General features: G+C 63.0%; 53 protein-coding genes and 1 tRNA gene (1 of these 54 cut by a window edge). 33 read left to right on the top strand and 21 right to left on the bottom strand.

The window, feature by feature from the left end:
- On the bottom strand, positions 1–179 hold the 5' end (the start) of the coding sequence (locus tag OJ996_RS25170; RefSeq protein ID WP_264516524.1) for a DUF3987 domain-containing protein. 1309 nt of this gene lie to the left of the window's left edge; the window shows 179 of its 1488 coding nt (coding positions 1–179); it begins with the start codon at positions 177–179; its stop codon lies beyond the left edge, outside the window.
- On the bottom strand, positions 176–592 hold the full coding sequence (locus OJ996_RS25165) for a hypothetical protein (RefSeq protein ID WP_264516523.1): 417 nt from the start codon (positions 590–592) through the stop codon (positions 176–178). The genes OJ996_RS25170 and OJ996_RS25165 overlap by 4 nt, the downstream gene beginning before the upstream one ends.
- Positions 593–937: 345 nt before the next feature.
- Here OJ996_RS25165 and OJ996_RS25160 point away from each other — a divergent pair, with 345 nt between their 5' ends.
- Positions 938–1066 carry a hypothetical protein gene (locus tag OJ996_RS25160; RefSeq protein ID WP_264516522.1) on the top strand — a complete coding sequence of 43 codons (129 nt, stop codon included), beginning with the start codon at positions 938–940 and terminating at the stop codon, positions 1064–1066.
- 108 nt (positions 1067–1174) lie between these two features.
- Here the strand turns inward: OJ996_RS25160 and OJ996_RS25155 are convergent, their stop codons facing one another.
- The 5 genes from OJ996_RS25155 to OJ996_RS25135 form a co-directional block, all read right to left on the bottom strand.
- Complete coding sequence (locus tag OJ996_RS25155) at positions 1175–1945, bottom strand: DUF3102 domain-containing protein (protein WP_264516521.1); 771 nt, start codon at positions 1943–1945, stop codon at positions 1175–1177.
- 288 nt (positions 1946–2233) lie between these two features.
- Positions 2234–3025 carry a hypothetical protein gene (locus OJ996_RS25150; RefSeq protein WP_264516520.1) on the bottom strand — a complete coding sequence of 264 codons (792 nt, stop codon included), beginning with the start codon at positions 3023–3025 and terminating at the stop codon, positions 2234–2236.
- Between the two features lie 229 nt (positions 3026–3254).
- Positions 3255–3331: transfer RNA gene (locus OJ996_RS25145), tRNA-Met, on the bottom strand.
- Between the two features lie 92 nt (positions 3332–3423).
- The gene (locus tag OJ996_RS25140; RefSeq protein WP_264516519.1) at positions 3424–4560 is read right to left on the bottom strand and encodes a glutathionylspermidine synthase family protein; all 1137 of its coding nucleotides are present in this window, start codon (positions 4558–4560) and stop codon (positions 3424–3426) included.
- On the bottom strand, positions 4560–5294 hold the full coding sequence (locus tag OJ996_RS25135; protein WP_264516518.1) for a hypothetical protein: 735 nt from the start codon (positions 5292–5294) through the stop codon (positions 4560–4562). The genes OJ996_RS25140 and OJ996_RS25135 overlap by 1 nt, the downstream gene beginning before the upstream one ends.
- A 360-nt stretch (positions 5295–5654) precedes the next feature.
- Between OJ996_RS25135 and OJ996_RS25130 the strand changes: the two genes are divergently transcribed.
- Both OJ996_RS25130 and OJ996_RS25125 read left to right on the top strand, forming a co-directional pair.
- Entirely contained in the window at positions 5655–7151 is a 1497-nt protein-coding gene (locus tag OJ996_RS25130; RefSeq protein ID WP_264516517.1) for a hypothetical protein, read from the top strand.
- Positions 7148–8941, top strand: a complete 1794-nt coding sequence (locus OJ996_RS25125; protein ID WP_264516516.1) for a hypothetical protein — start codon at positions 7148–7150, stop codon at positions 8939–8941. The genes OJ996_RS25130 and OJ996_RS25125 overlap by 4 nt, the downstream gene beginning before the upstream one ends.
- Positions 8942–9586: 645 nt before the next feature.
- Here the strand turns inward: OJ996_RS25125 and OJ996_RS25120 are convergent.
- Positions 9587–11755, bottom strand: coding sequence for a hypothetical protein (locus OJ996_RS25120; RefSeq protein ID WP_264516515.1), 2169 nt, complete (start codon positions 11753–11755; stop codon positions 9587–9589).
- Positions 11756–12042: 287 nt separating this feature from the next.
- Here OJ996_RS25120 and OJ996_RS25115 point away from each other — a divergent pair, with 287 nt between their 5' ends.
- The 5 genes from OJ996_RS25115 (at position 12043) to OJ996_RS25095 (ending at position 18895) form a co-directional block, all read left to right on the top strand.
- On the top strand, positions 12043–12630 hold the full coding sequence (locus OJ996_RS25115; protein WP_264516514.1) for an RNA polymerase sigma factor: 588 nt from the start codon (positions 12043–12045) through the stop codon (positions 12628–12630).
- Positions 12627–14195, top strand: a complete 1569-nt coding sequence (locus OJ996_RS25110; RefSeq protein ID WP_264516513.1) for a LamG-like jellyroll fold domain-containing protein — start codon at positions 12627–12629, stop codon at positions 14193–14195. The genes OJ996_RS25115 and OJ996_RS25110 overlap by 4 nt, the downstream gene beginning before the upstream one ends.
- 83 nt (positions 14196–14278) lie before the next feature.
- Positions 14279–16987, top strand: coding sequence for a valine--tRNA ligase (locus OJ996_RS25105; RefSeq protein WP_264516512.1), 2709 nt, complete (start codon positions 14279–14281; stop codon positions 16985–16987).
- Between the two features lie 50 nt (positions 16988–17037).
- A complete protein-coding gene (locus tag OJ996_RS25100) occupies positions 17038–18321 on the top strand; it encodes a DUF4332 domain-containing protein (RefSeq protein ID WP_264516511.1) in 1284 nt (427 codons plus the stop codon).
- A gap of 52 nt (positions 18322–18373) precedes the next feature.
- Positions 18374–18895, top strand: coding sequence for a hypothetical protein (locus tag OJ996_RS25095; RefSeq protein WP_264516510.1), 522 nt, complete (start codon positions 18374–18376; stop codon positions 18893–18895).
- Positions 18896–18921: 26 nt separating this feature from the next.
- Here OJ996_RS25095 and dtd read toward each other — a convergent pair whose 3' ends face one another.
- From dtd to OJ996_RS25080, 3 genes are all read right to left on the bottom strand, one after another.
- The gene (gene dtd, locus OJ996_RS25090; protein ID WP_264516509.1) at positions 18922–19374 is read right to left on the bottom strand and encodes a D-aminoacyl-tRNA deacylase; all 453 of its coding nucleotides are present in this window, start codon (positions 19372–19374) and stop codon (positions 18922–18924) included.
- Positions 19375–19485: 111 nt separating this feature from the next.
- Complete coding sequence (locus tag OJ996_RS25085) at positions 19486–19830, bottom strand: rhodanese-like domain-containing protein (RefSeq protein WP_264516508.1); 345 nt, start codon at positions 19828–19830, stop codon at positions 19486–19488.
- Positions 19827–20432, bottom strand: a complete 606-nt coding sequence (locus OJ996_RS25080; RefSeq protein ID WP_264516507.1) for a L,D-transpeptidase family protein — start codon at positions 20430–20432, stop codon at positions 19827–19829. The genes OJ996_RS25085 and OJ996_RS25080 overlap by 4 nt, the downstream gene beginning before the upstream one ends.
- A 159-nt stretch (positions 20433–20591) precedes the next feature.
- Between OJ996_RS25080 and OJ996_RS25075 the strand changes: the two genes are divergently transcribed.
- From OJ996_RS25075 to gcvH, 7 genes are all read left to right on the top strand, one after another.
- Entirely contained in the window at positions 20592–20852 is a 261-nt protein-coding gene (locus tag OJ996_RS25075) for a hypothetical protein (RefSeq protein ID WP_264516506.1), read from the top strand.
- A 41-nt stretch (positions 20853–20893) separates the two neighbouring features.
- Entirely contained in the window at positions 20894–21625 is a 732-nt protein-coding gene (locus OJ996_RS25070; RefSeq protein WP_264516505.1) for a hypothetical protein, read from the top strand.
- A 91-nt stretch (positions 21626–21716) separates the two neighbouring features.
- The gene (locus tag OJ996_RS25065; RefSeq protein ID WP_264516504.1) at positions 21717–22010 is read left to right on the top strand and encodes an FmdB family zinc ribbon protein; all 294 of its coding nucleotides are present in this window, start codon (positions 21717–21719) and stop codon (positions 22008–22010) included.
- The gene (locus OJ996_RS25060; RefSeq protein WP_264516503.1) at positions 22007–22789 is read left to right on the top strand and encodes a hypothetical protein; all 783 of its coding nucleotides are present in this window, start codon (positions 22007–22009) and stop codon (positions 22787–22789) included. Before OJ996_RS25065 ends, OJ996_RS25060 begins: the two co-directional genes overlap by 4 nt.
- A 13-nt stretch (positions 22790–22802) precedes the next feature.
- Positions 22803–24380: a hypothetical protein gene (locus tag OJ996_RS25055; RefSeq protein ID WP_264516502.1), complete on the top strand. Its 1578-nt coding sequence runs from the start codon at positions 22803–22805 to the stop codon at positions 24378–24380.
- 71 nt (positions 24381–24451) lie between these two features.
- The gene (gcvT, locus tag OJ996_RS25050) at positions 24452–25549 is read left to right on the top strand and encodes a glycine cleavage system aminomethyltransferase GcvT (protein WP_264516501.1); all 1098 of its coding nucleotides are present in this window, start codon (positions 24452–24454) and stop codon (positions 25547–25549) included.
- Positions 25550–25563: 14 nt separating this feature from the next.
- Positions 25564–25941, top strand: coding sequence for a glycine cleavage system protein GcvH (gene gcvH, locus OJ996_RS25045; protein WP_264516500.1), 378 nt, complete (start codon positions 25564–25566; stop codon positions 25939–25941).
- Here the strand turns inward: gcvH and OJ996_RS25040 are convergent.
- The 4 genes from OJ996_RS25040 to rpoN are packed head-to-tail and all read right to left on the bottom strand — an operon-like array spanning position 25920 to position 29288.
- On the bottom strand, positions 25920–26339 hold the full coding sequence (locus OJ996_RS25040; protein ID WP_264516499.1) for a hypothetical protein: 420 nt from the start codon (positions 26337–26339) through the stop codon (positions 25920–25922). The two genes, gcvH and OJ996_RS25040, sit on opposite strands and share 22 nt — an antisense overlap.
- 14 nt (positions 26340–26353) lie before the next feature.
- Positions 26354–27172: a bifunctional DNA-formamidopyrimidine glycosylase/DNA-(apurinic or apyrimidinic site) lyase gene (gene mutM / locus OJ996_RS25035; RefSeq protein WP_264516498.1), complete on the bottom strand. Its 819-nt coding sequence runs from the start codon at positions 27170–27172 to the stop codon at positions 26354–26356.
- A gap of 9 nt (positions 27173–27181) precedes the next feature.
- A complete protein-coding gene (gene trhA, locus OJ996_RS25030; RefSeq protein WP_264516497.1) occupies positions 27182–27841 on the bottom strand; it encodes a PAQR family membrane homeostasis protein TrhA in 660 nt (219 codons plus the stop codon).
- Positions 27842–27884: 43 nt separating this feature from the next.
- A complete protein-coding gene (gene rpoN, locus OJ996_RS25025; RefSeq protein WP_264516496.1) occupies positions 27885–29288 on the bottom strand; it encodes an RNA polymerase factor sigma-54 in 1404 nt (467 codons plus the stop codon).
- 187 nt (positions 29289–29475) lie between these two features.
- Here rpoN and OJ996_RS25020 point away from each other — a divergent pair, with 187 nt between their 5' ends.
- From OJ996_RS25020 to OJ996_RS24990, 7 genes are all read left to right on the top strand, one after another.
- A complete protein-coding gene (locus OJ996_RS25020; protein WP_264516495.1) occupies positions 29476–30861 on the top strand; it encodes a UTP--glucose-1-phosphate uridylyltransferase in 1386 nt (461 codons plus the stop codon).
- A 107-nt stretch (positions 30862–30968) separates the two neighbouring features.
- Positions 30969–31595, top strand: coding sequence for an HAD family hydrolase (locus tag OJ996_RS25015; RefSeq protein ID WP_264516494.1), 627 nt, complete (start codon positions 30969–30971; stop codon positions 31593–31595).
- 103 nt (positions 31596–31698) lie between these two features.
- Positions 31699–33153 (top strand): IMP dehydrogenase, encoded by a 1455-nt coding sequence (gene guaB / locus OJ996_RS25010; protein ID WP_264516493.1) that lies wholly within the window; start codon positions 31699–31701, stop codon positions 33151–33153.
- A gap of 53 nt (positions 33154–33206) precedes the next feature.
- Positions 33207–34730 (top strand): glutamine-hydrolyzing GMP synthase, encoded by a 1524-nt coding sequence (guaA, locus tag OJ996_RS25005; protein WP_264516492.1) that lies wholly within the window; start codon positions 33207–33209, stop codon positions 34728–34730.
- A 58-nt stretch (positions 34731–34788) separates the two neighbouring features.
- Positions 34789–34989, top strand: coding sequence for a hypothetical protein (locus tag OJ996_RS25000; protein ID WP_264516491.1), 201 nt, complete (start codon positions 34789–34791; stop codon positions 34987–34989).
- 23 nt (positions 34990–35012) lie between these two features.
- Positions 35013–35303 (top strand): hypothetical protein, encoded by a 291-nt coding sequence (locus tag OJ996_RS24995; RefSeq protein ID WP_264516490.1) that lies wholly within the window; start codon positions 35013–35015, stop codon positions 35301–35303.
- A gap of 30 nt (positions 35304–35333) precedes the next feature.
- Positions 35334–35651 (top strand): hypothetical protein, encoded by a 318-nt coding sequence (locus OJ996_RS24990; RefSeq protein ID WP_264516489.1) that lies wholly within the window; start codon positions 35334–35336, stop codon positions 35649–35651.
- 3 nt (positions 35652–35654) lie between these two features.
- On the opposite strand, the gene OJ996_RS24985 is transcribed toward OJ996_RS24990, so the two are convergent.
- The gene (locus OJ996_RS24985; RefSeq protein WP_264516488.1) at positions 35655–36098 is read right to left on the bottom strand and encodes a DUF3806 domain-containing protein; all 444 of its coding nucleotides are present in this window, start codon (positions 36096–36098) and stop codon (positions 35655–35657) included.
- 48 nt (positions 36099–36146) lie between these two features.
- On the opposite strand from OJ996_RS24985, the gene OJ996_RS24980 reads away from it, so the two are divergent.
- Positions 36147–36686, top strand: coding sequence for a macro domain-containing protein (locus OJ996_RS24980; protein WP_264516487.1), 540 nt, complete (start codon positions 36147–36149; stop codon positions 36684–36686).
- Here OJ996_RS24980 and OJ996_RS24975 read toward each other — a convergent pair.
- Positions 36683–37114 carry a hypothetical protein gene (locus OJ996_RS24975; RefSeq protein ID WP_264516486.1) on the bottom strand — a complete coding sequence of 144 codons (432 nt, stop codon included), beginning with the start codon at positions 37112–37114 and terminating at the stop codon, positions 36683–36685. The genes OJ996_RS24980 and OJ996_RS24975 overlap by 4 nt on opposite strands.
- 14 nt (positions 37115–37128) lie before the next feature.
- Positions 37129–38043: a LysR family transcriptional regulator gene (locus OJ996_RS24970; RefSeq protein ID WP_264516485.1), complete on the bottom strand. Its 915-nt coding sequence runs from the start codon at positions 38041–38043 to the stop codon at positions 37129–37131.
- Positions 38044–38374: 331 nt separating this feature from the next.
- On the opposite strand from OJ996_RS24970, the gene OJ996_RS24965 reads away from it, so the two are divergent.
- From OJ996_RS24965 to OJ996_RS24955, 3 genes are all read left to right on the top strand, one after another.
- A complete protein-coding gene (locus OJ996_RS24965) occupies positions 38375–39550 on the top strand; it encodes an efflux RND transporter periplasmic adaptor subunit (RefSeq protein WP_264516484.1) in 1176 nt (391 codons plus the stop codon).
- A gap of 75 nt (positions 39551–39625) precedes the next feature.
- On the top strand, positions 39626–42802 hold the full coding sequence (locus OJ996_RS24960) for an efflux RND transporter permease subunit (RefSeq protein ID WP_264516483.1): 3177 nt from the start codon (positions 39626–39628) through the stop codon (positions 42800–42802).
- Positions 42795–44171, top strand: coding sequence for an efflux transporter outer membrane subunit (locus OJ996_RS24955; protein WP_264516482.1), 1377 nt, complete (start codon positions 42795–42797; stop codon positions 44169–44171). Before OJ996_RS24960 ends, OJ996_RS24955 begins: the two co-directional genes overlap by 8 nt.
- A gap of 206 nt (positions 44172–44377) precedes the next feature.
- On the opposite strand, the gene OJ996_RS24950 is transcribed toward OJ996_RS24955, so the two are convergent.
- Entirely contained in the window at positions 44378–44890 is a 513-nt protein-coding gene (locus OJ996_RS24950; RefSeq protein ID WP_264516481.1) for a hypothetical protein, read from the bottom strand.
- A 183-nt stretch (positions 44891–45073) separates the two neighbouring features.
- On the opposite strand from OJ996_RS24950, the gene OJ996_RS24945 reads away from it, so the two are divergent.
- Both OJ996_RS24945 and OJ996_RS24940 read left to right on the top strand, forming a co-directional pair.
- Entirely contained in the window at positions 45074–46279 is a 1206-nt protein-coding gene (locus tag OJ996_RS24945; RefSeq protein ID WP_264516480.1) for a DUF3472 domain-containing protein, read from the top strand.
- A 106-nt stretch (positions 46280–46385) separates the two neighbouring features.
- The gene (locus OJ996_RS24940) at positions 46386–47870 is read left to right on the top strand and encodes a sulfatase family protein (protein ID WP_264516479.1); all 1485 of its coding nucleotides are present in this window, start codon (positions 46386–46388) and stop codon (positions 47868–47870) included.
- Between the two features lie 5 nt (positions 47871–47875).
- On the opposite strand, the gene OJ996_RS24935 is transcribed toward OJ996_RS24940, so the two are convergent.
- Positions 47876–48790, bottom strand: coding sequence for an NAD-dependent epimerase/dehydratase family protein (locus OJ996_RS24935; RefSeq protein WP_264516478.1), 915 nt, complete (start codon positions 48788–48790; stop codon positions 47876–47878).
- A 65-nt stretch (positions 48791–48855) separates the two neighbouring features.
- The gene (locus OJ996_RS24930; RefSeq protein WP_264516477.1) at positions 48856–49980 is read right to left on the bottom strand and encodes a phosphotransferase enzyme family protein; all 1125 of its coding nucleotides are present in this window, start codon (positions 49978–49980) and stop codon (positions 48856–48858) included.
- A gap of 186 nt (positions 49981–50166) precedes the next feature.
- Between OJ996_RS24930 and OJ996_RS24925 the strand changes: the two genes are divergently transcribed.
- The 5 genes from OJ996_RS24925 to OJ996_RS24905 all read left to right on the top strand — a co-directional run bounded on the left by OJ996_RS24925 (position 50167) and on the right by OJ996_RS24905 (position 55571).
- Positions 50167–50844 (top strand): helix-turn-helix transcriptional regulator, encoded by a 678-nt coding sequence (locus tag OJ996_RS24925; RefSeq protein WP_264516476.1) that lies wholly within the window; start codon positions 50167–50169, stop codon positions 50842–50844.
- A 101-nt stretch (positions 50845–50945) separates the two neighbouring features.
- Positions 50946–53699 carry a DUF6600 domain-containing protein gene (locus OJ996_RS24920; RefSeq protein WP_264516475.1) on the top strand — a complete coding sequence of 918 codons (2754 nt, stop codon included), beginning with the start codon at positions 50946–50948 and terminating at the stop codon, positions 53697–53699.
- 67 nt (positions 53700–53766) lie between these two features.
- Complete coding sequence (locus OJ996_RS24915; RefSeq protein WP_264516474.1) at positions 53767–54555, top strand: hypothetical protein; 789 nt, start codon at positions 53767–53769, stop codon at positions 54553–54555.
- Between the two features lie 65 nt (positions 54556–54620).
- Positions 54621–54857, top strand: a complete 237-nt coding sequence (locus OJ996_RS24910; RefSeq protein WP_264516473.1) for a hypothetical protein — start codon at positions 54621–54623, stop codon at positions 54855–54857.
- Positions 54858–54932: 75 nt separating this feature from the next.
- Complete coding sequence (locus OJ996_RS24905) at positions 54933–55571, top strand: hypothetical protein (protein WP_264516472.1); 639 nt, start codon at positions 54933–54935, stop codon at positions 55569–55571.
- Positions 55572–55735: the final 164 nt, after the last annotated feature.

Genomic DNA, 55735 nt, shown 5'->3' with positions numbered 1-55735 from the left:
CCCAGCACCGATGCACCCGCCAAGACATTGCTTTGCGACGTTGTGACGCGAGCGATTTCTTCTGCCATTGCGCCCGCGGCTCCAGGGAGGCAATGCATCGGGAAGTTAGGGATGGCGTCCTCATCACCAGCCTTATCGAGGCCTACGCCTGGCGGCGCAATCCAATCGCTAGTGCTCATGGCGTCAGCCCCTCCACCTTTGTGTGATCGAAATAGACCACTTCCTGCAACGCCTTCCTATCAGCACGCCAGCCTTGGGGTAGCCTTACGAATTGGGATCGTGTCCAAGTGGCCGGATCGGCACCCAGAATCACCGCGTAGCGCATGAAGATCCGAACTTTGGCTTCGTCCACACCGTGGCAGTTCCACCAAGCATGCAATGATTTACCTCCTGAGCAGATGACAGCGGTCAGGGGCGCAAACTGCTTCAAATGCCAAATTAAAGCTGCCTGCTCACCCTTGGGACCTTGATCAAATTCAGTCACCAGGTAGTGCCTCGGGCCAGTATTCTCCAGAGTGTGGGCAGAAACTTTCCCGTCCTTTTTCCTCTTTCCTGTGAGGGCCGACATGGAACTCGGGACGATCAGGGACATCCGGGAAAGCTTCCCGCGGAAGTCCTCTCTCGGAGCTGTGGCGAAATCAGCGTTCGTCTGGCCAATGCATAGGAGGGGATTATTCGGGAAAATTCGGTCAATGACCGACTCCGCGTTTAATGAGTCAAGGGTGCAGATGGTGGGCGATGCGGACCACAAGTCCGCTACACCATCTATCCCAGTGCTGAATATCGCGTTACGGCGGAGGTTCGGATCGACATCTGGCCAGGCTGCCTTGAATTCCCGATTTACGGACTTTCTCAACCCGGGAGGCTGCCACGAGATTCTCCGGGAGTTTACCACTGCGTCGCGAATTTCGTGCGGTGACACATACCGGCCGCAGCCTTGGCATGCATTCATGAGAACTCGCACGATGTCTTCTTCGTGCAGGTGAGCGTGCAGCTGGCGGGCGACCTTGAAGAGCCACAGGTGAACGCCCCTGCCGGCGTTTGGCACCGCGGCGATCAAAGTTAACAACCATTGCGGAAGTCTGGTTTCGATCATGTTTTTTGAGTTCTCAGTTGGCATCCTCGCATGCGCGACCTGCCCGGCCACGACATGTGGTGGGGGGAGGTTTGATGTTCAAAGCGATCCCGAAATCGGTGGCGCTCCCGGCTCTGACTCGATGGCCGAACCCAACTTCGAAAGTTCCTGACGGCAAAATTCTTGCACCTCTCGAAGCTCCTCTCGTATGGCCTCCGTCGGCCCCGCCTTGAGATGCTTCTTCAGAAGCACAATTACGGCCGCGGCTTTGTTGCCAGATGCCCGCAATGATTCAGATGACGGTAGTGTCTGTGCATCGCCATCTCGCGCAATCAATGGGGCCACCGAATCCGCCTCCCAACAGCTTTCTCCCCGTCCAGATGCCGCGTTTGCCCCGTCATCCTCCGCTGGAGTTCGCTTCTCATGGCCGGCCTGCTCCAAGTTGACTTCTTCAGGAGGAGAGTCTCCGAAGCGAATTAGCGCGATTGCACTCGCAACGGATTCAAATGGCAGATCGGCAATGCTCTGCCAGTTTGAGGCGAGTCGCCTGTAGTTGTGCGCCGTGCGAGCTGATCCTTTGAAATTTTGCTGAAGCCATTTCTGGAATTCACCGTGGGGTAGATGGTCCTTAGCCCTGTTCAGAAATTCCCCGCACTTTCTTGCGTACTCAACTACGCTCTGTGCCTGATCTTGAGATGTGGCCAAGGCCCGGTCCGCCTCTTCGCTGAACCAAGCTAATTTCCTGATTGTTTCGGGATCATTTGCAGGCAGTTGGACCGAGTCCGGGCTGGGAATGATGCTGTGGGCCTCTGTCAGCTTGCCTACAGGTGACGGGCCTTCGTTGCCGCCGATCGCTGGGTTTGCGCTCACGGCTGCTCCCCTCCTTGGGCTGGATTGGCGTTGATGCGGAAACGGCGATCAAGAGCCGAGCGAACTTCTTCGGGATCGAAAAATGTACGGCGTCCGACCCGAACAAAGGGGAAGTAGCCCCGCGCCTGCCATTCCCTGAAGCTGCGCAGACTCGGACGGGAGGGTTGATCCGGAAAAACTATTGAGATGCACGCTTCTGCTCCTACGAGCGTTCGATTTGCTTTCATCGCCTCCACGATGCACCGAACTCCGTCCGAATTGGACCCGCTCAAATGGAGTCTAAGCACCTTATGATCTCCTTGGGCCTGGACGGTCCCAAGGAAGCCAGTTGAACCGCAGCAATTTGCAGATGTCGCCGAACGATTTATCTGTACCTAGCGAGGTCCCGACGAAGATGTCTCGAACCGCCTTCTTCGTTGGCAAAGGTGGGTAATCGCCACGTGCGAGCGCTTTTCCCGCTGCTTCTTCAACAGATCGAAAGAAAGCTTGGTATGCCGCGGGAATTCCTTCTTTTTCTAAATGCTCAATCCGACCTATCCATTGTGCAACGCAGCGGAAATCGGCTGAAGCGGTGCTGCCGCGAAGCATCTCAGTAAGCTTTTCGCCTACGTATCGATTGAATTCAGTCTCATTATCAGCCATCGACAGCCTAGTTCGCTTATAGTCCTCGCTAAGGGGGGCTTCGAGGTCCCGCTCAAGTTCGACAAGTTCCCTTGCGATGGCATACTGGCGCCACCTTCTCGCCACATTTGGTGAATGGGTAGGTATGCCTTCTACGCCGAAACCCCTAGATGCTAGTAGCATGAGAAAGAATGATTTTGGTGATTCGTCAGTGTCGAGAGGGCTTTCCTCAAGGTCTAAATAGTTCCCCTTTGCGAGTTGGGTGAACTTGTAATTGAAAGGTAAGGAATACGCCGAGAATGTCTTTGTAGGGACGTTCCAGACTAAGAAGCCGGAGCGCCAACTATCTTTTTCTTGGAATGCCTCTACGTCTGGTAAAACATAGTGCTCAATTCTGTCCTGAAAGCGACGGTATTGTTTCCACTTTGTATCTCGAGGCTCACTATTTTCTTCCTCCATTGCCCCCAGTTAGCACGCTTTCAGGAGCTTGCGACGCATTTTCGAATCATACGGCCCGTTCATGGCGACCCAAATTTCCCCCGGTCTCCAACGATCTGGTTCCGCGCAACTAACCGCGCAATAGGTCCGGCATAAGCCCGCATTTCGATGCATGATGAAGCCAGACCCGCGAGCACGTGCTAACGTAATAAAAAGCCCTGCAACTCTTTGAGTCACAGGGCTTTGAAAGTGGTGGCGGGAGTAGGATTTGAACCTACGACCTTCAGGTTATGAGCCTGACGAGCTACCTGGCTGCTCCATCCCGCGATTTTGTGTGGTGCGCCTTTCGGCGCGGGCCGCGAACCTACCCGGAAGTTTGCCCGGCGCAAGGGATTTTTGTCTGTTTTTGTCTGTAGTTTTCAAACTTCGATCCGGTGGGGGAGGAAGCGGCTGAGATTGCCGGTCACGGGGCTGCTGTCGGCGCGGGCGGAGAGGCCGCGGCACTCGTCGCCGACCATCCAGAGACCCCAGACGACGTGCTGGCCGCCGGACTCGAAGAGGCGGGCGTGCTCCTGATAGACCATGGGGCCGTCCTGCGAGGGCAGGGGCGGCGGGGAGTGGTAGGCGCGGGAGCGGATGGTGACGCCATTGCCTTCGCGGCCGAAGAAGGGCTTCTCGACCCAGCGGTCGGCACCGCCAAGGCCCTCCATGTTGTACGATGAACGTAGTAGCAAGGGGTGGCCGGGGTTCAGCTCCCAGAGGATGGGCAGGATGCCTTTGTTCGAGAGCATCATCTTCCAGGCCGGTTCGGTGAAGCGTTCGCGCTCGCGGCCGATCTCCGCGAAGAAGGGCTCCTCCGCCATCCACTCCCAAGGGTAGAGCTTGAAGAGCCGCTCGATCGGGCGTTCGTTCATGTCGGTGAAGCGGCCGCTCTCGGAGAAGCCGATCTCGCCGATGTCCATCAGCTCCACTTCCTTGCCGGCCTGCTCCGCGGTTTCCGCGAGGTAGGCGATGGTCTGGCGGTCTTCCAGGTGGTCCCACTTGCAGGCGAGGTGGATGCGGGACTCGGGAAAAAGCTGCCAGCGCTCGATCAGTGCCTCGTGGATCGAGTTCAGCTGATCGCTCTGCGGGGCCACGTCTTCCAGCCACTGCCACTGGATCACCGCTGCCTCCAGCAGGGAGGTGGGGGTGTCCGCGTTATACTCTAACAGCTTGGGCGTGCCGGTGCCGTCCCAAGCGAGATCGAAGCGGCCGTAGAGCGATTTGTCGCCCACCAGCCAGGAGGCCTGCACCATGCCGATGGCGGCCTCCGGGATGGCGAGGCGGTCCCACCAGCCGCGGCGCGAGATCTCGTCGCAGGCCTGCAGGCACATCGCGTGGAGCTCGTTCGCGGCAGCCTCCAGCACCTCGGCGGCCTCGAGCGTGAAGACCAGATTGCGGTCCTCCGTCCAGTAGGGCTCGCCCCCGGCGCCGTGCCAAGTCAGGCCGGCGGATTCCACGCGCTCCTGCCAGCCGCTGCGTGGCGGCCGGACTTCCAAACGCACCGGAGTTTTCATCAGGTGCCGGAAGAGAATCCACCGCCGCTGCGGCTGGAGCCGAAGCCGCCGCGCACCGATTGACCCGAGCGTACCGGCGTGCCGGTGGCGCGGCTCTGCTCCACCATGCGGCGGTAGCCGGGATTCGCGGAGGCGTAGGAATTCACGTTGCCGCGCTGGCGTTCCACCTCGCCCTGCCATGCGGGTGCTTGGGCGGAGGCGCGCTGGAAGCCGGGACCGTGGGTGAAGCCGCCGCGGTTTCCGGCCAGCAGCCAGTACATCAGCAGGGCATTGCCCATGCCGAAGCCGCTGCCGTGGGTGGCGCTGCCATTCTTCGACTGCGCGGCGAGCAACTGCTGTTCGCGTTCGAGCGCGGCTTGCACTTTCTTGAGCGCTTCAGGCGTGGGCTTGCTCGAGGATTCATTCTCCACGGGAGCTTGGGTCGCCCAAGTGCCGTTCACGAACCATTTGCCCTGATGCTCGTAGCCGTAGGGATGCGGGAAGAAATCGCGGGCGAGCGAGTGGTAGTAGCCCACGCCTTCAATGTAGAGATTGTTCGGCACCTCGCCGCCCATGAGCTTCGCCTTCTGCGCATCGAGCGTTTCGATCCGCTTCTGGGTTTCCGCCATCTGCTGGTCCTTGGCGGTGGCCACGTAGTTGCGTTCGCAGCCGCTCAGGCCGAGGCCGGCGAGGATGCAGGCCGTGGACCAGCGCAGGGCTCCGGTGGGGAGAATCGTCGCGGTGCTTCGCTTCATGAATCGGTGAATGTCCGGAACAGTAGTCGCGGCATGCCGGGAGAGTCAATGGAAGGCGGATTCCAATCCCCGGGCTTGGTTCCACCGTTACCTGGATCCTCAAAACCGCGAATGGACGCCAATTGACGCGAATGGGATCCAATCCTCCTGAGGTCCGGTCTCTAATCCGGTCAGTATTGTCGGTTGCTCTCTCCGGCGGCTTGCAAATCGGATTGACCGGAAATTGGAAAAACGCATCCCTTTATCTCGGAGTCAGTATTTCCATGACTTCAACCCACCCCAGTGAAGGGAAAACCCATTCTCTTGCTCCTCGGGCTCTGCGCTGCCGGTTTGGCGACAGGGCATGTGCTCAGGAAATCCATGAGCTCCCCCGCCGCGGCCGCGCCTGCTGCCGGAGGGGCGATTTCCTCCGCGCCGACTGCGGCAGATGGCGCGGCCTCATCGTCCCCGGGGGCAAAGGTGAAGCCGATGAGCCACATGGCGGGCTCCGCCTTGAAATCGAAGGATACGCTGGAATCGATCAAGACGGCGGAAGGACCGGACCTCTACTCGCGGGTGGCGCTGTGGATGGTGGATGCGAGCGAGGAGGATCTGAAGGGCTTCTGGGATCACTACCGGCAGAAGGAGAATCGGGAGAACGACATCAACGACCTGATCTTCATCAACTGGACCCGGATCAACCCGCAGGGTGCCATCGCCGCCGCGAAGGGCACGCCGGACGAGCATTACGCGTGGTGGGCATGGGCCTGCCATGATCCGGAGACCGCGCTGGCCACCGCCAAGGCGAGCAATCCGGACCGGGTGAACAACGTGACCTGGGGCATCGGCGAGTTCCATCCGGATTGGTTGCTGGAGCATTTCGAAGAGTTGCCGGAGAACAGCCGCAACAATGCCCTGCAGGGGCTGGTGAAGTGGGATGATCGCGCCGATCCGGAGAAGATTCTGAACTTCTTGCTGGAGAATGACAGGGGTCTGCACCCGGGACTCTTCAAGGTGCTGGCGATGCGCGACCCCTGGACCGCGCTGGAGTGGCTGCAGGAGAAAAAACCGCAGGGAAGACTCTACTCCTACGCAGACGGACGCGACCCGATGGGCATGCTGCTGGATACGGTGAGCAAGCAGGATCCGGAAGTCTTCAAGCGCATGATCGATCAGACTCCTTCCGGGGAACTAAAGCGCCAGATGGAGACCGTGCTCTTCAACCAACAACTCGAATCGGATCCGGAGGCTGCGGTCGCCGCACTGAAGGATATCAAGGCACCACTGGTCCTCACCGAACGCTACTCCAAGGCGGCGATGCACTATCTGGCGAGCGATCCGGACCGGGCTTTCGAGCTTGCCCGGCAGATGCTGGATGAGTGCCCCACGGCGATGAACCTGAACATGCGGGTCGAACTCGGCAACGGGGGCTCGACCACTTGGGGCTCGGGGGGATCGAGGGAGCTCCAGAATCTGATGGCCGCCTTGATGGCAAAGGATCCCGAGCGCACGGTGACCCTCCACCTGCCGGCGGAGGGTGCTTCGTATGCGGAGAGTTCCACCTTCTACAACCTCACCGGGCAGTGGGCGGAGAACGACATCGACGGGCTGGTGAACTGGGTTAACAAGCAGCCGGAATCCGATGTGCGGGATCGTGCCATCAACGCGATCGTCAACAAAAGCATCCAAGAGCAGGATTACGAGAGCGCGATGGAGTGGGCGCAGAGTTCGGCCAAGCCCAACACCGCGATCCACAACGTGGTGGCGAACTGGGCGAGCCGCGATCCCGAGGGTGTCCGGGCCTGGATGGATAGTGCCGAGCTGAGCGAGAAACTCGCCAAGGATCTGCAACAATACATTCCCAAGCAAAACCCATGAGCGCGCCTTCTCCTCTCGTTTTTCGTTCGGCCTGCGCTGCGGGATTCCTGGCGACCGCGCTGGCAGGCTGGCATCTCGCCGCACCGGAGACGCGGGCTTCCGCGGGGAAAGTGGTCGAGGCCGGTAGCGCCGTGGATTCAAAGCACCGGGAGCGGAAGCTGCGCGACGGCGGGATCCCCGCGCAGGTGCGCGAGACCATGGCTGCGATCCGCGGGGCAGCCACTCCCGAGCAGCGGATGCGCGCCACGATCGATCTGGTGCAGAGCATGCCGCTCTCCGATCTGGAACAATGGCTGGAGAACCGCTGGTTCGACTCCGGGGACAGCTACGATTTCACGCTCTTCAACAAGATCGCCTACCAGCGCTGGGAGGCCGAGGATCCCGAAGGCTTGATCGCCTATCACCTCAAGAGCAACTCCTACCGCGCACAGGAAATGCTAGCCAAGCTGGCGAAGGATGATCCGGCAAAGGCACTCGCCTTTTGCGCCGGACGGCCGAATCCAAGCATCGAGCTGGACGTGTTGTCATCGGTGCTGAAGGTGGATGCCAAGCTGGCTTTGCAGCACGCGAGGGCGATGCTGGAACGGGGGGCTTTCAACGACTCGAACTACTATCAGGGCGATCAATTCTTCCAGGAACTGGTCAAGAAGGACCCTGCGGCGCTGGAGTCGCTTTTCGCCGACATGCCGGCCCGCCTGCGCCAGCGGGCGGAGGGAGCGCTGACCGGCCAGAAGCTGAAGGCCGACTTCGCCGGAACGCTGAAGGAGCTGATGGAGAGGCAGGATGGATACAAGACCTTCCGCAATGCGTACTCCGATAATGACAATATCAAGGCAGGCATCCTGGACCACCTCGCCGGGCTTCCGGATTCATGGAAGAAGCAAATCGCGAATGAACCCTACAACCTGATCAACCCGGACAATGCCGGCAAGTGGCTGGAGGCGGATCTGGAAGGTATGGGATTCTCGGGGACCGATGCCAAGAACGTGTGGAATTTCGCGATCCAGTATTATGCGAACAAGAATCCCACCGAGGCGCTCGCGATGCTCGGCAACATGGATCTTGAAAAGGGCAATCGTGACAACGTGATCGAGAACATCTTCCGGAACGCCCAGAATGATCCGAAGAAGATGGAGGCGCTGATGGCTGCCTTGCAGACCGACGAGGACCGCGCGATCGCTCAGAAGTTCGTGAAGGTGACGGATGAGAACGGTGAAACCGTGGCGAGGAAGGAACCCCATCTGATCAAGGAACCGAAAGAGTGGCTGGAGGCGGTGATGTCTGGCGACAGGGCCAACGCCAATACCTATACCTATTACATCCAGCAGTGGCCGAAGGAGAAGATCGAGGAACTCACCACCGAGTTCCGCGGAATGGCGGCTGCTGATAAATCATCGCTGGCGATGCTGCTGGCAAATTCGAGCCACGGGGATAGCGGTGGTTCGGCTCAAGGATTGCAGGGCGAGGCGATCCTTTATCTGGTGAACAATCCGCCGCCGAAGGAGGAGCCCAAGCAGCCGGAAAATCCGAGTCCCTTCGGTCCGTCCCGGAGCTTCGATGCGAACAACGCGGCCTCGCGCCATGCGGTGTTTCTCGCGCAGAAGGATCCGGATGCCGCCTCGCAGTGGGTGCAATCGCTGCCCGCAGGGGAGACACGGCAGTGGGCGCAAAAGAACCTGGCGAAGAACTGGGCGATGTATGATCCGGAGGCGATGCAGCAGTGGGTGAACACGCTGTCTTCCACGGAGAGGAAAGGGGTGGAGGAGTTCTTGGAGAAGAAGGAGAGGTGAGGGGGTCTAGCGGTTCTTCGCCACGGAGGGGCATGGGAACTTGCTGCTGCCTGACGGGGGAGTGCCGAGGTAATCCGGTCATTTCCGGCGACCCTCCGGGGCGCCAATGGTGTGGCGGGCGTGACCGGTGGCTGCGCTGCGCTTGCGCACCGGCTAAGCTCCGATGCCCCTCTGGGGCGGGGAGGTGCCTATGCCCGAGGCCAGATCGTACGAAAGCGGGAATGCTCCGGAGGCGCACTGCGAAAAGCTTGTGGCCTAGCTGAGAGGTCTCTCCGGGGCGGGGAGGTGCCTATGCCCGAGGCCAGATCGTACGAAAGCGCGGGAATGCTCCGGAGGCGCACTGCGAAAAGCTTGTGGCCTAGCTGAGAGGTCTCTCCGGGGCGGGGAGGTGCCTATGCCCGAGGCCACATCGTACGAGAGCGGGAATGCTCCGGAGGCGCACTGCGAAAAGCTTGTAGCCTAGCTGAGAGGTCTCTTCGGGGCGGGGAGGCGCCTATGCGCGAGGCCACATCGCACGAAAGCGGCGATGCTCGCCGCACTCCGAAAGAGCCAGCGGCTCCAAAGGGGGTGACCTCATGGCAAAAGAAAACCGGCGGTGAGAGACTCACCGCCGGTTGGTTGATCATTGCTCAGGCGAGGGCCGGATCAGTTGTCCTTCTCCTTGTTCTTGCCCTTGCCGCCGCCTTCACCGCCGCCGCCTTGCGGACGTTGGGGCTGACGCTGCGGTTGCTGGCGCTGAGGCTGGGCCTCGCGCTTGGGCTGTGCCCGTTGAGGCTGGGCCTCGCGTTGCGGTTGTTGGCGCTGCGGTTGAGCCTGAGGTTGCTTCTTCGGCTGAACCTGGCGTTCCGGCTGGGCCTGCTTCTTGGGCTGGACCTGACGCTCGGGTTGCGGCTGAGCTTGCTTCTTCGGCTGAACTTGGCGCTCTGGCTGAGGCTGCTTCTTCGGCTGAACCTGACGTTCCGGCTGCGGTTGCTTCTTCGGCTGGACCTGACGTTCCGGCTGCGGCTGGCGCTTCGGCGGCTGCACCTTTTCCGGCTGAGGTTTGGGCTCACGCTTCGGTGCAGGAGTGGCCTCCTCTTTCTTCGGAGCCGGAGCAGGTTTGTTGTCGTCCGTCATCTGGCCCTGCTTGCCCTTGCCGCCACCGCCTTGGCCACCGCGACCGGGACGGCCGGGTTGATCCGGAGTGGTAGTGGTATCGTCGCCAGCGTTGCCGCCCTTGCCCTTGCCGCCGCCACCTTGGCCACCGCGACCGGGACGGCCGGGTTGGTCCGGAGTGGTGGTTTTATCGTCCGTCATCTGGCCCTGTTTGCCCTTGCCGCCACCTTGGCCTTGGCCACCACGGCCGGGGCGTCCAGGTTGACCCGGCTTGTTGTCGCCGGGTTGCGGGGTGCCGTCGGCCACCGGGTCCTTGTCGGCCACGGCGGGAGCTTGCTTGCGCTTCGGCGGGGCTTGGTCACCCATTTGGGCGGCCTTGCGACCCATGATCGGCGAGCGGTTGAGCTTGGCTTTCACCGGCTTAGGTGCAGCTTCGCCTTCCACGGCCTTGCCCACGGGGGCTTCCTTCTCGATCTGCTTGCGCTGCTTGGTGAAGTCGACCATCTGCTTGCGCTGATTCACAATCTTCTCGCGGGCACCGCCATCGAGCTTCTTGAAGTTCATGCGACCGCGGCCCTTGCCACCGGCATCACCGGCATCCGCACCCGGGTTCTTGACGAACTGGGCGAGCGGGGTAGCGAGGGCGAAGTCCTTGCCATCGCGTCCCTTAAAGCCGCGGCGACCGTCGCCGATGTCGCGCAAGTTCGCCCAAGTGCGAGGCGGGCGGGCATCGCGGTTATCGCGGAAGAAATCGAAGTCTGCCAGGCGGTTGCGCTCCCAATCGCGGTCGTGGCGGTGTTCCCAGCGGCGATGTGCGAAGATCGGATCGTAGCCACCGCGCATGCGAGCGTAGTTCACATTGTAGAAGAATCCACGATCGCGGTAGGAGGGCTCGTAGTAGTCACCGAAGTAGTAGTGATTGTAGCGCGGACGCACGAAGAGGTGATCCACGAACAGGTTCAGGCTAATCACCGTGACGGGCGAGTAGTAGAAGTTCGGGCGACGGTAGACGTGGTGATGGAAACGCACCGGTGCAAAGATCACGCCGCGGCGCGGCACCGTGTAGTCCCAGTAGCCGTTCACGTAGACATAGCCGCGCGGGGTCCAGGAGTAGCGGTCCGGCACGTAGGTCCAGTCCTCGCGGTAGGGCTGATAGTATCCGGGGCGCCAGCGGTAACGGGTGTCCGCCCACATCCAGGTGCCGGGGATCCACACGTCGTTATCCGACTCGGCGGCGACATTCGGGCCGGCTTCCAACGAGCGCGGTGGGGCGGGCAGGTAGGTCACCTCCTCGGTGCCGGTATCCGACCAATAGCCGGAAACCCACTGGTACTCGCTGCCGACTTCATTCCAGTAGCCGGGGACCCACTCGCGATCCGGCGGGATATTGCGCCAGATGCCGCTGATCCAAAGGAAATCGCTGCTGTCTTCGTCCCAAGCCCAGTAGCCGGGGATCCAGGTTACGTTGTCGCCTTCCAGCTCCTGCTCAGGCGGCAGCTCGTCGATCACTTCCGGCGGCTGGGTGCTGATGAGGATGCCTGGTTCAGGCTCGAAACTAACGGCCTCCGCGAACGCCTCGTGGACGGGACCGCGGGTCAGGACCTCGGTTTCCTCGGAAACCTGTTCGTCCTGAGCGGTCGCCACGATGGGCGTCAGCAAAGCCCCGCAAGCGGAGAATGCGGTGATGGTGGCCAAAAGGCCGTATCGGGTGGAGTTCATGGGTCAGTCCTTCCTAGCTTGTTGTATTCCCCCTTCGGACGCAATCGGGCCGGGTTCATTAGATCCAGTCCTCGTTTTCGCGTCAGATGACTGAAGATCAATGAACTGATAGGTCGGTGCGGTGGTGTCCGAAGGAGGTGGACAGCTGGTACGGTGGACCGGATAAGGCCCGGATCAACTGCAAAATGCACGGATGCCCCGGAAGTCCTGCGATTTGCATCGCCCGGGTCCGAGGCTTTCGTGAAGATTGATGTGGCACTTTCTCCGCCTGAAGACACCCGACCGCCATGAGCCGTGAATCCGCCTGCGACGATGCGATGGAGGTACTGGTGCGTCAGGTGCAACAGCGCGGTCCGGGCTGGATGGAGGCCTTCGGTCAACTGGTGCGACATCACGAGGGCTGGGTGCGCGGCTTCCTGCGCTCCCGGATCCGTGATTGGGCAGCGGCGGACGACCTTGCGCAGGATGTCTTCGTGACCGCCTTCAAGCGCGTGAAGGCGTACCGCGGCGAATCGAGCTTCGAGGGCTGGCTGCGAGGGATCGCGGTGAATCACCTAAGGAACTTCGTCCGCAAGCGCCGCGAGCAATGCATCGGCGGCAGCGAGGAGTTGCAGGTGTTGATCGACCGCGGGACGGAAGCTTTCCTGGGAGATGCGGAGGAATCGGACGCGCTGGAGGCCTTGCACAAGTGCCTCGCCCGGATCGACGGGCCCTCCCGCGAATTGCTCACGGAGCGCTATGTGAGTGGCAAGACGGTGCGCGAGATCTCCGCGGCGAGCGGTCGCGGCTACTCCGCGCTGACGATGCAACTCCACCGGCTGCGCGACGCGCTGGCAGCCTGTGTGGCGCGCAAACTTGAAGTGCCCGAAGCATGAAGCCGCAGGATGAAAACGTGGCCCGCCTGCTCGCGGGCGAGCTAAGCGAGGCAGAGGCCGCGGAGCTGGTGCGCTTGATCGGGAAGGACCCGGAGGCGCTGAAGAAGCTGGGCGGCCAGACGCTGGTGGACGGCCTGTTAGGCGCGGCGATGGAGGATGAATTCACGCGCGAACGGCGGACCCAGCAGGTCCTGGCCGCCGTGAGCCGGGCGGAGCAGGATGATTTCGTGGCCGGCGTGCAGACAAAGATACAGCATGGGCGATGGCGCACGCGGGTGCTGGCGATGGCGGCGCTGGTCGCGATCGGTATTTCGGTCTTTCTCATCTCGCGACCAACTGAGGTTGCCACGGTGGCACGGCTGGAAACGCTGCGCTGGGGAGATGGCGCGGCGGTGGCGGAGGGAAGCGCGATTCAGTCCGGTAGCCGCCTGCGCTTTGAAAGCGGGCTGGTGGAGCTGGAGATGGATGGCAAGGGCCGGATGATCGTGGAAGGTCCGGCGGATCTGGAGTTCATCGGCGCGATGGAATCCCGGCTGCACCGCGGGCGGATCCTGATGAAGGTGACGGAGGCGGGCCACGGCTACCGGGTGGCCACGCCGAAGGGCTCGGTGATCGATCTGGGCACGGAGTTCGGGGTTTCGGTAGGGGATGACTCGAAGGTGGAGACCCACGTGCTCTCCGGCGAAGTGGAGGCGATCCCCGACGGCGGCTCGAAGGTGCTGCTGAAGAAGAACGACGCGCTGCGCTTTGATGGCGGGGCGGGCACGCGCTTCACCACGGATGGCAGCGAGTTCTACACCGCGCTGCCGCCGCTGCGACGGGGTACGATGAATGTCGTACATTGGCCGATGGAGGCGCAGGACGGTCCCATCGACCGGGCGCAGGTGAAGGGCTATGGCCCCGGGGACTACGACATGCGCTTCCAGGCCATGGACGGGGGAGCTGAGCCGGAGTCAACGGAGGGGAAGATCGGGCGGGCGATGGCCTTCGATGGCAAGGGGGGCTATGGTGAAAGTCCCTTCCGCGGAATCGGCGGGAAGGAGCCGCGCACGGTGAGCTTCTGGGTGAAGGTGCCGGAAGACTTCAACCCGCGGGAGGGTTTCGGGATCCTCTCCTGGGGGCAATTCGAGAGCGCGGACTTGGGCGCGGTCTGGCAGGTGTCGATCAATCCGCTGGCGGCGGAGGGCGCGGTGGGGCGGCTACGGGTGGGCGCGCACGGCGGCCAGGTGGTGGGTAGCACCGACCTGCGGGACGGGCGCTGGCATCATGTGGCGGTGGTGCTCTACGAGGCCTCGCAGCCGGACATCGGGAAACACGTGCTGCTCTACCTGGATGGCGAGCTCGAGCCGGTCTCGCGGCGGGCGCTGCGGCAGGTGAATACCCAGATCGAGCGGGCGGAGCACGGGGTGTGGGTCGGGCGGAACGTGGTCTACACGGAGAGCCAGCCGGATCACCAGCACGGTGGATTTTTCCGCGGCGCGGTGGATGAGGTGTTCATTTTCGCCGGGGCGCTGTCGCAGCAGGAGATCCGGGGGGTGATGGATGAAGGAATTCCCGGAGACTGAGCCGGGCTGCCGGGGTGCCTGCCGCCGAGGAATGTCCGGCCCTTTACAAACCGGGGGGGCTCTGGCATCCCTCCGCCGCCATTATGTCCGATTTGCCTAAAGCCTACGAACCCCAAGCGGTTGAAGCCAAGTGGTATGCCGCCTGGATCGAAGGGAAATGTTTTGAAGCCGACCCGGCCTCGGAGAAGCCCGCGTACTCGATCGTCATCCCGCCGCCGAACGTCACGGGCATCCTGCACCTCGGACACGTCCTCAATAACACCATCCAGGACATCCTGGCCCGCCGCGCCCGCCAAGAGGGCAAGGAAGTGCTGTGGCTGCCCGGCACCGACCACGCGGGGATCGCCACGCAGGCGAAGGTGGAGCGCGAGCTGCGTGAGAACGAGAAGCTGACCCGCCGCGATCTCGGTCGCGACGAGTTCCTGAAACGCGTGTGGGCCTTCAAGGAGAAGCACGGCAATATCATCATCAGCCAGCTCAAGCGTCTCGGCTGCTCCTGCGACTGGAGCCGCGAGCGCTTCACCATGGACGAGGCTTACACGAAGTGGGTGAGCCATGTCTTCGTGGAGCTCTTCAAGGAAGGCCTGATCTACCGCGGCAAGCGGATCGTGAACTGGTGCCCGGTGTCACTGACCGCGCTGTCCGATGAGGAAGTGATCATGAAGCCGCAGCGCTCCAAGCTGTACTTCATGAAGTACGAGCTCACGGATGCGCCGGGCGAGTATCTGGAGATTTCGACGACGCGTCCCGAGACCTTGATGGGCGACGTGGCGGTGGCGGTGAACCCGAAGGACCCGCGCTATGCGAAGTATGTGGGCCGCACGGTGAACCGGCCCTTCCCGCACGCGGCGATCCCGGTGATCGCGGACGACCACGTGGACGTGGAGTTCGGCACCGGTGCGCTGAAGATCACCCCGGCGCACGACAAGGCGGACTTCGAGATCGGCATCCGCCACGGCTTGGAGATCATCGATGTTCTCACTCCGGACGCGCACATCAACTGCCCAGAAGTGCCGGAGCTGCATGGTCTGGACCGCTTCGTGGGTCGCAAGCGCGCGGCGGCGAAGCTGGAGGAGATGGGCCTGCTCATCAAGGTGGAGGAGTATGAGAACAACGTGGGCTACTCCGAGCGTGCCGACGTGCCGATCGAGCCGCGTATCTCGATGCAGTGGTTCCTCAAGTATCCCTGCGTGAAGGAAGCCGCGGATGCGGTGGCGACGGGCGAGATCGCCTTCCGCCCCGAGCGCTGGGCGAAGACCTATGCCCACTGGATGGAGAACCTGCAGGACTGGTGCATCAGCCGCCAGCTCTGGTGGGGTCACCAGATCCCGGTGTGGTACCGCGCCGAGAAGTTGGAGGCGCTCAAGAATGCCGAGTCGCTCGACATGGCGAACCTGACATCCGGCGACATCCACGTGGGCACCGAGGCTCCGGCCGACGAGTCGAACTGGGTGCGCGACGAGGATGTGATGGACACCTGGTTCAGCTCCTGGCTCTGGCCCTTCGCCACTATGGCGGATGTGGGCGAGGAGACGCCGACGCTGAAGAAATTCTACCCGACCACCGATCTGGTGACCGGTCCGGACATCATCTTCTTCTGGGTCGCGCGCATGATCATGGCGGGCTTCCGCTTCGAGGGCGAGCTGCCCTTCAAGAACGTGTTCTTCACCTCGCTGATCCGCGACAAGCAGGGGCGCAAGCTCTCGAAGTCGCTAGGCAACTCGCCGGACCCGATCGAACTGATGGATCGCTACGGCTCGGACGGCCTGCGCTTCGGCCTGATGCGGATCGCGCCGCTGGGCTCCGACATGCGTTACGACGAGGAGCAGATCGAGGGCGGGCGGAACTTCGCCAACAAGATCTACAATGCCTGCCGCTTCCGCGAGATGGGGGGTAAGATCGAGTTCCCGGAGACGGACGACGAGGAGAACGAGGAAGTGGTCGGCATGGCCAACTGCTTCCACATCGATATCCTGGCGAAGCTGGACGTGCTGTCCGCGGATCTCACGCGCATCTACGGAGAGTATCGTTTCGGCGAGATCGCGCAGCGCCTGTATGAGTTCCTGTGGAGCGAGTTCTGCGACAAGTTCCTGGAAGCCGTGAAGGGCGACCTCCGCGAGACGGCGAAGCCGGAAGCCCGGGCGGTGACGCTGGCGGTCTTCGATACGGTGATGAGCCGCTTCCTGCAGCTTCTGCACCCCTACATGCCGCACGTGACGGAAGAGCTTTCGCTGAACATGGGCTACACGCTGGAAGGCGAGTTCCTGATGCAGGCCGAGTTGCCGGAGGAACCGGTGCTGGCCGGCCTCGATGCGGAGGACATCAGGCTGGAACAATCGAAGGCGGATGCGATCTACGAAACCGCCGCCCGCCTGCGCAACCTGAAGGCCGAGTACAACGTGGCGACCCGCCGCGATGTGACCTTGGTGGTGAAGGGTGCCGTGGAGTGGCTGGAAGACGAGAAGCCGGTGCTGGCCCTGCTGGCCGGTGCAGGCGAGATCCGCCTCGAGCCGGGCTACGAGTCTCCGAAGGGCACGCCGGTGGTGCTGACCCCGGTGGGAGAGATCTATCTGCCGCTGGAAGGCCTGATCGACATCGAGGCGGAGAAAGTCCGTCTTGCGCGCGAAATTGCCAAGCTGGAGCAGGAGAAGGCCCGCAGCGAGGCGAAGCTCTCGAACGAAAGCTTCGTGGCCCGTGCCCCGGCGGAAGTGGTTGAGCAGGAAAAGGCTCGTCTCGTGGAGTGGGAAACCAAGCTGGTTCAACTCCGGGAGATGCTGGAAGGGCTTCGATGAGTCCTTGCAACCCACCGCTAAGTTCCTAAATTGCGCCCCGTCGCCAAGGAATGTCGGATTTGCTTACCATCGATGGAATCGGTTCGGATGAAGTCGAACTTCTGGAAGCAACCGGCTGGACGGATCTGAGCGCGGTCGCGAAGGCCAATGTGGACGTGCTCGTCCGCGAGATGGCGGCGGCGAACGACATGCTCAAGATCGTGCCGCGGGTGCCGGAACGCCGGAAGGTGGAACGCTGGGTGGCTTCGGCCGCGCGGCTGGTCGATCCGGCCGCCGCCCCGGCGCCTGCCCGCTCGTCCCGCGCCCGGACCAAGACGGTGGTGAAGGAAGAGCAAGCGGAGGCTCCGGCCCCGGCTCCGAAGAAGCGCCGCCGCAGCTCGAAAGCCGCCAAGGAGGAAGCTCCGCCGGTGGTGGACGAGGTGGTCCCCGAGCCCGTGACCGAGCTGCCGCAGGAAGAGGCTGTGCCTGAGGAAGCGCCCGTGCCGCTGGAGCCCGTGAACTACGAGGAGAATCCGGAGGTGATGGAGATGCTGGCGGTGGCCCCCGTGGCCGTGCCGCTTCCGGCCCGGCTGCTGGCGGAGCAGGGGATCGGCCCCACCGAGATTGCCATCGCGCCGGTGCTGAATCGTGCGCTGGGTGATCTGGAGGTGCGGGTCGCCATCGAACGGGAAGAAGAGGAAGAGACTCCCGAAGTTTTGATCCCGGAAGCCCCGGCGGTGAATCGCCGCGCTGTGGCGACTGCCGCGGTGCACATCGGGGATCTGGGCGGTCGCCGGAGGTTCGATGCCTCCCGCGTGCGCACGATCGAGGAAGCGCAGGGCGATGCCCCGGTGGAGCGTCGCTCGGCGAGCAAGGCCGGGATGGAGGACGATCGGATCGCGCTGCTGCGTGCGCCGCGCCCGGAGACCAACAAGGGTCGCAATCCGAACTCACGCTTTTACATCCGCGGGGTGCTGCACGATCAGCCGCTGAAGGTTTGGTTCGGCGGATTCTTCCTGGTGCTGCTCCAGTTCTGCATTCCCTTGGCGGTGGTCGCGGCACCCCTGCTGATCCTGCACGATGAGAAGCCGGAGCAGTTTGCTTGGGTCCCGAAGTGGATCATCGCGTTCCCGATCGCCGTGCCGATCCTGGGCGTGTTCTACGCGCTGCTCAGCACGCGGGCGAAGTGCCGGGTCTGTGCGCAGCGGATGTATGTGCCGAAGCACTGCCTGAAGAACAAGAAGGCGCACCATCTGCCGCTGTTCGGATACATCGGTGCGGTGGCCATGCATGTGATGGCCTTCAAGTGGTTCAACTGCACGTTCTGCGGGACTTCGATCCGGATCAAGAAGTAGGAAGGGAATGCCGAATGCCGAATTTCCGAATGTCGAATGAAGTGTTTCGGAGATGAGTGATACGGCGATCCAGTCTTACCGGAAGGCGATGCTGGCCTTCTGGGCGGAGGCGGAGAGGCAGGGCCTTGCGCCGTTTCCGTTTCCCGGATTCGGGAATGCTTCATCGGCAGGATCGCTCAAGAATCGGCACCTGTTTTCCCAGCAGTCCTTGTTGGAGCTTGCCTTGGATTGCACTCTCGCGGGTCCTTCCGCGCTGATCGAACGGGAGGACGGATCTTATTTCCTGATCCTCGGGACCGAAGCCTTGGAGAAATGGACCGGAGAGGATCCGTTCATCCGCTGGCCCTTCATTCCTTTGGCCAGCGATACCGAGAACTTCACCGTGGGGTTAACGATGGGGGCCGGGGGTGAGCCGGTCTTGGCCGCGGTCGCGAAAGAGGTTTTGTATGATGAAGCACTCCCGCAGGATCCCGATAGCTTCATGGCCGTTGAGGGTGGGGTTGATCTGCTGCCCCGAGCAATGTCTCGGATCACGGCGGAGGGCGGGGAGATGGTGCTGATCGATCAGCTGTAGGCTGGAGGTCCGCTCTCCCGGGGACGCTATTCGCGGGCCTTGGTATCGATCACGATGGTCACCGGACCGTCGTTGACGAGGGCCACCTTCATGTCGGCGGCGAAGCGGCCGGTGCCGACCGGCTTGCCGATCTCGGTGGAGAGCGCGGCACAGAATTGCTCGTAGAGCGGCTTCGAGATTTCCGGTCGCGCGGCTCGGATGAAGGACGGGCGGTTGCCCTTCTTGGTGGAGGCGTGAAGCGTGAACTGGCTGACCACAATGGCCTCGCCGCCGCAGTCGGTGACGGAGAGGTTCATGAGCCCGGCATCATCGCCGAAGATGCGCATGCGGGCGATCTTCGGGGCGAGCCATGCGATGTCCTCCGCCGAGTCGCCGTCCTCGATGCCTAACAGGACCATCAGGCCGGTGCCGATGGAGGAGACCACTTCGCCATCGATGGTGACCGAGGCGGAAGAGACACGTTGGATGACGGCGCGCATGGGAGGGGAATGACGAATTCAGAATTATCGAATGACTAATGCCGTGGGCCTGCGGCCGGATCCGCTCCCAAACACTTCATTCCGCATTCGGGAATTCGTCATTCGGCATTTCTAGTAGACCGGCACTTCAGGGTCCACCTCCGCGGACCACCGATCAATCCCTCCGGCCATCGACCACACCGCGTCGTTGCCGCGGGAGCGCCAGTACTGGGTGGCTCGCAGCGAGCGCATTCCGTGGTGGCAGTAGATGATCACCGGCTTCTCCGGCACGGCGGCTTCCGCGAAGCGGGTGAGGGGCACGAGGCGTGCGCCCTCGATGCGGTTGAAGCGCCACTCCTCGTCTTCCCGGCAATCGACCAACTCGATCTCGCCGCGCCGGATGGCGGGGAGCAGATCGGAGACCTGGGCCGGGAGCAGTTCCATGGTGGTCGCCGGGTCGGGCAGAGCGGGGCTCATCGCTCGACGGTCACGGGCGTTCCCACCGGGGCGTTCTCGAAGAACTTCTGGGCCATCTTGTCCGGCATGCGCACGCAGCCGTGAGAGGCGGCGTAGCCCGGTAGGTAGCCGGTATGCATGCCCACGGCGGGGGCGAAGTTCAGGTAGTTGAACATCGGCGCGCCCTCGTAGTAGCAGCCCGGAGGCACCGGCTCGTTGTGGGCCTCCGCATCGTCATCCACCACGCGGTCGGTGCCCTTTTCCTTGAAGACGCCGTAGCTGGAGGAGCGGTGCCACTTGTTCTTCATGTTCACCTTGTAGGTGCCTGAAGGGGTACCGCGGCCTTCCTTGCCAGTGGAGATCTTTGAAACACCGGCGAGTTGCCCGCCCTTGTAGAAGAAGGCCTTCTGCTGGGTCAGGTTGATCTTGATGGAGGCCGGGCCGGTCATGTGATCGCCGTCCCAGTAGGAGACGTCATCCGGGATCGGGCTGGATTTCCAGTCGTGCTCGCGCTTGCCGCTGAATCCGCTCATGTAGTGGGATTCGCCGCCGCCGCCGCCCATCGGACCGCAAGAGGCTGCAACGAGGGGAAGAAGTGCGAGTAGGAAAAATCGGGCTCTCATGGTGTTTCGGATGCGCGGATCATAAACGGCGCGGAGTGATGGGGTCAACTCCCGCTAGATCAGGGGGCGGCGGGGCTAGCCACCGCATTCTTTTGACAAGCAGCGGGCGGTTTTATTCCATGGCCGTTGCGATGATCCGGTCCGCCGGTCGCCGCGGCCATGAACGCGGGGCTTCACAAGCTGTTGAGCCTGGGGGCCAGCCTGAGTATCGGGCTGGGTGTGGGAGTGCTTGCGAAAATCGGGCACCGGGGCGGGATTCCACGGGCGGCGGTGGTGATCGATCCGCCGCCCGAATCCATGCCGCCGCCGCAGATCGTGACGACACCGGAGCGAGGCCTGCCGGATCCTCGCGAGCCCTCGTCCGCCTCCTCCGGGCAGCGGCGTTGGCAGGATATTTTCCACCTGATCCGCACCGAGTGAGGCGGATCCCAGCGGTCTCACTCGCCAACCCCACCCCAATCATGAAAAAGCCATCATTCCGCGCCGCGGGACTGGCTTGCGCTCTCCTCTTCGCGGGGGCGGCAAGCAGCCACGCGGAGCACGTCGTCTACCGCGGCATCACCACCATCCAGTGGGAACGCCTGAATTTCCTCACCGCCACCGGAGTCACCACGGAGACCAAGGGGACGCAGAAGCTCCTGCAGATCGGGATCTACTCGTCACTGGGGAACACCGGCTACGCGCTCTACACCCTGAACAACAGCACCAAGGTCGCGACCAAGGCCACGGGGAACTTCTCGCGGGGGCCGACGATCTTCCAGAACTACCGCGGCAGCGGGTTGGGCTTCGAGCAGCACAAGCAGTTCAATACCCGCTGGAGCGAGGATATCCCGGGGATCGGCGACACGGAGGACATCTGGAACCTGAAGACGGGGGACTTCGGCGGACCGCGCAGCATGGTGCCGCTGCGGGATGCCGGGTTCTCGATCCAAGCGGCGCGCAAGCTCTCCGGTTTTCACACCCACACGATCTGTTCGGAGGACTTCGGCTTCGATCCGGTGGCGCCCTCGGGCTATGCGGCAGGTCGCTTCTACCACATCAACAACTCGAAGAGCAGCTTCAAGCTCGACCTGAAGCTCACGGACCAGGCGAACGACTTGGGCGGCTCGCTGGCGAATGCGATCACGGTGACGGATGCGGACCTGATCGCGAAAGGCTTCGCGATCATGGCGGTGCCGGCGCTGCCGTTCTAGGGGTGAGTAATCGGGCATCGGGCATTTTTGCGGGGGCTCCGCGGTGCTTGCACCGGGGGCCCGCCCTGCTATGGATGCGGGCCCGAGAACCATGCCGAATTACGATTACGTCTGCGAGAAGTGCGGTCACCGCTTCGAGGTCTTCCAGAGCATGAACGATGCAAAGCTGGAGGATTGCCCGCAGGAGGGCTGTGACGGGAAGGTGCGGCGCCTGCTCGGCACCGGTGCTGGCCTGATCTTCAAGGGCGCGGGCTTTTACCAGACCGACTACCGCTCCAGCTCCTACAAGGAAGGCGCGAAGCAGGACTCGAAGCCGGCGGAATCCGCCCCGGCGGCCCCGGCTCCGGCCGCACCCGCCCCGGCACCCGCGAAAAGCGGCGATTGAGCACCCTTCCCAAACCCGATCGCGTTTGTTACGCCTCGCCACAGATGGCCAACGACACTCAGGAATCCCCGAAGCCCCGCGGCTCTTGCCTCGGCAAGTTGGTCTCGCTTTTCACCTTCGCCGGCGTGGCCGGTCTCGGCGTGGCGGTGTGGTTCATCTTCCAACCGCAGGACATGAGCGACCTGAAGGGGACCGGTGTTTCGAGCTCCGGCACGAAGGCCCGTGACCTGCGCCAGGTGCTGAAGAACGCGGTGAACCAAAGCTTCCCGCTGAGCCTCACGGAAGAGGAGATCAACCTGTATCTGAAGGACACCCTCGAAGCGAAGCAGGGTGGATTGCTAGAACCTTTCGTGACGATTACCAGCGCCCGCGTGCGCTTGGAGAAAGAGCGAGCCGAGGTGATCATCGTGCGCTCGGTGATGGGTCGACCCTTCACCACCTCGATGTATTTCCGGATCGAGCAGCTCGTGGAGCTGAACGATCGCAGCGTGACGAACGTGATCCGGGATGGCGGGACCTATTTCCCGCAGATGCCGGACAGCCCGATCGCGCAGAAGCTGATGAAGGGCGGCCGCTTTGGTCAGTTGGTGGTGCCGCAGGGATTCTCGCTGCTGGTCCTGCCTTCCTTTGAAAAGCTCGCGGGTGTCTACAAGGGCGAGTTGTCCAGCGCCTTCGAGGAGATGTCCCGCATCACCGTGGAAGAGGGCAAGCTGGTGCTCGATCCGCGTCCCGATGGAGCCGGTGGATCCGCACTGCCGGGACCGGGAGGAACTTTCTAACAAAAAGAACGCGATGAGCCGCCACCGTCTCCAGCTGGGTTTGCTGATCGCCGCCACGCTGCCTTGCTTGGTGGCGCAGGAGACTCCGGTGCCTGCCGTGCCGGTGGAGGAGATCCCCGCCCCGCAGGCGGTGCCGGTGGAAGAAGAGCCCGCCGCGCCGCAAGCCGTGCCGGTGGAGGAAGCGCCGCCTGCACCGCAGGTGGTCGCGCCGGGCGGGAATGTCGCCCAAGCGGGCGCGATCGAGAAGGCGGTGAGCCGTTCCGGGATGTTCCGCGTGATCGGCGGTGGCAGCGGCACGGAGGCGACTTCCCAGCGCAGTTCGGTAGCCCTGCTCTTGGAGCAGACCAAGGATAACTTCGAAGCCCTGCTGAAGAACGGCATCGCCCAGGAGGATCCGAAGCAGGCGAATGCGCCGATCCGCCTTGGTCCCCGAGGTCAGGCCGCGGACTTCAAGATCCCCATCGATGTGATCCTTTCCGGCAAGCAGGGCGATCCGTCTCCGCCGCGCAGCGTGGTCTACGAGCTGGTGGTGACACCGGAGTCCTTCATCCTGCGCATCCGCGTTCACCGCGCGCGGGGCATCGATAACGAGCAACTCGAGCGTGCGGCGCTGACCATGCTGCTCTACGAGCGCGCGCTGCGCGGTGAGAATCCCCGCGAGTTCAACGAGAAGGATGCCGCGCTCTTCGTGGTGCGTCCATGGCTGGTGGAAGGCCTGATCGAGGCGAACAAGTGGCGCACGAACCGCGCCGACCGCCGGATCTACGAGGGCGTCTTCCGGCAGGGCGGGGGCTTCACCGCGGAGGAGATTTTCGAACTGCCGGAGGAGAATTACCGCCGTCTGGACGGGGCCTCGCGCCTGTCCTTCCGGGCGCTCTCCGGTGCCCTGCTGATGGCGCTGCTGGAGCAGCCGGAAGGTCGCGGTGCCTTTGAATCCTTCGCGAGTGAGGCGGCCCGCTTCTCCGGTGAAATGCCGGTGCTGCTGCGAAAGCATTTCCCGCAGCTCAATCTTTCCGGAAACAGCCTGCAGAAGTGGTGGGCGCTGAAGCTGGCGCGCATGGTGCAGCCGCAGCTCACCGAGGTGCTCTCGATCCGCGATACCGAACTGGCGCTGGATGAAGCCTTGCGTTTCCACTTGAAGGGGCCGGACGGGAATATGGCCAACCATTCGATCGACGAGTGGGCGCTGATCCCGCCGCTCAAGGAGCAGGAGCGGATAGAGGCCCTGCGCCCGGCGGAAGACGCGCTTACACGGCTCAGCTACCGTTGCTTCCCCTCCTACCGGCCGCTCTTGATCGAGTATCAACAGATCCTGCGCGATCTGGCATCGGGCAAGAAGAACAAGGCGCTGGGCGAGCAGGTGGAGGAGCTGATGAGCCAGCGCCGCACCCGCATGGAGCGGGCGCTGCGGGCCCGCGATTACATGGACTTCATGGAGATCTCGCAGGCGCGGGACCTAAGTGGCGAGTTCGACGATTACATGCGTCTGAAGGAGGAGCTGGAGCTGCGTCCGAGGCCGAAGCGGCACGACCGGATCACCGAAGTGCTGGGCACCATGGAGAAGGTCTACGAACCCCGGCGCGGGCGATAGAATCGGTCAATTTTGCCCGGCATAAGGGGCGCGGTTTGACAAGGGGAGGGGGGCTTCACAGGCTTTCAGCCGTGAGCACCATTCAGAGCACGCCCTTGGAGGCCCTCCACGTCCGTCTCGGCGCCCGCATGGTCCCCTTTGCTGGGTGGAACATGCCGGTGCAGTACACGTCGATCATGGACGAGCACGGCGCGGTGCGCAGCACGGCGGGGATCTTCGATATCTCGCACATGGGCCAATTCATCGTGAGCGGTCCGGGCGCGCTGGCATGGCTCAATCACATGCTGGCGAACAACGTCGCCAAGCTGGAGCCCGGCCAAGGCCAGTATTCTTTCCTGCTGAACAAGAATGGCGGCGTGATCGACGACCTCATTGTTTATCGCACTGGTGACGAGAGCTTCTTCCTGGTGGTGAACGCGTCGATGATCGACGAGGACTTCAACTGGATGGCCAATCATCAGCCGCCGGAGGATGTCTGGTTCACGAACGAGAGCGCCCAGTGGGCCGGCATGGCCGTGCAGGGTCCGGATTCGGCGGCGGTCTTCGCGAAGGCGTGCCCGGGTCAGGAACTGCCGCCGCGCAATGGCATCGTGCGCTTCCCGATCAAGGGCGGTGAGGCGGTGGTCTGCCGCACCGGCTACACCGGTGAGGATGGCTTCGAGTTCTTCTGCACCGCGGAACTGGGCGAGGCCTGGTTCGAGAAGTTCATCGCCAATGGCGCGAAGGCCTGCGGTCTCGGTGCGCGCGACAGCCTGCGCCTGGAGATGTGCTATCCGCTGAACGGGAGCGATCTCTCGCCGGAGCGCACGCCGATCGAGGCCGGCCTCGGCTTCTTCGTGGATCTGGATAAGGGCGACTTCATCGGCCGCGAGACGCTGGCACGGCAGAAGGCAGAAGGCCCGGCGGAGCGGCTCGTGGCGCTGGAGTACACCGACAAGGGCGCGCCGCCGCGCTCGCACTACCCGCTGCAGGATGCCGCCGGGCAGGTGATCTCCGAGCTCTCCAGCGGCGTGCTTTCGCCGAGCCTCGGCAAGGGCATCGCGATGGCTTATGTGCCCGCCGCGCTGGCGAAGCCTGGCACCGAGCTCTTCGTGGATGTGCGCGGCCGCCTGTTCCCGGCGAAGGTCGTGAAGAAACCGTTTTACAAGCCCGCAGGGCAGAAAGCATAAGCTTAGTATACCCGATGAACGTTCCGCAAAACCTCCGCTACAACAATTCGCACGAGTGGGTTCTCCTCGAAGGTGACATCGCCACCATCGGGATTTCCGATCACGCGCAGGAAGAACTTACCGACGTGGTGTTCGTCGAGCTGCCACCGGTCGGGAAGACCGTGGACGTGGGTGACCCGACCGCCGTGGTGGAATCCGTGAAGGCCGCCAGCGACATCTACGCGCCGGTCTCCGGTGAAGTGGTGGAAGTGAACGACGCGGTGGAGGCAGATCCTTCGCTGGTGAATACCGATCCCTACGGCAAGGGCTGGATCTTCAAGCTGAAGATCAAGGATGCCGCCCAGCTTGAGAAGCTGCTCGATGCCACCGGCTACGAGGCGCTGATCGGGTGAGATTCGAATGCGAGCTTGCGGCGGCGATGGCGATAGAAGCCCGCGCCGCCCCAAGCTGCTGCATAGAGCAAGGCGAGAACCCAGTACGGTAGTGCGGCGCTCCTTGAAGTGCCGCCGCTAACCGTCGCTTCATAAAAGCGGATCGGCTTGAACCATCCGTGGCGATTCGGAGTGTGATTGCGGTAGAGCCTGACGCCCGGGTTGCCGATCCGCATACTACCATCCGCTTGGCCGAGATTGAGTTGGGAAGCGTAGCTGGAGGCGCTGAAGCCAAGCTGGTGTCCCTGCCAACTGGCCGACGCGGAGCGATTCCGCGAGTCGGACCATGCCCAGAGCAGGAAGATCCCTCCGATGAGGCCGAACCAGAAAAGTTTGGAGCGATGGAGGGCTGAAGTCATGTTCGCCGGGGAGTTTACTTCTGGCACTTGGGACACCAGTAGGTGGAGCGCTGGCCCATGACGGCATGCTTGATCGGCGTGCCGCAGACGCGGCAGGGTTCGCCCTTCCGCTCATAGACGAAAAGGCGCTGGGCGAAGTAGCCGGGCTCGCCGTCGGAGTTCAGGAAGTCACGCAGGGTGGTGCCGCCTTGCTCGATTGATTCTGTTAGAACGGCGCGGATGGCGGCGACGAGTTTCCTGAGGCGCGGCTTGGTGACCTTGTTCGCGGGAGTGGCCGGTTTGATTCCGGCGCGGAAGAGCGATTCGCCGGCGTAGATATTGCCGACACCGACGACCACCTTCGCATCCATGAGGGCGACCTTGATCGCGATGCGTTTGCCCGCGAAAGCGCGGACGAGGGTTTCCACGCTGAAGTCCTCCTCCAAAGGTTCGGGGCCGAGATCCTCCAGAAGCGGATGTGTCATCGGGTCTCCTTCCGGCAGATGCAGGAAGATGCCGAAGCGGCGGGGATCGTGGAAGCGAAGCTGCTGGCCGGACTCGAGCGTGAGGGCGACGTGATCGTGCTTCTTGAAGTCTTCCGATGGCGGGCGGAGGCGCAGGCTGCCGGACATGCCGAGGTGGACCAAGAGGGATCCCTGCTTGCCGAGATCGAAGATGAGGTACTTCGAGCGGCGTCGTACTTCGCCGATGCGTGCGCCCGTGATACTATCGAGGGTGTCGGAAACGGGAAGCCGGAGTCCGCGGTGGCGCACGATCACATCGCGGACGCGCTTGCCCTTCACATGGGGCTCGACCCCGCGGCGGGTGGTTTCGACTTCGGGCAGCTCCGGCATAAGCTAGCTCTAGCGCAGGATATAGACCGCGCTGGCGATCACGTGGCAGGCGCTGCCCGCGAGCACGAAGAGGTGCCAGATGGCGTGGTTGAAGCGGAGCTTGCGCCAAGCGAAGAAGATCACGCCGAGGGTGTAGCAGAGGCCGCCTGCCACCATCCATGCCACGCCGGCGGGAGGCAGGGCCCGGACCATGGGTCCCCATGCGATGACCGCTAGCCAGCCCATGACGATGTAGAGCGCGGTGGACCACCAGGTGTCCCGCTTGCCGCGGCAGATGGTCTTCAGCAGTACGCCGCCGAGGGCCATGGTCCACACGATTCCGAACAGCGACCAGCCCCATGGCCCGCGCAGGGCGACGAGGGTGAGGGGAGTGTAGGACCCGGCAATCAGCAAGTAGATGCAGGCATGGTCGAGGGCCTGGAGCATCGGCTTGCGACGTTCGCAGGAGGTGGCGTGATAAAGCGTGGACGAGAGATAGAGCAGGATCAAGGTGCCGCCGAAGACGCCGGCAGAGATCGTGCGGTAAGCTTCGCCGTTTGCGATCAGGACCATGGCCACGAGTGCGGCGATGGCGAGCGCGGTGCCGATCGCGTGCGTGGCCATGCTGGCCATCTCTTCCGCATGACTTTCGCAAAGCGGGGAGCGGGGACGGTCGGTCCGGAGCGTCATGGTTAGAACATGCCTCAAGACGCGAGTCGCGTCGAGGGTCAGTTCAGCTCGTGAAGGACTTCCGCAGGTGGGACGGCAGGATGCCGAGCTGCTCGCGGTATTTCGCCACGGTGCGGCGCGCGACGGGGATGCCCTGCGTCTTGAGCTGCTTGGCGAGCGCGTCGTCGGAGAGTGGCTTGCCGGGGTCTTCCTTCGCGATGAGATCCTGAATGGCCTCACGCACGCCGGCGTTCGAAACCTCGGTGCCATCGGCGGTTTGGTAGCCGGCGGCGAAGAAGGCGCGCATTTCCATCAGGCCGTGCGGCGTGAGGACATACTTGCCTGCCACCGCGCGGGAAATGGTGGTGGCGTGCAGGCCGATCTGGTCGGCGATCTCGTTCATCGTGAGCGGGCGCAGATGGCGCGGCCCTTTCTCGAGGAAGGCGGGCTGGTGCTCGATGAGCTTCTCCGCGATCGAAAGGATCGTTTCTTGGCGCAGCGAGAGCGAGCGGATGAGCGTGCGCCCCTCGCGGATCTGCTCGCGCAGGAAGTGGCGGGCCTTCCGGTCGTTGTTCGTCTTGCCGAGCATGTCCTTGTAGAAGTCGCTGATGCGGAGCTTCGGCATGTACTCGTTGGTCAGACGGGCGCGGAATTCGTCGTCCACCTTCTCGATCACCACATCCGGCTGGATGTAGGGATTGCCGGTGGGATCGAAATCGCCGCCGGGATTCGGCGTGAGGCGGCCGATGCGTGAGGCGGCTTCCGAGATGCGCTCCACGCTGGTGCCCAGCGCACGGGCGATCTGCGGGTAGCGCTTGCGGGCAAGTTCTTCGAGGTGATCGCGGACGATGCGGTACTCCAAGCTGTTGCCCTCGCCATTGCGCTCAAGCTGGAGCAGCAGGGACTCCGGGATGCCGGAGGCACCGATGCCGGGGGGATCGAAGCTCTGGAGCAGCTTGACCGCTTCCTCCATGGTCGTCTTCGCAATGCCGAGGCGCGAGGCGAGCTCGCGGGCGGGAAGGTCGAGGAAGCCGCGGGGATCGAGGTTGCCGATCAAGTGGCGGGTGGCGTTCCGGACATCCGGCTCCACCAGCGAGAAATCGAGTTGATGGGAGAGGTGCTGCTGCAGGGTTTCCGGCGCGACGATGGAGTTGTAGAGGTGCTCGCGGCGTTCCTCGTCGTCACCGCTCCATGGATTGGCGCGGCGCTCCATGATTTCGAGATCGCGCCAGTCGTCGTCGGTCTCGTTCAAGCTCGACAGGGAATCCGCTTCCTCGGGATCGGGAGAGTTCTCGTCGAGAGAGATGGACTCGGTGACGTCTTCGAGCACCGGGTTGATCTCCAGCGCCTGTTGGACCAGCTGCTGGAGTTCCATCGAGTTTGCCTGGAGAATCTCCAGACTGCGCCGCATCTGAGGAGCCAGCGACTGCTGCTGTCCCAGAGATTGATGGAGCGAGGCATCGGCCATGGTTCGGATGTTCGCACCACTTCTGCGAACGCAATCCGTCTACACCTCGGCCCCACGAAAAGATAGCAAATTTCGTGCCATGCTCGAAATTTATTTTCCTTGCGAGGTGGGGAGAACTGTGGGAGGGCGGGGGTGAGCCGCGCGGTTGCGGCATTTGAACCTGCCCAAGTGGTCCTACTCCCAACCCATGAATCGAGGAAATTTTTCACCGTTTGAGATCAAGATGCGTGCTGCGGGCGTGATGGAGGCCGCGATAGGTGCATTCCGCCACAACTACGAGGCGCTTTGCCGCGAGGAGACCGGCCTGATTCCGGAGGAGGCGATCCGCCCTGCGGAAGGGTTGGCGGTCTTCGAGCCGGGTGAAGGTGGTTTCGATCCCGCCCTGCTGGCGCAGACGGTGGTGATCAAGCTGAACGGCGGGCTCGGCACGAGCATGGGCCTGCAGAAGGTGAAAAGCGTGCTGGAAGTGCGTCCGGGCGTGGCCTTCCTCGATCTGATCGTGCGGCAGGTGAAGTCCCTGCGCGAGGCGAGCGGTGCCCCGGTGCGCCTGCTGCTGATGAATAGCTTCTCCACCAGCGAGGACACGCTGGGGTATCTCTCCAAGTATTCCGCCGATGGCTTCGCGACCGCCTCCGAGGTGGAGCTGATGCAGAACCAAGTGCCGAAGATCGATGAGGCTTCCTTGGCTCCCGCCGAGTGCCCGGCGAATCCCTCCTTGGAATGGTGTCCGCCGGGTCACGGTGACCTCTATCCGGCGCTGGTCGGCAGCGGCTGGCTGGATCGCCTGCTGGCGGACGGGGTGAAGTATGCCTTCGTCTCGAACTCCGACAATCTGGGTGCCGTGCTGGAGCCGGGCCTGCTGAAGCATTTCGCGGATTCCGGTGCGCCCTTCCTGATGGAGGTGACCCGTCGCACCCCGGCCGACCGCAAGGGCGGTCACCTGGCGGTGCGCCGCGACAACCAGCGCCTGCTGCTGCGCGAGGTGGCCCAGTGCCCGGACTCCGATCTGGATGCCTTCCAGGACATCGACAAGCACCAGTACTTCAATACCAACTCGATCTGGCTGCGGCTGGACCTGTTGAAGGCGCGCTTGGAAGAGGGTGGGGGTGTATTGCCGCTGCCGATGATCCGGAACCGCAAGACCGTGGATCCGCGCGACAAGAACTCGACCCCGGTGATCCAGCTTGAAGTGGCGATGGGCGCGGCGATCGAGTGTTTCGAGGGGGCTCAGGCGATCGAGGTGCCGCGCTCGCGCTTCGCGCCGGTGAAGTCCACGGCGGATCTTTTCGCTTTGCGCTCAAGCGCTTACGAGGTGGGAGGTGACGGCCGGGTGGAGCTGGCTGGAACTCGCCAAGGCGTGCCGCCGGTGGTGAAACTGGACGATTCCTACAAGCTGGTGGACGCCATCGAGGGTCTTGGGACTCCTTGCCTGGTGGGTTGCGAGGAAGTGGCGGTGACAGGGCCGCTGGTTTTCGCCGACGGTGTGGTGCTGAAGGGCAAGGTTTCCTTCAAGTCGCCGGAGGGTTCGCCGCGGACGGTCCCGGCGGGCACATATCAGGATGGTGAGTTCTAAAAACCTGACTATTCCCGAGTTTTGCGGAGGGTGAAGTTCCCCTCCGCGAGACATTTTCCATTTGCGTTCTTGTTATTTGGAGGGGGGCTGATACCCGAGCGGCGCGCATGGCGAACATCGGCGATATTGAAATGTCGGCAGAGGGGTTCGACGCAGTCATTTTCGACTGCGACGGCACTCTGGTTCACTCGATGCCCTCCCACTTCGAAGCTTGGTGCGAAGCTCTCTCTCTTCACGGGGCAGGCGGAATTTTTAAAGAAGACGTGTTCTACGCGATGGGCGGTCGCCCGACGAAGGACATCGTCGTCGAGATCAACGACGAGTACGGCCTGAAGCTGGATCCGGAGAAGGTCGCCTTCTCGAAGCGTGAGGCCTTCCTTCGCAAGCTGGACCAGCTCGAGCTGATCGACGAGGTGGCCGAGTTTGCGGAAAGCCTGCGCGGCAAGAAGCCGATGGCGATCGCGACCGGTGGCACCCGCCTGGTGATCGAGAAGACCCTGCAAGCCGTGGGTGTCTCGGATCTCTTCGAGGAAGTGGTGACTGCGGATGATGTGAAGATCGGCAAGCCCGCTCCGGATATCTTCCTGAAGGCTGCCAAGCTGCTCGGCGTGGCGCCGGAGAAGTGCCTGGTGCTGGAGGATGCTCCTGCGGGGGTGATGGCCGCCCAGCTCGCCGGCATGTCCGTGATCTCCATCCCGGCACCGATCCGGATGGTGCGGAAGCAGGAGGTCTGATTCTGCCCGGATTTACCGCCCGCGAATCCTTGCTGCTGCGAGGTTCGCGGGCTTTTTTCGGAATCGCGCTTGCGTCGGGCAGGGCTCCTCTATTGACTCCGCCATGGCGGATATTTCTCTCGGACTTTCCTTCGATGACGTGCTTCTCGTTCCTGCGTTGAGCGAGATTCTTCCCACCGAATCGGACATTTCGACCTACGTGACCGGTGACATCCGGCTCAACATTCCGGTGGTTTCCGCAGCCATGGACACGGTGTCCGAAACCGAACTGGCGGTGGCACTGGCCCGCGAGGGTGGCATGGGTGTGATTCACCGCGCGTGCTCGATCCAAGAGCAGGCCTCGATGGTTTCCCGTGTGAAGCGTTCGGAGAACGCGGTGATCCTGAAGCCTCTCACCGTCCGCAAGGAGCAGACGATCGACGAGATCCGCGGCATCATGGCGGAGCATGGTTTCTCCGGCTTCCCGGTGGTGGATGGGGAAGGGCGCTTGGAAGGCATGGTCACCGGTCGCGACGTGCGTTACCTGGATCGCCAGGACGCCCGCGTGGAAGACGTGATGACCCCGCGTGAAAAGCTGATCACCGCGCCGGCCCACACCGAGCTCGAGGAAGCACGCCGCATTCTCTATCAGAACCGCATCGAGAAGCTGCCGCTGGTGGATGCGAATGGCAAGCTGGTCGGTCTGATCACCGGCTCGGACATCGAGAAGCGCATCACCTTCACGAATGCGGCGAAGGATCCGAGCGGCCGCCTGCGCTGCGGTGCCGCCGTGGGCGTGGGCCCGGACTGCGTGGAGCGCGGTCAGGCGATGATCGATGCGGGGGCCGATGCGCTCTTCATCGATGCCGCCACCGGCCACACCAGCCGGGTGATGGAAGTGATCTCAAAGCTGCGCTCGCTCTCGAACGTGCCGGTCGTGGCCGGTAACGTGGTGACGGAGCAGGGCGCGAAGGACTTGGTCTCCGCCGGTGCCAGCGCGCTGAAGGTGGGCGTGGGTCCAGGTTCGATCTGCACCACGCGGGTGATCGCGGGTGTGGGCATGCCGCAATTCACGGCGATCCAGAACGTGGCGGGTTACTGCCGCGAGCGCGGGGTGAAGGTGATCGCCGACGGCGGCATCCGCTACTCCGGCGACGTGGTGAAGGCGCTGGCCGCCGGTGCCGATCTGGTGATGCTTGGCTCGATCCTGGCCGGCACGCGCGAGAGCCCCGGCCAGAGCGTTTACTACCAAGGCCGCCGCTTCAAAACCTACCGCGGCATGGGCTCGCTGGGCGCGATGCGGAAGGGCTCCGGCGACCGCTACGGGCAAAACAGCTCCGGCAAGCTGGTGGCGGAAGGCGTGGAAGGCCGGGTGCCGTACAAGGGCCCGCTGAGCGACGTGATCTTCCAGCTCATGGGCGGTCTCCGTTCCGGCATGGGTTACGTGGGGGCGAACAGCCTGGATGAACTACGCAACCGCGCCACGTTCACCCGCATCACCCCGGGCGGCCTGCGCGAGAGCCACGTGCACGACATCGTGATCACCGAGGAGCCGACGAACTATCAGCCGCTGGGCTAAAAAGCTGTTCTTGGCCCTTGGGACTTCTTACTTGGAACTTTCTTCCCCGACACATGCAGGAAATCAATCACGTCGCCGTCCTCGACTTCGGCTCGCAGTACACCCAGCTCATCGTCCGCCGGGTCCGCGAGCTGGGCTATTTCGCCAAGCTCTACGCGCTCGAGGATTTCCCGAACATCGGCAAGCCGGGTGCGATCATCCTCTCGGGCGGGCCGAAGAGCACTTCCGAGCCGGATGCACCGGATCTCGATTTCGAGGCGCTGAACGGTTTCGGCGTGCCGGTGCTCGGCGTGTGCTACGGGATGCAGCTCCTGAACATCAAGTTCGGCGGCAGCGTGAAGGCGAGCAACCGCCGCGAGTATGGCCCGGCCACGCTGGTGCCCGGCGAGAGCAGCGGCCTCTACGAAGGAGTTTCCAAGAACTCGCAGGTCTGGATGAGCCACTCGGACACGGTGGAAAACCTGCCGGCCTGCGCGGTGGTGATCGCGGCGAACCAGCACGGCACGCCGGTCTCGCTGAAGTGGGACGAGCGCTTCTACGGCATCCAGTTCCATCCGGAAGTGACGCACAGCCACGAGGGCAACCGGATCTTGCACAACTTCCTGCTGACCGCGGGCGAGCTGGCGCCTTTCCACATCGAGGACTTCAAGCGCGAGCTGATCGAGGGCATCAAGCAGACCGTCGGCAGCAAGCAGGTGGTCTGCGGGGTCTCCGGCGGCGTGGATAGTACGGTGCTCGCCGTACTTCTGCACGAGGCCGGGGTGAATGTCCGCGCCATCTATGTCGACCACGGCCTGATGCGGAAGGACGAGACCGCGGAGGTGCAGAACAACTTCCACCGCATGGGCGTGGAGATCGAGACCATCGATGCCTCGGAGCGTTTCCTCGGCGCCTTGGCCGGAGTGGCCGATCCCGAGACCAAGCGCAAGATCATCGGCGAACTCTTCATCGATACCTTCTGGGATGCGGTGGGGGATGCCGAGATGCTGGCGCAGGGCACGCTGTATCCGGACGTGATCGAGAGCGCCTCGAACGCGAAGTCGAAGGCGAGCAAGATCAAGACCCACCACAATCGCGTGGACCGCATCCTGGAACTGCAGGCGCAGGGCAAGGTGCTGGAGCCGCTGGCGGAACTCTTCAAGGACGAGGTGCGGGCGCTGGGGGCCTCGCTCGGCATCGCGCACGATATCCTCTGGCGTCACCCCTTCCCGGGCCCCGGCCTGGCAGTGCGCTGCCCCGGCGATATCACGGTCGAGAAGCTGGACATCATCCGAGAGTGCGACGCGATCTTCATCGGCAAGCTCAAGGAGCACGGCTGGTATGAGAAGGTCTGGCAGGCCTATGCCGGTCTGATCCCGGTCAAGACCGTGGGTGTAAAGGGCGACGAGCGCTCCTACGAGTGGTCCACCAACCTGCGTGCCGTGATCTCGGACGATGCCATGACCGCCGATTGGGTCGAGTTGCCTTCGCAGATCCTCCGCGAGACCAGCAACCGGATCTTGAACGAGGTGAAGGGCATCAACCGCGTGCTCTACGACATCTCGACCAAGCCGCCGGCCAGCATCGAGTGGGAGTGATGGGGGAGGGGCTTGCAGGAAATTGACCCGCGCTAGGGTCCTGCGTAGCCTTCCTGCCATGAGCAGCATCGAAGAGATCGGGGCGGCCATCGAACGGCTTTCCCCTGAGGAGCTTTCCGCGTTTAGAAGGTGGTTCTCCGCCTATGATGCTGCTCGCTGGGATTCGGGTATTGAGATGGATGTCGTCGGAGGAAAGCTAGGTCCCCTCGCGGGCGAGGCTCTCGACTGTTATCGCTCTGGAACAGCCCGCGAGCTATGATCTCCTGAAGGTCTCTTTCTTCCATGACCGCCGACCAAGCCAAGGAACTCAGCCACCTGCTCGCGCGAGTCGGTGCGCAACTTAATCAGAGCGCAGCATTCGTCAGGGACCACGACACCGCCGAGAACTTCACCCAGTATCGGGATGTGGTGGGAAAGCTGATGGGTGACCTATATTTGGATGCGATGGTCCCGCTCTACCACAGATTCCCCGAGCTGCTGCCGGACTACCTTGGCGGCCCTTACAAGATACCGGAGTCCGTCTATCAGCCGACCTTCTACGACTGCGGCACCGAAGCCGACGATCCCGCTTGATCGCCGCGCCTGCCATCGGAGCTTGTCGGCATGGCAGACGCGATGAAGGTCATCGACCACCAGCCCGGCTCATGGTTCCTGCTCGGGGCAGAGGATCGCTTGTATCTCGATGTGAACTGTAGTCACGGCGCATTCGGATACAGCGTGCTGATCGAGCTGAACGCAGCCGAACGCGACGAGTATCATGCCCTCGGTCGCGGCGGCTTGGACGCCTTGGCCCGCAGCATCGACGACTCCGCCCCGGGCGCTCGGGATAGCGGGTCTGTCTATGCCGGGCGCGATCTCTCGCGCGACTGCGGCGAGGAGGTATCCCGCGCGGTGGCGGAATGGAAGGCACCCCGGGAGTAAGGCCTATTTGGCAGCCTTCGCCGCCTCTTCAGCCAGTGCTTCCCGCAGATTCTCCAGCAGCTCATCGAGGTCGATCTCGGTGATGCCCTCACCTTCCTCAAGTCGCTTGGCGAGCATGTCGCCGGGGAAGACGAAGAGTTGGAGATTCTGATACTGGAGCGCGAAGTCGCTGCCCTGCTCATCGCGGTAGACGACCCAGCGCAGCGGCATCTCATGGGCGAGGATGTGGCCGAAGACGATGCCGAAGGTGCTGAGCTCCGCATCCGGATCATCCGTGTAGGGGCCTTCGCCCAGCATGGTATGCAGATTCGGGATGTCCTCGCGGGTGCCGGTGAGACGGACCTCGGTCTTGAATTCCTGCTGGAGCAACTCATTCACCCACGTGGTCGCGCCGTCGAGGGTAGCTTGTTCTTCCAGATTGGGCGGGCGGGTCGTGATCTTGGGCATGGGAAGAGCAGAGTAGGATTGTCCGTGCGCGGCAGGAGCGCTATGAAGATGGCTGTGAAGGTGATCCGCCAAGGGGATATCGTCGATGCGGTGGCGGATGCCATCGTCTTTTCGACCAACGAGCATTTGTTTCTGTCCGGTGGAGCGGGTGCCAGCCTTCTCGGGAAGCACGGAGATGCCCTGCAGAAGGCGATGCATCGTGCCTTGGCCGGGACCGGACGGAAGGTCGCGATGCGCGGTGAGGTCTTCGAGATCGAGCCGCAAGGAACTTGGGGCCGGATGTTTGCCGTGGTCGCGGCAAACGGATTCTATGAGACCAGCCGGGAAGACACCAGCCGCGCCATTACCGGGGTGCTTGGCCGCTGCGCGGAGATCCCGGGACTGCGAACCATCGCGATGACCGCACTCGGCACCGGTTACGGGAACATGGAGATCGAGGACTTCGTGGAGATCTTCTGTGCTGTGGAACTACCGTCGCCGATCGAGGAATTGGAACTCGTGATCCACGGGTACATCTTCTTCAAGGCTGCCTGCAAGACAAGCGAAGCGCTGGGGAGTTCCGCGCGCTTGATCGCGGGATCGGTCTAGTCGTCGTCCGGCCAAGGGTTGCGGTAGCGCAAAAGCAGATCCTCCAAGGGTTCCTCCGGAGTCACCAACACCGGCCAGGTCGCCGAGTCATCCAGAACAACATGGGGCCCGCAGAGGGCGGTCACCTTCTGAAGCACCCGGAGAACGACCTCGTCCGACCCCTTGGAGAAATAGAATTCACAGGCCCCTTCCCCTGAGTCCGTGTCGGTGATCACGATCTGAGTCCACTCCCCAGGCCGGGCTGGATCCGTGGATTGGATGAGGCCGGAGTCGGAGACTTCGACGCCGTCCAGATGTTCCAGCGCCTCGTCCAACTCGACGAGGGTCGGCATGCGGGGATTGGAGATCGCGGGGTAGGGGATGCCCTCCTTATCGAGCCATTCGGTGATCTCGGATACCAAAGGGAAGACGGAGTAAATGACACCCATGGCAGGAGAAGGAATCAAGCCACCGCCATCGCCGCGGGCGGGCGGTTCCGTTCTAGCAGGCGGACGAAATTCCGCACCAGCAGCGAGGTGCCCTCCGCCTTCCACACGGCCCACATGGTGAAGTCGACCTTGGAGCGTTCGGTGAGAAGGGGGATCGTGACGATGCCGTGGGTGCTGCGGAGATCGAGAATTTCGGGCAGCATGGATAGCCCCTGATCCGCCGCGACCATGGTGAGCAGCGATTCGAAGCCGAGGATCTGGCGGGTGGCGTGAGGGACGACACCGGACTCAGCGAACATCGCCAAGATATCGCGGCGATGGGTCGAGTGCTTCTCATCGCCGACGCAGAGGATGGTCTGCTCGGTGAGGTCCTCCAGACGAACCGATCGGCGGGAGGCGAGGGGATGCTCCTTCGACACCGAGACGCCGAAGGTGGAGCGGATGAGCAGCAGGCTCGACATGCCCGGGACATTCTCGGTCTCGCGACCGTAGGCGAAGCCGAGGTGGATCTCGTTGTTGGCGAGGGCTTCGAGTTGCTCGGGCGGGGTCATCTCCACGAAGTCGACCTCGACCTCCGGGAAGGTGCTGCGGAAGGCGCGGAGAGCCTCGGGCAGGAAGCCGGCGGAGATCTGACCGCCGGAGCCGATGCGGAGCTTGCCGCGGCGACCGTCTTGAGCTTCGCGGGCAAGGGCTACCGCGTGCTCCACATCGCCGAGGATGGCGCGGGCTTCGGCGAGGAATACCGCGCCAGCATCGGTTAGGGCGACGCTCACGGTATCGCGGTCGAGCAGCTTGATGCCGGTCTCTTCCTCCAAGTCCTTGATCTGCTTGCTCAGCGCCGGGCGCGTCACGTTCAGACGCTCCGCCGCCTTGCGGAAATTCAAGGCCTCCGCCACCGCCACGAAGTATCTCAAGTGTCGAAGTTCCATGGCCCTGAGCACTGGTAACCTCAGGTTACGAGCTTGGAAACTTCAAAGTCATTCCGCGTTTTCAAATCCGATGGTATCGAAAGCGCACGTCTGAAACATTCGTTTCAGAATCAACCGATCCCTCCTACGCTACCTAGAGCCAAGTCCACCGCTCCGCATCTGATTTTTCAGCAGGCGGACCAGAAAAACCGAGGCGACCTGTCCTCACACGCTTTCCCCGATTTCCAGATGACCATGATGGACGCAGATGAAACCCACGACAGGCGGTAGCCCCCGCCCCCGGTCCGACTGCCTTCTTCCTGTTCATTTGAATCCTTCCTCTTTCACCGCCATGCGCCCGCTTTACTTCCTGCCCCTGACTTCGCTCCTGCTCCTGCCCGCTTGCCAAAAGAAGCAAGCCGCCGGTGGCCCGCCGCAGATGCCGCCCGCCGCGGTCACCTTCGTGTCGGCAGCCACGGAGACCGTGAGCATCACCCGCCAGCTTCCCGGCCGTATCGATCCGGTGCGCTTGGCAGAGGTCCGCGCCCGTGTCGGCGGCATCCTGCTGGAAAAGACCTTCCAGGAAGGTGCCGACGTGAAGGCGGGCGACGTGCTTTTCAAGATCGATCCCGCCCCGCTGGAGGCAGTGAAGGAGAATGCCGCCGCGGCTCTGGCCCGGGCCGAGGCGACCCTTCACCAAAACCAGACCCAGCTCGACCGCTATAAGGAACTGGTGACCTCGAACGCGGTCAGCAAGCAGGCCTATGACAATGCCGAATCCGCCGTGAAGGTGGCCGAGGCGGAACTCAAGGCCGCCGCTGCCGCGCTGAAGACCGCCGAGCTGAATCTGGGCTACGCCACGGTGACCGCCCCGATCTCGGGCCGCGTGGGCCGGGCGCAGGTGACGGAAGGTGCCCTGGTAGGGGAGGGCGAAACCACGCTGATGGCGGTGATCCAGCAGCTTGATCCGATCTACTTCGACTTCACCCAATCCAGTGCCGACCTGCTGGCACTACAGCGGGCGATGAAGTCCGGCGAGATCCAAGCCGAGCAAGGCAAGACTGCCGCCAAGCTGCTGCTTGAAGATGGCACCGAGTACTCTCAGTCCGGCAAGATTCTCTTCTCCGAGGCGGTGGTGGATCCCACCACGGGCATGGTCACGCTCCGTGCCGAGTTCCCGAATCCCGAGAAGATCCTGCTTCCCGGCATGTTCGCCCGCGTGCGGGTGGTGCAGGCGGTGAAGGAGAATGTCGTGACCGTGCCGCAGCGCACCGTGACCCGCACTCAGGGCGGCGGTGGCAGCGTGATGGTGATCGACGAATCGAACCACGCGCAGATCCGCATGATCCAGACGGACAATGCGGTGGGCGACAAGTGGGTCGTCACCTCCGGTCTCAAGGCCGGCGAGAAGGTCATCGTGGAAGGCCTGCTCAAGGCCCGCCCCGGTGCGCCGGTGGTTCCCGAGCCCTTCCAACCGGCCAAGGCGGCAACCAGCCAAGCCGAAGCCCAGGACGGCAAGAAGGGCTGATCGCGGTCCAAGCCTGCGCAAGGCCTGACCCGCTATCCCTCCGTCCATTCATTCAGTCTCCAGACGCATCCCGCAATGGCCCAATTCTTCATCGACCGCCCCGTATTCGCCTGGGTGGTTTCCATCCTGATCTCCCTGCTGGGGATCATCTCGATCACCCAGCTCCCGGTGGCGCAGTATCCGGCGGTCGCACCGCCGTCGATCTCCATCACCGCGAACTATGCCGGTGCCTCCGCCGAGACCCTGACCGATACCGTGACCTCGGTGATCGAGCAGAACCTCAACGGGATCGACAACCTGCTGTATATGACGTCCGCGAGCGATGCGAACGGCTCCGCGACGATCACGCTCTACTTCAAGCCCGGCACCGATCCCGATGTGGCGCAGGTGCAGGTGCAGAACAAGGTGCAGCTCGCCACGCCGAGCCTGCCTTCCACCGTGCAGCAGCAGGGTGTGGTGGTGGCGAAGGCGACGCGTAACTTCGCCATGTTCATCGCGCTGACCACGGACGATGGCAGCATGGATGCGATCCAGCTGGGCAACTACATGGCTGCCAGCGTGCTCGACCCGCTGCGCCGCGTGCAGGGCGTGGGTGAAGTGGTGCAGTTCGGCACGCAGTACGCCATGCGCGTGTGGCTCGATCCCGACAAGCTCGTGAGCTACGGCATGACCCCGGGCGATGTGAATGCGGCGATCCAGGCTCAGAACACGCAGGTGCCGGTGGGCCAGATCGGCCAGCTTCCCGCCGCTCCCGGACAGCAGCTCAACATCATTTTGCAAGGCCGCTCGACCCTGCGCGAAGCGGAGGAGTTCAGGAACATCGTGCTGCGCGTGAATACCGACGGCTCGCGCGTCTATCTGCGCGATGTCGCCCGTGTGGAACTCGGCGGCCAGGATTACTCGATCAAGGCCCGTATCGATGGCAAGCCCACCGCGGCTGCCGCCGTGAAGCTCTCGCCCACCGCGAATGCGATGGATACTGCCGAGGGTGTGCGCAAGGAAGTGGAGCGCCTGCAGGCCTTCTTCCCGCCGGGTGTGAAGGTGATCTATCCGCTGGATACCTCCACCTTCGTGAAGATCTCGGTGCAGGAGGTGATCAAGACCCTGGTGGAAGCCATCATCCTGGTGTTCCTGGTGATGTATCTCTTCCTGCAGAATTTCCGCGCCACGCTGATTCCCACGCTGGTGGTGCCGGTGGCGCTACTAGGCACCTGCGGCTTGATGGCGGCCTTCGGTTTCTCGATCAACGTGCTGACCATGTTCGGCATGGTGCTGGCCATCGGTATCCTCGTGGACGACGCCATCGTGGTGGTGGAAAACGTGGAGCGCATCATGAGCGAGGAGGGGCTTCCGGCGAAGGAAGCCACCCGCAAGGCGATGAGCCAGATCACCGGCGCGCTGATCGGTATCACCCTGGTGCTGACCGCGGTATTCATCCCGATGGCCTTCTTCGGTGGCTCGGTGGGCACGATCTACCGCCAGTTCACCATGTCGATGGTGTCGTGTATGATCTTCTCGGTGTTCCTCGCGATGTCGCTGACCCCGGCGCTCTGCGGCACCCTGCTGAAGCAGGTGGACGCCGGTCACCACGTGGCCAAGCGCGGACCCTTCGGCTGGTTCAACCGCGCCTTCGACGCCACCACCAACAAGTATCAGGGAATCGTGGGCGCCACGCTGCGCCACACTTGGGCCGGCCTGCTCGCGCTGGTGATCGTGTGCTTCGGCGTGACCCACCTCTATCAGAAGATGCCGTCCTCCTTCCTGCCGGAAGAAGACCAAGGCTACTTCCTGACGCTGGTGACCCTGCCGGACGGCGCGACCGACGAGCGCACCGGCGAGGCGCTGGTGAAGATGGAGGAGTACTTTGCGAAGCAGCCGGAGATCGAACACTACTTCACGGTGGCGGGCTTCAGCTTCACGGGTAAGGCCCAGAACTCCGGCCTCGCCTTCATCCGCTTGAAGCCGTGGGAGGACCGCGAGGGGGCGGAGCACCGTGTGCAGGAAATCATCAAGCGGGCCATCGGCGGCCTCAGCGGGATCAAGGACGCCTTCGTCTTCCCGATCAACCCGCCGGCCATCGCGGAACTCGGCACTTCGTCCGGCTTCGACTTCTGGCTGCAGGATAATGGCGGCGTGGGTCACGAGAAGCTGATGGCGGCGCGTGACCAACTTCTCGGTCTGGCCGGCGCGAATGCGGCGGATCCCAACGGTGTGCTCACCGGCGTGCGTCCGGAAGGCCTGAACGACACCGCTCAGATCAAGATCGAGCTCGACCAGGACAAGGCCAGTGCGCTCGGTGTCTCGCTCGCGGACATCAATACCACGATGCAGACCGCCTTCGGTTCGGCTTACGTGAACAACTTCGTGAACGGTGCCCGCGTGCAGCGCGTGATCGTGCAGCTCGATGCGCCCTTCCGCATGACGCCGGAGGACCTCGGTAAGATCTGGCTGCGGAACAAGGAGGGCAAGATGGTGCCGCTTTCGTCCGTGACCCGGACCGAGTGGTCCTTCGGTTCGCCCCAGCTCCAGCGCTACAACGGGGTGCCGGCGGTGAACATCAAGGGCGCGGCCAAGCCGGGCCGCAGCTCGGGTGAGGCGATGGCGGAGATGGAAAGCTTGGCCAAGCAATTGCCGGAAGGTCTCGGCTTCGAATGGTCCGGCCAGTCGCTGGAGGAAAAGATCTCCGGCAACCAGGCCCCCATGCTCTACGGCGTCTCGGTCTTGATCGTGTTCCTCTGTCTCGCCGCCCTTTATGAAAGCTGGTCCATCCCGGTGGCGGTGATGATGGTGGTCCCGCTCGGGATCATCGGGGCACTCGCCGCTGTGTCCTTCCGCGACCTGCCAAACGACGTGTATTTCAAGGTGGGTCTGCTCACCACGGTGGGTCTCTCGACCAAGAACGCCATCCTGATCATCGAGTTCGCGATGGATTTGGAAAAGGCGGGCAAGGGCTTGATCGAAGCCACCTTGGAAGCGGTGAAACTGCGCCTCCGTCCGATTTTGATGACCTCGATGGCCTTCGTGCTCGGCGTGGTGCCGCTGGTGATCAGCAGCGGCGCGGGCTCCGCCAGTCAGAATGCGATTGGCACGGGGGTTGCAGGCGGCATGATCTCGGGCACGGTCCTCGCGATCTTCCTGGTGCCCGTGTTTTACGTCGTTGTTCGCAGCATCGTGAATCGATTCAGTCCTGCTAAAAATCCGGAATCGGAAAAACCCTCCCAGCCTCTAACCGGAGACCTCAATCATGCGTAAGCCGCATCTCATTGCACTGACATTCCCCGTCCTGCTGGGTTCCTGCAACCTCGAGCCGAAACTCGAAGGCGTAAACTCACCCGTTCCTGAAAACTACCCGGGTAATTCCGGAGGCAGCGTTTCCGCGGACATCGCATGGAACAAGTTCATCTCCGACCCGCGGCTCAAGCGGCTGGTCAAGATGGCGATCGACAACAACCGTGACCTGCGGGTGGCGGCGCTGAATGTCGAGGCGACCCGTGCCCAGTATGGTATCACCCGCAGCGCGCTCTTCCCCACCGTGAACGTGGGGGCGGGCGGTTCCCGCAGCCGCCAGCCGGGTGCCCTCGGCACCGGCACGGCGATCGAGTCCCGCGCCTACGAGGTGTCGGTGGGCGTCACCTCCTACGAGCTGGATATCTTCGGCCGTGTGCGCAGCCAGAGCAATGCGGCGCTGCAGGAGTACTTCGCCAGCGATGCCGCCCGCGTGGGCGTGCAGATCTCCCTGGTGGCGGAAGTGGCGAATGCCTACTTCAACCAGCGTGCGGCGATCGAGCAGATCAATCTCGCCCAGCAGACGCTGGATGCGGTGAGCGAAACCTACGACCTGACCCAGAAGCGTTTCGATGCCGGCGATGTGTCCGAACTGGACCTGCGCTCGGTGGACATCCAGGTGCAGACCGCGAAGGCCCAGCTCGCCGCTTACCGGCAGCGCGTGTCCGAAACGAACAATGCCTTGGCGGTGCTGATCGGTGCTCCGGTGCCGAGCAGCTTGCCGGAGGGCCGTTCGCTGGAAGGCGCGCTGGTGGCGGAAGTCCGCGCCGGGGTCTCCTCGGATTTGTTGCGCCGCCGTCCGGACATTCTTGAAGCCGAGCACCAGCTCAAGGGCGCAAACGCGAACATCGGTGCCGCGCGTGCCGCCTTCTTCCCGCGCATCACGCTCACCGGCAGTGCCGGCACGGCCAGCCGCAGCCTGGGTGATTTGTTCCAGAGCGGATCCTCCGCTTGGGCCTTCAGCCCGCAGGTCAGCGTGCCGATCTTCGATGGCGGTCTGAACAAGGCGAATCTCGACTTGGCCCAAGTGCGCAAGCAGATCGAGATCGCGAGTTACGAGAAGACGATCCAAACCGCCTTCCGCGAGGTGGCCGATGGTCTCGCCGCTCGCACCGGCTTGGCCGGCCAGATCGAGGCCTATCAGAGTTTGGTCGCGGCCCAGCAGAAGCGTTTCGAGCTCGCCGATGCCCGCTATCGCCAAGGGGTCGACAGTTATTTCGAGGTGCTCACCGCACAACAAGACCTGTTTGAATCACGCCAAGCTTTGATTCAACTTCGCCTTGCGCGTGCGGTAAACTCCATTGGGCTTTACAAGGCCCTCGGAGGCGGCTGGTAATCCCGGCTAACAAGATTTCAAAACGAGGGCGGTCGCGACGATCCGCAGCTTGTGGAGAAGCAGATGTGCAGGCTCTTTCTGGGAGGGATGAGCCGCTGCTGCCGCTTCCGGGCTGCGGATCCTCCCGGCCGCCCTTTTCTTTATCGTAAGCCTTACCCTTTCACGGGGAGGCCCCGCTCCCAAAGAGCCTGTGGTTCCACTGGGAATCACGCCTCCGTCGAGCGGGAGCGATAGTCGCGCAGCGCCGCATTCAGCAGGCGGGCCAGATCTTCCGCCCGCATGCCATCCACCGGCGGCAGGGAACCATGGCAGCCGTAGAAGCGGTGAAAGCGCTTTAGCAGGCCGGGAGCCTTCAGCTCGCGTTCATCGTGGACCTGATAGCCGATTCCGTAGCGGGCCCATGCCGGCGTGAGACCCAGGCCGGTGTCATCGAAATCCACCACGGAGAAATTCCGGAACTGCTCCCAGCGCAACTGGCTGCGCCAGAACAGGCGGTGAAGGGTGATCCCGTGCTGGTCCACGGACATGCCGGTGCGGCGCGGGAAGAGAGCGGGGATCGATACCAGCGCGGCACCTCCTGCCAGCACGGCCACGAAGATCTGGGCCTCCAAGGTATTCACCTTCCCCGCGGCGAAGAGGATCACGGTGGGGATAAGGAAAGCGGCGAGCAACCAGTAGACCGGCCGCTTCATGGTGCTGAAATGCTTGGGCAGCGTCACGCGGGGGCCATATGGCGGGTTCTTATCTAACATTCAAGCATTCCATTCTTTCGCGGAGATATGTTAGTCGGGAAAACAGTAGCCTGTGGATTCGCATTGACCGATATGGCGTAAAAGCGAATCTCCGGCGTGAAAAAGTGCCTTTTGGTATTCCTTCTTGCGAGTTCAGGCTTGGCTCCCGCGATGGTGGAGATCCCTGCTTTCACCGCCTACAGCACTCCGGATCCCAACAAGGGGGTGAACCGGGCCAAGGATGGTAACCTGACCCAGTGGGAGAAGGACACGAGCCTTTCCTGGTACGGTCACATCGCGAACAAGGGGAAGCTGCTCGTTTCCCTGGCGACGGTGGGGAAGGCAGGCGGTACTTTGAAGCTCACCGTCTCCTCGCAGGCGAAACCGGCCCAGTCATGGAAGCTGGATGGCAAGGAAGAGGGGGAGTCGGTTGCATTCGGCTCCGTTAAGATCGCCGAGCCGGGCTACTATCGCTTCACGCTGGAAGGGAGAGGGAAGTTGCCGGACCTGCGTTCCTTGAATCTCGATGGCCCGGCCTCGGAGGGGGCGCACTTCTCGAAGGTGGAGCGCCGCAATTCGGCCTCTATCCATCTCGGCTACGAGGTGCCTTCGCAAGCGAAGGAGGAGGTGGAGTGGTTTTACCTCGAAGTTACCCCGAAGACGGAACCGCTGTGGAGCTACTACATGGCGACCGGCTGGCATCGCGGTTACTTCGGCATGCAGGTGAACAGCCCGACCGAGCGGCGGATCATCTTCTCGGTCTGGGATTCCGGCAATGAGGCCATCGACCGCGGCAAGGTTCATGATGACAACCGGGTGAAGCTTCTGGCCAAGGGGCCGAAGACCAATGCCGGTGACTTCGGCAACGAGGGGACTGGCGGTCACAGCCACCTCGTCTATCCATGGAAGCTCGGTGACACGGTGCACTTCCTGATGCGGGCACAGGCGGAGGGCGATGTGACGATCTACACCGGCTGGTTCCGCGATTCGAAGAAGAAGGATTGGGAACTCGTCTCCTCCTTCCGCGCGCCAAAGGACGGGAAGTACCTGCACGGCCTCTACTCCTTCAACGAGAACTTCGGCGGCCAGAACGGCCAGGAACGCCGCGTGTGTGAATTCGGCAACGGCTGGATCAAAACGCACTCCGGCAAATGGCTGCCTCTTAACAAAGCCGCCTTCACCCATGACGGTCACGGCAAGGAGGAGCGCCTCGACCGCAGCGCAGGAACCATCGGCAAGCGCTTCTACCTCGCCAACGGCGGCTTCGTGGAGGATACCAACAAGACCGCGGTGACCAAGGCCTATGAGAAGATGGAGCTCAACGGACCGGAAGGGAAGCATCCGGCGGATGCGGAGCTGGAGAAGCTGCCGAAGTAGTCATGCCGTTTGACCTCCTTGCGCGGACAAATCGGGCGATGCGATCCAAAAGCCTTCGACGCGGTGGGCTTTCAATAGAACTGCTCTCTTCTTCCGTAAGCAGGTGATGCTTCTCCGCAGCTTCTTGCTCCTCTTCCCGGCATTCATCGCCAGTGCGGTGGCGCGGCCGAATATCGTGCTCTTCGTCACGGACGATCAGAGTCCGATCGCGGGCTGCTACGGATCGCCGTTGATCCGGACGCCGCATCTCGACCAACTCGCGAAGGAGGGCACGCGGTTCACGGAGGTCTTCGCCACCACCGCATCCTGCTCGGCGAGCCGTTCGGTGATCCTGACCGGCCTGCACAATCATGCGAACGGGCAGTACGGCCATGTGCATGAATACCACAAGTTCGAGACCTTCGAGAGCTGCTCGGCGCTCAGCCTGCCACTGCAGTTGAAGTCGCTGGGCTATCGCACCGCGCATATCGGCAAGCTGCACGTGGCACCGGAATCGGTATACGGCTTCGAGCGCTGGATCGCTTCAAGGGGACCGCATAAAACGCCGGACTGGGTGGAGGCCTGCAAGCCGCTCTTCAACGAGAAAACGGAGCAGCCCTTTTTCCTCTGCTTTTGGACCAACGATCCGCATCGGGGTGCGGAGGATGACTCGACCGCCCCGGAAGAATTGAAGCCGAACCGTTTCGGCAATCCCGCGACAGGACAGACCTATCCGGGCATTGAGGAGGTCACCTACGATCCGGCGAGTCTCCCGGTGCCCGATTTCCTGCCGGACACGCCGGAGTGCCGCAGGGAGCTGGCTCAATACTACCAGAGTGTCACTCGCACGGATAAGGCTCTCGGAGCCTTGGTGGCGGCGCTGAAAGAGGCGGGGCAGTACGAGAAAACGATGATCGTCTTCACGGCGGATCACGGCATGGCCTTCCCCGGCGCGAAGACGACCGTGTATGAAGCCGGGCTGAAAGTGCCTTTCGTCGTGAAGATGCCGGGCGTGAACGGCGGCGCGGTCAATGACGCCATGATCTCGCACGCGGATATCACGCCCGCCTTGCTGGATGCGGCGGAGGGCTACGATGCCGGGAAGCGGGCGCCGAAAACGCTGTTACCGGTGGCGAAGCTAGGGAAGGGCGAGAACCCCGGCCCGAAGTTCCAGCGTTACCACGGCAAGTCGTGGTTAAACCTGCTCGGCAAGGAGCACGGGGAGGGCTGGGATTCGGTCCTGGCATCGCACACCTTCCACGAGATCCAGATGTATTACCCGATGCGCGCGATCCGCGACCGGCAGTTCAAGCTGATCTGGAACATTGCCGCTCCCTTGCCCTATCCCTTTGCCTCCGACCTGTGGGCGGCATCGACTTGGCAGGCGCAATACAAGAAGGGGCTGGATGCGCCATATGGAAAGCGCACGGTCGGTTCCTATATCCAGCGCCCTGTCTTCGAACTCTTCGATCTGAAGGCCGACCCGGCCGAATCAAAGAATCTGGCAGACGACCCGCAACACCGCGCTCAACTCGAGGCGATGAAAGAGCGGCTCAAGGCGGGACAGAAGGAGACGGCCGATCCTTGGGCGTTGAAATGGAAATACGAGTGAGCAGCCTACTTCCGGAAGAACTCCAAGGTGGTGGCGAGCGCTTCGTCGAGCGAATGCTTCGGGGTCCAGCCGGCGCCTCGCAGCTTGTCGGCACTGGAGCGGGAATGCTTCACATCACCCGCACGTTCGGGGCCGTGGAAAACCTTGGCCGCGGAGCCGGAGGAGGCGATGATCTTGTTGGCCAGATCGTTGATGGTCATCTGGCCGCCATAGCCAGCGTTAAAGACACCGGTCACGCCCGGCGTCTCGGCGGCGAAGGAAAGGGCACCGACGATGTCCTTCACGTAGATGAAGTCGCGGGTCTGCTCTCCATCGCCATGCACGGTGATGTCCTCGCCCCCAAGTGCCTTCTCGATGAAGATCGGCACGGCGGCAGCATAGGCACCCTTCGGATCCTGGCGCGGGCCGAAGACATTGAAGAAGCGGATGGCGGCGGTTTCGAGACCCCGCTCACGCTTGAAGAGATCGAGGTAATATTCGCCGTCGAGCTTCGTCACCGCGTAGGGGCTCTTCGGCTCCGGCAGCATGCTCTCGAGCTTCGGGACCGTCGGGTTGTCGCCGTAGATGGCGGCGGAAGAAGCGAAGACGAGCTTCTTCACCCCGGCCGCAGCCGCGGCTTCGAGCACGTTCAGCAGGCCGTGCACGTTGATGTCCACGCATTCGGCGGGCTTGGCCATTGATTCCGGCACGCTCACCAGCGCCGCCATGTGGAAGATGTAGTCCACTCCCTCAACGGCCTTTGCCACCGTATCGCGATCGGTGATCGAACCCTCGATGAAGTGGCACTTCAGGCCATCGAGATTCTTGCGATAGCCGGTGCGCAGGTTATCGAGCACGCGGATCTCCTCCGCCTTGTCCTGATAGTGCTCGACGATGTGGGAGCCGATGAAACCGGAGCCTCCGGTGACGAGGATTTTCATGGAAGAGACGCAAGACAGAAGACTTGAAGACGCACGACTTGAAAAGCGCGAAGACGTCTCGGGAATCAGGCCGCGACAACGATCTTGCTGCTGCCGGCGACGTCCTGGACGATCTCTTCCATCTGCTCGAGGTTCTCCTCGATGGCGCGGACCATGGCGAACTGCGAGCGACAGCGGTCCATGTTGTGGCCGGGGCGCTTGGTCTTGAAGTAGACGTCACCCTGCAGGTGATCGGTCAGGAAGCGGATGCCGCATTCCAATGTGAGCAGCTTGCCGGAGAAGGCGAGCATGCCGATCTCCGAGATGTTCAGGAAGGAAGAGGCGCTGTCCAGATAGCCACGGACGAGGGCGTCGAAGCGGTCGAGACGGATGCCGACGAGCGAGAGATCCACTTCGTCCTCGCGGGTGGTGGGAGTGGCGGTGCGCACCATATCGCCGAAGTCGTAGAGGACCGAGCCCGGCATGGTGGTATCCAGGTCGATCACACAGACCCCTTCCGAAGTCACGTCGTCGAGAAGCACGTTGTTGAGCTTGGTGTCGTTGTGGGTCACGCGCTCGGGGATCACACCGGCGGCGATCATGTCGGTCACGCGGCGGCAATCGGTGGCGCGGGCGAGGGCGAACTCGATCTCGGCCTTGCAGGTGCGGGCGCGCCCGGCGATGTCCGCGTCGATGGCGTCCTGGAGCGCTTGGAGGCGCTTGGGCGTATGGTGGAAATTGGGGATCGTCTCGTGGAGACGGGTGCCGCCGAGGTCGGCGGCGAGCTTCTGGAATTCGCCGAAGGCGCGGGCTGCCTGTTCGGCTTGGAGATTGGTTTTCAGTTCGTCGTAACCGCGGGCACGCTCGATGAAGGGGTAGGTGCGCCAGAAATTGCCGTCGCGGTCGATGGCGTAGGGCCTGCCGTCGAGGGCGGGGATGACGGTGAGGGTGCGGCGGTGGGCCTCCGGGTGGCCTTGGTCGAGGAGGCGGGCGAGGGAATGGGCAGTGACGCGCTCGATGTTCTCCATCAGGGCGGCGGGATCCTTGAAGATATTGTGGTTGATCCGCTGGTGGATGAAGCGGATGCGCAGGCCGGCTTGGTCGTACCACGCGCAGTAGGTGTCGTTGATGTGCCCGGAGCCATAGGGCTGGGCATCAACGAAATCGGCTCTCATGTCGAAGAGACCGGAGACGTGACGCAAGTCGTGCATGGGATCGGCTTTAGGCATTGAAGCTCCTCTAATCCAGAAAAAAATGACGGAATTGGATCTAAAGGTGGGTTTTAATGAGGAGTCAGAGAATGAGTTATAGCATGGTGGCGCGGAAAGGCACTTTTGCCCGAAGTCTTTCCAGATTTTGGTTTGCGCCGCCGGGGCAAAGGCGGGGAGTGTCAGGGCATGTTCCTGCCGGGGTTTCGTGAGTTGGTGAAGGAGGGTTGGGTGAAGGTGATCGAGGAGCTGAAGGTTTCCGGCGGTCTGCCCGTGAGCGAGCTGAGCCGGCGCCTCGGAACCAGCTACATGGGGATGAAGGACCAGTGCGACAAGCTGGTGAAGATGGGCTATGTGGAGCGCTGGCGGCTGCCGCGGCAGGAGGTGGGGCGACCGGAGATCATGTATCGCATGGCGCCGAAAGCCGATGCGATATTCCCGCAGGCCGGGGTGGGTCTTTCACTGGAGCTTTTGGATGCGGCGCGCACGCTCTTCGGCGACACCGCGCCGGAGCGGCTGCTGCTGCAGTACTTCAGCCAGCTCCGCGAGCGCTGGCGGCCGAAGCTGACGAAGACCCGCTCGCTGGTGGAGCGGGCCACGATGCTTTCGGGCCTGCGGGAGAAGGAAGGCTGCTTCGGCCGCTGCCGGTATGATCCGGCGAAGGGCTTCCGGATCGAGGAGTACCATCACCCGCTGCACGCGATCTTCGCGGCCTATCCCGGGGCGATCCATCTGGAACTGCGGATGATGGAGGAACTGCTCGGCACCCGGGTGGTGCGACGCGAAGTACCCGGTGGGCGCGGTGGTCCGGCACGGGTGGACTACGAGGTGGCCACGTTGGGGAAGACGGAGGTCACCCAGATTTGAGCGCTGTGCGGTCGGATGACGCTCGCGGGTGGATTTTCTGCGCAAGCGATTGAATAGTGGGAGCGGACTTCCGTCGAAGTTCGAGTAATCCCATACTTCCCATGAAGCATCCCCGATTCCTCTGGGCCACTCCGGCGCTATGCCTGTTGCTGGCAGCTTGTGAAAAGCAGAAGTCCACGAGCGGGGAGGGGGCTTCGGGCGGGGATGATGCCGCGGCGCAGCGGGCGGCGCTGGAGGATGAGCGGATCGAGGTCGAGCGCCAGCGGCTGGAGGAAGAACGGCTGGCCTTGGAGGAGGAGAAGGAAGCGCTGCGACAGGCACGTGAGGACCGTCTGGCCCAGCGTGAACAGGATGCCGCGGCGACCGACGAAGAACTGGCGGAGCGCCAGCGCGAGCTGGATGAACGCGAGGCGGCGCTGAGCCAGCAGGCAGGCGATCTGGCCTCGCGCGAGTCTTACCTCACGGAGCAGGAGACCCAGCAAGCAGGAACCGGGGCCTTGGACGATTGGGAACCCGAGCCGTTGCCGGAGATCCAAGAGCCGGTGGCCGACTACGAGACTTTCTACGAGGACCTGCAGCCGCACGGCTCGTGGTTCGAGACGCCGGATTACGGCTACGTCTACCAGCCCACGGTGGTGGTGCAGGATACCTCATGGCGACCCTACACGCGCGGCCGCTGGGCCTGCACGAATCTGGGCTGGAACTGGGTCTCGGACGAGCCCTTCGGCTGGGCCTGCTTCCACTACGGCCGCTGGGCCTGCCTGTCGGGTCGCGGCTGGGTGTGGATCCCCGGTGACGAGTGGGCACCCTCGTGGGTGTGCTGGCGCGAGGGCGGGGATCATGTCGGCTGGGCACCGCTGCCGCCGGAGACACTGTGCTATCGTGGCCATAGCTGGGGCACGAGCGTGGACACGGACTTCGGCATTGGCTCGGATTGCTTCATCTTCGTGCACTGCCGCCACATGGCGGAGCCGCTGTGGCAGCACTGCCTGCCGCCGGGAAGGAATCACCACTTCATTTCGATTTCGACGGGCATCACGAACATCCATGTGGAGCACAACCATGTGGTGAGCGGTGGTCCGCGCTGGGACAAGCTGCGCAGACTCGTGAATCGTCCGTGGCCGGTGTATCAATTGCGCCTCGATCGCTTGCGTGGTCTGGAGGACCGCGGTCACCGGGCCGCGCAGTTCCAAGGTAATCAGCTGGCGGTCTTCGCACCGAATCTGAATGCGCGCTGGAATGCCGCGCTGCGTCCGTCGCGGGTGGCTGGCCGGATCGAGCAACTCGAAGTGGTGCGCTCGCCGCAGGGCATCCGGCCGGAATGGCGTGAACGCTTCCGCGAAGCGCGGCAACAGCAGCAGGCGCAAGCGCAGGCCGCGAATCGCGAGCAGGGCGAAGGCCCGAATCGCCAGCAGCGGCTGCAGGCAAACCGTGAGCGAGTGCAGGCCGCGCAGGGTCGTCTGCAAGAGCGGCAGCAGGAGATCGTGGAAGAGCGCCGCGAGCGTTTCACCCGCGAGCGCGGTGGTGAAGGCCGCAACTCCACAGCGGACAACTATCGCCGCAATGCCGAGAGATTGCGCGAACATGGACGCCAGCGCGGCTCACAAGAGGGTGCTGAAACACCGCGCCGCGAGCAAGCGAATGGCGGCAATGCGGAGCGACCGAATCGCGGCCCGCAGCAAGGGCAAGCGAATGGCGGCAATGCCGAACGACCGAACCGCGGGCCGGGGCAAGGCGAGCGGCCGGGTCGTCCGGAGCGTCCCGGTCAACAGACGGGCAAGCCGCGTGAAGGCGCAGGCCAAGCCGAGGGTGGACGCCAAGGGGGAGAAGATCCGGCGCGCGTGGCACGCCGCGAACGGATCGAGGAGGCGCGTCGCCAGAATCTCGAACAGGCCCGCCAGCAGCAACAGCAAGTGCGCCCGCAGGAAGGAGGCGCGCCGAATGAAACGGCCCAACAGCCGACACAGCCGCAGCGCGGGAATGAAGGCATGGAAGAGCAGCGCGGAGGTCGCGGGCAGGATCGCCCCGCTGCGCGGCCACGCCCTGAGCCGCAACCACGGCCCCAGGAGCAAGCGGGTGACAACAATCCGCCGCAGGAGACCCGCCGCGAACAAATGGAGGAAACGCGCCGGGAGCAGCAGGAGCAGGCGCGCCGCGGTAACGAGCAAGAGACCGCGCGTCGCCAGCAGGAGCAGGCCCGCAATGACCAAGAGCAGGCCAATCGCCGCGCGCAGCAGGAGCAGGCGCAAGAACGCGCCGAACAGAATCGCCGTCAGCAGGATGAGGCGCGGGAACAAGATCGCCGTCGCCAGCAAGGTGACATGCAGCGAGAGCAGCAGGAGCAGGCCCGCCGCCAGCAACAGCAGGAGGAGCAAGCCCGCCAACAAGAGCAAGCCCGTCAGCAGCAGGAAGAGCAACGCCGCCAGCAACAGGAGCGCATGAGAGAGCAACAAGAAGAGAGAGCCCGCCAGCAGGAGCAGGCACGTCAGCAACAGGAGGAGCAACGCCGCCAGCAGCAGGAGCGGATGCGTGAGCAGCAGGAAGAACGTGCCCGCCAGCAAGAGCAGGCCCGCCAACAGCAGGAAGAACGTGCCCGTCAGCAAGAGGAAGCACGGCGCGAGCAGCAGGAGCGGATGCGGGAACAACAGGAAGAGCGTGCGCGCCAGCAAGAGGAGGCGCGGCAGCAGCAGGAGGAAGCCCGTCGTCAGCAGGAAGAGGCCCGTCGCCAGCAAGAGGAAGCGCGCCGTGAACAGCAGGAGCGTGCCCGCCAAGAGCAGGAAGAACGCTCGCGGCAGGAACGGCAGCGCGACACCGAGCGCCAGCAGGACGATCAGCGGCGGCAGCGGGGCCGGTAAAAACACGGATGGGTCAAGGGGTCGCTTCCCTTGACCCCACCGATCCTGGAAGTAGTTTCAGAGGCCGATGAGATGGTTTGCGGGCATGCTGCTTTCGCTGGCGCTTTGTCGCTTGGTCGCGGCGCGGGAGCTGCCGCCGGAACTGGCCGGCGCCACAGAGAATCACGCCCGTGCGGTGAAGGCGGTGGATGCCTCGCGGCAGGCCGCGCTAGAGAGCCTGAAGCGGAATTTCGTGTCTTCTCTGGCAGCGGCGGAGATGCAGGCGAGCAAGCGCGGCGAAGTGAGCAAGGCGGCGATGCTTTTGAAGCTGCGCTCGTCGATCCAAGCGGGTTCGGAGGACCGACGCCCGTTGAACGGAATGAGTGCGGGGCAACGTCGCCGGCAGATGGGTTACTTCGATTCGCTGGACCGGATCGAGCGGAGCTTTGATTCACGCTACAAGGAGGCGGACGCGGCTTACCTCAAAGAGCTGCGGGAGATCGAGACGCCGCTGCCGGAGGATTCGGAGCTGCGCGATGTGATCGCTGGCCTGCGTAAGAAGCTGGGGGGCTCCGGTGATGGGGCCGGCCGCAAGCTGGTGGCAGCCTACTTCGACAACACCGAATGGCTGTGGAAGGGGGATCCCACACAGGTGTGGAAGTTTCTCCCGGGCGGGAGGATCGTGACGAAGAACTCCGTGAGCGGTCACCTGCGCTGGCGGATCACCGGCACGGATACCTTCGTGATCACGGAGGGCGGCAGCGACATGTGGGAGTTCACCATGGATTTCGAGACGATGAGCGTGGACGGGCAGCGGGTGACGAACCGGAAGAACACCGCGACGCTGGCATTCTGGCGGCGGATCCCGGGGCGCTAAGGGCGCTCCATTTCATGGCGATGATTCCAAGTGCGGGTGAGGCGCGCTTCAGGCAGGATCGCGGCATGAAGAGGAGCAAGGAATGCCCGAAGTGCCACGGCAAGGACATCATCGCGGATGCGAAGGTGATCGACCTCGGTCACGGGAACCTGGAGAAGGAATTGACGGTGGCGACCTTTAGCAAGCCGGAGGCGATGTTCTTCCGCGGGAAGGCCACGAGCAAGGTATCTGCGTGGGTTTGCCGGACTTGCGGGTTCACGGAGTTTTACGCGGATAGTCCGGGGATGCTTGGCGGGGAGTGAGGGGGCTTCAGGGTCCATCAAAGAAGGCTTGCGTAAGTGCTGGAAAAGGTGCATTTTAGCGGCGTGTCTTCGCCGATGAAACGGATCCTGCCTCTCCTCGCTTCGTGTCTCATCCTGCCGTGCCTGGGCGCGGGGATTCCGGTGGAAGACGGGAAGGTGATGGTGCCACACACGATGCTCCGGCCGAATGCCTCTCAAGCGGAGGAGATCGCGGTGCTGAACTCGATCACCTTGACCCAAGAGCAGTGGGAGGATCTGCGGAAGGTTTCGCCGAACACGCCGAAGCGGGTGGAATTGCTGCCGGAGACCTATGACGACTGCACCTGCGAGATGAATGTGGGTGGTATCCTGATGAAGGACGGGCGGGTGAGCGTGCTGCATGTCGAGCAGACCGCGGAGCTTCTTTCGTGGTACTTCAGTGATGAGGGGGACATCGAGTTCAAGGTGGATGAGCGAGGCCAGTTTTACTTCAAAGGGATCTTGGTGCGTTACCCGGTGCTGCTAGAGAGCATCCGTAAAGCGAAGGTGGCGGCTACGGGGCGCACGGATGTGACGTGGACTGCGACGGTCTCGGTGCCGCTGGGGAAGTCGCCGACCGATGCGGTGTATGCGGGGCGTTTGAGGGAGGTCTACGGGTTGTTGGCGGAGAAGGGATGGAACGAGGGGCACTTGCCGGATTGTTTCGTGCCGAAGGTGGCGACGGTGGGGGAGTGAGGGAATCATCTTGGGTCGTGAGCTCCTTGAGCCCCTTTGGGCATGCGCGTCAGGTTAAGGCTCCGGAGTTCCAGGTTTGATTGAAGTTCGCCCGTTTCCTTTTGTCGTAGCAGCAGTATTTGACCAGGGCTCGCAGCGTCCGGTGCTCATGCTCCGGGTCACCT

Origin of the sequence: Luteolibacter rhizosphaerae (assembly GCF_025950095.1) — a bacterium.
Taxonomy (GTDB): Bacteria; Verrucomicrobiota; Verrucomicrobiia; order Verrucomicrobiales; family Akkermansiaceae; genus Haloferula; species Haloferula rhizosphaerae.
Note: the sequence above shows the minus strand (reverse complement) of the source record. Positions and strands in the feature narration are given on the sequence as shown.

What these genes read in the sequence shown, in the direction of transcription:
- OJ996_RS25000 (WP_264516491.1), top strand. Translation starts at nt 34,789, where the DNA reads ATGAGCAGCATCGAAGAGATCGGGGCGGCCATCGAACGGCTTTCCCCT.
- OJ996_RS24980 (WP_264516487.1), top strand. Translation starts at nt 36,147, where the DNA reads ATGGCTGTGAAGGTGATCCGCCAAGGGGATATCGTCGATGCGGTGGCG.
- OJ996_RS25095 (WP_264516510.1), top strand. Translation starts at nt 18,374, where the DNA reads ATGAGTGATACGGCGATCCAGTCTTACCGGAAGGCGATGCTGGCCTTC.
- OJ996_RS25120 (WP_264516515.1), bottom strand. Translation starts at nt 11,755, where the DNA reads ATGAACTCCACCCGATACGGCCTTTTGGCCACCATCACCGCATTCTCC.
- OJ996_RS25165 (WP_264516523.1), bottom strand. Translation starts at nt 592, where the DNA reads ATGTCCCTGATCGTCCCGAGTTCCATGTCGGCCCTCACAGGAAAGAGG.
- OJ996_RS25070 (WP_264516505.1), top strand. Translation starts at nt 20,894, where the DNA reads ATGAAAAAGCCATCATTCCGCGCCGCGGGACTGGCTTGCGCTCTCCTC.
- OJ996_RS24940 (WP_264516479.1), top strand. Translation starts at nt 46,386, where the DNA reads ATGCTTCTCCGCAGCTTCTTGCTCCTCTTCCCGGCATTCATCGCCAGT.
- trhA (WP_264516497.1), bottom strand. Translation starts at nt 27,841, where the DNA reads ATGACGCTCCGGACCGACCGTCCCCGCTCCCCGCTTTGCGAAAGTCAT.
- OJ996_RS25125 (WP_264516516.1), top strand. Translation starts at nt 7,148, where the DNA reads ATGAGCGCGCCTTCTCCTCTCGTTTTTCGTTCGGCCTGCGCTGCGGGA.
- OJ996_RS25150 (WP_264516520.1), bottom strand. Translation starts at nt 3,025, where the DNA reads ATGGAGGAAGAAAATAGTGAGCCTCGAGATACAAAGTGGAAACAATAC.
- OJ996_RS25135 (WP_264516518.1), bottom strand. Translation starts at nt 5,294, where the DNA reads ATGAAGCGAAGCACCGCGACGATTCTCCCCACCGGAGCCCTGCGCTGG.
- OJ996_RS24995 (WP_264516490.1), top strand. Translation starts at nt 35,013, where the DNA reads ATGACCGCCGACCAAGCCAAGGAACTCAGCCACCTGCTCGCGCGAGTC.
- OJ996_RS24985 (WP_264516488.1), bottom strand. Translation starts at nt 36,098, where the DNA reads ATGCCCAAGATCACGACCCGCCCGCCCAATCTGGAAGAACAAGCTACC.
- rpoN (WP_264516496.1), bottom strand. Translation starts at nt 29,288, where the DNA reads ATGGCCGATGCCTCGCTCCATCAATCTCTGGGACAGCAGCAGTCGCTG.
- OJ996_RS24920 (WP_264516475.1), top strand. Translation starts at nt 50,946, where the DNA reads ATGAAGCATCCCCGATTCCTCTGGGCCACTCCGGCGCTATGCCTGTTG.
- guaA (WP_264516492.1), top strand. Translation starts at nt 33,207, where the DNA reads ATGCAGGAAATCAATCACGTCGCCGTCCTCGACTTCGGCTCGCAGTAC.
- OJ996_RS24905 (WP_264516472.1), top strand. Translation starts at nt 54,933, where the DNA reads ATGAAACGGATCCTGCCTCTCCTCGCTTCGTGTCTCATCCTGCCGTGC.
- OJ996_RS25055 (WP_264516502.1), top strand. Translation starts at nt 22,803, where the DNA reads ATGAGCCGCCACCGTCTCCAGCTGGGTTTGCTGATCGCCGCCACGCTG.
- OJ996_RS24965 (WP_264516484.1), top strand. Translation starts at nt 38,375, where the DNA reads ATGCGCCCGCTTTACTTCCTGCCCCTGACTTCGCTCCTGCTCCTGCCC.
- OJ996_RS25075 (WP_264516506.1), top strand. Translation starts at nt 20,592, where the DNA reads ATGAACGCGGGGCTTCACAAGCTGTTGAGCCTGGGGGCCAGCCTGAGT.
- OJ996_RS25020 (WP_264516495.1), top strand. Translation starts at nt 29,476, where the DNA reads ATGAATCGAGGAAATTTTTCACCGTTTGAGATCAAGATGCGTGCTGCG.
- OJ996_RS24955 (WP_264516482.1), top strand. Translation starts at nt 42,795, where the DNA reads ATGCGTAAGCCGCATCTCATTGCACTGACATTCCCCGTCCTGCTGGGT.
- dtd (WP_264516509.1), bottom strand. Translation starts at nt 19,374, where the DNA reads ATGCGCGCCGTCATCCAACGTGTCTCTTCCGCCTCGGTCACCATCGAT.
- OJ996_RS25015 (WP_264516494.1), top strand. Translation starts at nt 30,969, where the DNA reads ATGGCGAACATCGGCGATATTGAAATGTCGGCAGAGGGGTTCGACGCA.
- OJ996_RS25080 (WP_264516507.1), bottom strand. Translation starts at nt 20,432, where the DNA reads ATGAGAGCCCGATTTTTCCTACTCGCACTTCTTCCCCTCGTTGCAGCC.
- OJ996_RS24930 (WP_264516477.1), bottom strand. Translation starts at nt 49,980, where the DNA reads ATGCACGACTTGCGTCACGTCTCCGGTCTCTTCGACATGAGAGCCGAT.
- OJ996_RS25115 (WP_264516514.1), top strand. Translation starts at nt 12,043, where the DNA reads ATGAGCCGTGAATCCGCCTGCGACGATGCGATGGAGGTACTGGTGCGT.
- OJ996_RS24945 (WP_264516480.1), top strand. Translation starts at nt 45,074, where the DNA reads ATGGTGGAGATCCCTGCTTTCACCGCCTACAGCACTCCGGATCCCAAC.
- OJ996_RS25085 (WP_264516508.1), bottom strand. Translation starts at nt 19,830, where the DNA reads ATGAGCCCCGCTCTGCCCGACCCGGCGACCACCATGGAACTGCTCCCG.
- OJ996_RS24970 (WP_264516485.1), bottom strand. Translation starts at nt 38,043, where the DNA reads ATGGAACTTCGACACTTGAGATACTTCGTGGCGGTGGCGGAGGCCTTG.
- OJ996_RS24910 (WP_264516473.1), top strand. Translation starts at nt 54,621, where the DNA reads ATGAAGAGGAGCAAGGAATGCCCGAAGTGCCACGGCAAGGACATCATC.
- gcvH (WP_264516500.1), top strand. Translation starts at nt 25,564, where the DNA reads ATGAACGTTCCGCAAAACCTCCGCTACAACAATTCGCACGAGTGGGTT.
- OJ996_RS24935 (WP_264516478.1), bottom strand. Translation starts at nt 48,790, where the DNA reads ATGAAAATCCTCGTCACCGGAGGCTCCGGTTTCATCGGCTCCCACATC.
- guaB (WP_264516493.1), top strand. Translation starts at nt 31,699, where the DNA reads ATGGCGGATATTTCTCTCGGACTTTCCTTCGATGACGTGCTTCTCGTT.
- OJ996_RS25065 (WP_264516504.1), top strand. Translation starts at nt 21,717, where the DNA reads ATGCCGAATTACGATTACGTCTGCGAGAAGTGCGGTCACCGCTTCGAG.
- OJ996_RS24990 (WP_264516489.1), top strand. Translation starts at nt 35,334, where the DNA reads ATGGCAGACGCGATGAAGGTCATCGACCACCAGCCCGGCTCATGGTTC.
- OJ996_RS24960 (WP_264516483.1), top strand. Translation starts at nt 39,626, where the DNA reads ATGGCCCAATTCTTCATCGACCGCCCCGTATTCGCCTGGGTGGTTTCC.
- OJ996_RS24915 (WP_264516474.1), top strand. Translation starts at nt 53,767, where the DNA reads ATGAGATGGTTTGCGGGCATGCTGCTTTCGCTGGCGCTTTGTCGCTTG.
- OJ996_RS24925 (WP_264516476.1), top strand. Translation starts at nt 50,167, where the DNA reads ATGTTCCTGCCGGGGTTTCGTGAGTTGGTGAAGGAGGGTTGGGTGAAG.
- OJ996_RS25040 (WP_264516499.1), bottom strand. Translation starts at nt 26,339, where the DNA reads ATGACTTCAGCCCTCCATCGCTCCAAACTTTTCTGGTTCGGCCTCATC.
- OJ996_RS25110 (WP_264516513.1), top strand. Translation starts at nt 12,627, where the DNA reads ATGAAGCCGCAGGATGAAAACGTGGCCCGCCTGCTCGCGGGCGAGCTA.
- OJ996_RS25100 (WP_264516511.1), top strand. Translation starts at nt 17,038, where the DNA reads ATGTCGGATTTGCTTACCATCGATGGAATCGGTTCGGATGAAGTCGAA.
- mutM (WP_264516498.1), bottom strand. Translation starts at nt 27,172, where the DNA reads ATGCCGGAGCTGCCCGAAGTCGAAACCACCCGCCGCGGGGTCGAGCCC.
- OJ996_RS25130 (WP_264516517.1), top strand. Translation starts at nt 5,655, where the DNA reads ATGAGCTCCCCCGCCGCGGCCGCGCCTGCTGCCGGAGGGGCGATTTCC.
- OJ996_RS24975 (WP_264516486.1), bottom strand. Translation starts at nt 37,114, where the DNA reads ATGGGTGTCATTTACTCCGTCTTCCCTTTGGTATCCGAGATCACCGAA.
- OJ996_RS25105 (WP_264516512.1), top strand. Translation starts at nt 14,279, where the DNA reads ATGTCCGATTTGCCTAAAGCCTACGAACCCCAAGCGGTTGAAGCCAAG.
- OJ996_RS25140 (WP_264516519.1), bottom strand. Translation starts at nt 4,560, where the DNA reads ATGAAAACTCCGGTGCGTTTGGAAGTCCGGCCGCCACGCAGCGGCTGG.